We start from the raw sequence: 57671 nt of genomic DNA, 5'->3' as shown, positions 1-57671 counted from the left end.
TCGCGCTCGTCAGCGCAACGGCGCATGCACAGCAAGACCCCGTCGCGCTCGGCAAGAAGCTCACGACGAACAATTGCGCCGTATGCCACACCTTCGGCAAGGGCGAGCCGAACGGGCAAGGGCCGAATCTCTTCGGGATCGTCGGCAAGCCGATGGCGTCCGACCCGAGCTTCAAGTATTCGGCGGGCATGAAGGCGGCCGCATCGGGCAAGGTCTGGGACGACAAGCTGCTCGATGCGTGGCTCACCGATACGCAATCCGTCGCACCCGGCAACGCGATGACCTATTTCGAAGGCGATGAAGCGCGTCGCCAGAAGATCATCGCTTATCTGCGCACGCTGCATTGAACTGGACAACTGGAGACGAAAGCATGAATCCCATCACCATGACCGACGAACAGCGCAAGACCATCGCGCTCGAATATCTGCGCAGGCTAGATCGCGGCGCACCATTTTTCGATCTCTTCGACGACAACGCCGAAGTCTATTTCCCGAAGTGGGGCATCGCGACAGGCCGCGCGGCCTTCGAACAGCTTTTCGCGGACCTCGGTTCCGTCGTCGCGAAGTTCAAGCACGACCTCGCGTATCTGAACGTGATCCAGCAGGGCGATACGGTGGTCGTCGAAGGCACGAGCTACGGCGCGACGAAGAGCGGCGTCGAGTGGCGCGCGGGCGTCACGCACGCGGGCCGCTGGACGGACGTATTCGAAATCCGCGACTTCAAGATCCAGCGCTGCTTCATCTATCTCGATCCCGACTACGAAGGCGCGGACACGCAGCGCTATCCGTGGCTCGCGGATAAGCAGGCGCAGAAGTAAGTACTTTCCCTAGGGCCACGATCGAGGACGCATCGTTCGGCAAACGCGAACCTCGATTCATTGCCTCCCGCCGCTCGCGGCCCTAATCTTGATTCCAGCGCGACACCGCGAACGTGAACGCAGACATGGAGACAGACATGCAACAGACACAACTCGGCAGCCTCGATAACTATCGCAAGGGCACCATCGAAGTCATCAAGGGCAAGGCCTCGCACTACGTGATGTCCAACGTGTTCGAAGTCGCGAGCCACGCCGCGCCCTACGAAAAAGTGGTCGTCGGCAAGAACCTCAAATACGTGATCGAAACCTTGCGCGCGGAAGGCGTGTCGTCGTGGTTCAGCGCATCGCACGATGAATTCGTGGTCGCGCTCGATGGCGAAATCGACGTGCACTTCATCAAGCCTTCAGATGGCGCGCTGGTCAGCGAAGGCGTCGAAGGCACGGTGAAGCTCGAGGGCGAACCTTCGGGCCAGAAGATGGGCTTCGTGCGTCTGCGTCGCGGTCATCAGGCATTGCTGCCCGCGGGCGCGGCGTATCGCTTCGAAGCGCGAAAGACTGGCGTGCTGCTCGTGCAGACCATCATCGGTTCGGCATCGGTCGAGAAGTGGGCCGAGATCTGCATTCAGTGAACACGCATACGCCAACGTCTTTCAAACATCCGGAGCACACCATCATGGATCACGCAGCATTCCTTCAAAGCGTCGTCGCGACCGACCCCGATGCCAACACCGGCTACCGCACCTTCAAGCTCGGCGATTTCGAATTCAGCCGCGACGCCTACTTCGTTACCGTGAAATGGCCGGCGCAAGGACAGACGCGCTCGCATCAGATGCACGCCGACGACTTCCTGCGCGCGATGATGCGCGACGTCGCATGGGGCTTCTTCTACGGCTGGGTCAATTTCGACGAGGTGATCGGCACGCGCAATCACTACGGCAAGGTCGACATGTACGCCGGTGCGTACAACGCGAGCTTCCGCGAGGCGGGCGTCGATTACACGCAGCAGTTCGAAACGCCGATCATCATGGCGACCTTCAAGGCGATCCTGAAGGACTGGGTCAACGAAGGCTTCGATCCGTTCGCCGCGCCCGAGGAAACCGGCTCGGCATTCGGCGCGAAGCACGGCGACAACATCGCGGCGATCGATCGCACGCGTATTGCGACCAAGCGCATGCCCGGCCTCGAAGGCGACTCGCCGCTGCGCGACGACTTCCCGGTGAATCGCCAGTTCGCGGACGTATCGCAGGACGAGCCGGAGATTCACGCCGAGCCTGGATTCGAAGGTCAGTTGCACGCGTTCAGTCTGTTCAAGTATCTGTCGCGCTCGGACGTCACGTGGAATCCGTCGGTCACGTCGGTGTGCAAGCAAAGCCTCTTTTGCCCGACCACCGAGGAATTCGTGCTGCCGGTCTTTCATGGCAACGATCGCGTCGAGTGGTTCCTGCAACTGTCGGATCAGATCATCTGGGACGTGGCCGACAAGGACACCGGCGAGCCGCGCGCGCGCATCACGATGAACGCCGGCGATATCGCCGCGATGCCCGCCGACATCCGCCACAAGGGCTATTCGCAGAAGCGCTCGATGCTGCTCGTCTGGGAGAACGCGACGCCCGATCTGCCCAAGCGTTATGAGAGCGGCGAACTGCCGCCGTATCCGGTCGCGCTTTAAACACTTTCTGCGTTCCTCTTCGACACGCCGGCGCCTTCATCGGGCGTCGCGGGAATGTTTCGTCTTCAATTTTCGACACGAGCAAGACATGCAAACGCAACTCTTCATCGATGGCCGCTTCGTGCCCGCCCTTTCCGGCGAAACGCTCGCGACCCTGAATCCGCACGACAACAGCGAGATCGCGCAAGTCTCGATGGCCGGCCGCGAGGACGTCGATCGCGCAGTAGAAGCCGCGAAAAAAGCGTTTCCTAAGTGGAGCAACATGGCGGCCGCCGATCGCGGACGCCTGCTGCTGAAACTCGCCGACGCCATCGAAGCCAACGCCGATGCACTCGCGCGTCTCGAATCGATGGACACGGGCCATCCGATCCGCGACACGCTCAATCTCGACGTGCCGCGCACGGCGGCAACGTTCCGCTACTTCGGCGGCATGGCGGACAAGTTCGAAGGTTCGGTGATTCCGGTCGAAGCGGGCTTTCTCAACTATCTGACGCGCGAGCCGGTGGGTATCGTCGGACAAGTGGTGCCGTGGAATTTTCCGCTGATGTTCACGAGCTGGAAGATGGCGCCCGCGCTCGCGGCGGGCAATTGCGTCGTGATGAAGCCGGCTGAACTCACGCCCTTGTCGAGTCTCGCCATCGCCGAACTGATGGCCGAAGTCGGCTTTCCGGCGGGCGTCGTCAATGTGCTGCCGGGGCTCGGGCACGTTGCGGGGCAATATATCGCGGAGCATCCGGAGATCGGCAAGGTCGCGTTCACCGGATCGACGGCGGTGGGCCGCAAGATCGTGCAGGCATCGAGCGGCAATCTGAAGAAGGTGCAACTGGAACTCGGCGGCAAGGGCGCGAACGTCGTCTTCGCCGACGCCAACATCGATGCCGTCGTGCAAGGCTCCGCGTTCGGCATCTTCCATAACCAGGGACAGGCGTGCATCGCGGCATCGCGGCTGATCGTGCATGAGTCGATCGCCGATGACCTGCTGGAGCGCTTCACGTCGCTGGCGCGCTCGATCCGTATCGGCGATCCGCTCGATCCGTCGACGGAAATGGGCCCGCTCACATCGCAGATGCATCGCGACCGCGTGCTGTCCTATGTCGATGTCGCGCGCGAGCAGGGCGGACGCGTGCTCGCGGGCGGCAAGGCGCCGGACGCCGCGGCGCTTGCGAACGGGTGCTATGTCGAGCCGACCATCGTGCAGGCGAAGCCGACCGATCGCGTCGCGCAGGAAGAAGTGTTTGGCCCGTTCGTTGCGGTCAGCACGTTCAAGAGCGATGAAGAAGCGCTCGCGATCGCCAACGGCACCGAATACGGCCTCGGCGCGGGCCTCTGGACGCGCGATCTGCAACGCGCGCATCTCTTCGCGCGGCAACTGAAGAGCGGCATGGTGTGGATCAACTGCTACAAGCGCGTGAGTCCGGGATCGCCCTTCGGCGGCGTCGGCGCGAGCGGTTATGGCCGCGAGATGGGCTTCGAGGTGATGCGCGAATATACTCAGGCGAAGTCGGTATGGGTGAATGTCGACGCCAATATTCCGCCTTACTATCCGCGCTGAGCGCATCGGGAATCATGCAATCGTTCATCTATCAGGGCATGCCGTCTCGCGTGGTGTTCGGCGCGGGGAGCATCGAACATGTCGAGCGCGAGATCGAGCTTCTGGGCGCGCAGCGCGCGCTCATCCTCTCGACGCCGCCGCAGCGCGATCAGGCCGAAGCGCTCGCGGAACGCATCGGACATCGCGCGGCCGGCGTGTTCGCGAAAGCGGTGATGCATGTGCCGGTCGAAACGGCGCGCGAGGCGCGCGAGTACGCGGAGCGCATCGGCGCGGATTGCGCGATCGCCATCGGCGGCGGCTCGACGACGGGTCTCGGCAAGGCGATCGCGTTGACATCGTCGCTGCCGATACTCGCCGTGCCGACCACATATGCCGGCTCGGAAATGACGCCCATCTACGGCCTCACCGAAGCGGGCCTGAAGAAGACTGGCCGCGACATGCGCGTGCTGCCGAAGACCGTGATCTACGATCCACAACTCACGGTGTCGCTGCCCGCGTCGCTTTCGGTGACGAGCGGCATCAACGCGATCGCGCACGCCGCCGAAGGGCTTTATGCGCAAGACGCGAATCCCGTCGTAAGCCTGATGGCGGAAGAAGGCATTCGCGCGCTCGCGCAGGGCATCGGTAAGGTCGTCGCGAAGCCGGACGATCTCGATGCCCGCAGCGATTGCCTCTACGGTGCGTGGCTGTGCGGCGCGGTGCTGGGCAGCGTGGGCATGTCGCTGCATCACAAGCTGTGCCATACGCTCGGCGGCACGTTCAATCTGCCGCACGCGGAGACGCATACCATCGTGCTGCCGCACGCGCTCGCCTATAACCGCGATGCCGCTCCCGACGCAATGAAGCGCATCGCTCGCGCGCTCGGCTCGGACGATGCCGCCATCGGCGCATTCGAACTCGCGCGCGTGAACGGCGCGCCGACTGCGCTGAAGGACATCGGCATGAAGGAAAGCGATATCGATATCGCCGTCGATGTCGCGTTGAAAAGCCCGTACTGGAACCCGCGGCCGATCGAGCACGCACCGCTGCGCGCATTGCTGGAAGCGGCCTACGAAGGACGACGACCATGAACGAGTCACTCACGCAAAACGTCACGCAAGCCTTCGGTCAGTGCGCCGACGCGCGCACGAAAGAAATCGTCACCGCGCTCGTGCGCCATCTGCACGCGTTCGCGCGCGAAGTGAACCTCACGCACGACGAATGGCGGCGAGGCATCGAGTTCCTGACGGCCACGGGCAAGAAGTGCGACGGCATCCGGCAGGAGTTCATCCTGCTGTCGGACACGCTGGGGCTTTCGATCGTGCTCGACGACATCAACCAGCATCACGACGAAGGCGCGACCGAGAGCAGCCTGCTCGGCCCGTTCTATCGCGATGGCGTGAAGGAATCGGCGTTCGGCGCGAACATCGCGCAAAGCGATGGCGAGCCGGTGTTCTTTCATGGCGTCGTCAGCGATGTGAACGGAAAGCCCGTCGCCGATGCGCTGATCGAAGTCTGGCAGACCGCGCCGAACGGCATGTATGAAGGCCAGGACCCGGATCAGCCCGAAGGCAATCTGCGCGGGCGCTTTCGCACGAATGCGGATGGCGCGTACGCATTTCATTCGATCAAGCCGACGAGCTATCCGATTCCGACAGACGGACCCGTCGGCCAAATGCTGCTCGCGACGGGCCGCCATCCGATGCGTCCCGCGCATATTCACTTTCGCATCGACGCGCCCGGCTACGAGTCATTGACGACCGCGCTCTATTCGTCCGACGATCCCTACGTGCACTCCGATGCGGTGTTCGGCGTGAAGCCCTCGCTCGTCATGGAGTATGTGAGCAAGGACGGCGGGTACGACGCGGCGCGCGATTTCGTGCTGATCCCGCGAGGACGAGCGTGAGCCATTCCACATCGAACGATGTCTGCGCGCTCCACGACGTGCCCGACGGCGGCGGCCTCGAAGCCGCGCCATCGGTTCTCGTGCTGCGTCGCGGCGGCGAGGCGTGGGCGTATCGCAACGTGTGCCCGCACTTCTCGATCCCGCTCAACTACGAACCGGATGCCTTCTGGACTTACGAAGGCGGACTGCTGATGTGCGCGCATCACAGCGCGATGTTTCGCTTCGAAGACGGTATGTGCGTCGATGGCCCCTGTCTCGGCGCGAGCCTCAGGCGGATTCCGATCCGCATCGAGAATGGCCGCGTGATGATCGAAGCCACGGACATCACATAGGATGCGCCGCGACGAAGCTCTTGTATGCGGCGTAGGCGGGCTTTTGCGTGAAGCCATCGTTCTTGAGCAAGCCGAACGCGCCTTCTCCGCCTATCGGATCGTCGTATAGCTCGTAGCTCTGGATCGATTCGATATCGTATGTCGATGCAAGCGCGACGAACTGCGCCATCATGCGGTTGCCGACGAGATACGCCGCGATCTGCTGATCGGTGCCGTAGTTCGGGCGCACGCCGAACTCGTTGATCCAGATCGGCTTGCCGAGCGACTTGAGTTCGGCGAGCACGTTATGGCAGCCCGTGCCGCCGCAAGCGTTGGTGATATCGCCCTGCTCGGAGTACCAGTGCCACGCGGTGATATCCCAGTCGACAACCGCATGCCCGATGCTGCCGTCCGGCTCCATGCCGGCCGCGAGCATCTTCTGGAAGCCGTAGTGCAGCCACGTGCCGCCGCCCATGATGATCTTGCCCGACGCGTCCACCGACTTGATGCCCGCGATCATCCCGCGAATCACGCCGCGCAGGATTCTGAACTTCACGACATCGAACTGCTGCGGATAAACGCCATCCACATTGCCGATGAGCAGTTCCGCTTCCATCTCGTTCGTGACTTCGTAGTACGGGTAATGGCGCGAGGTCGCCGTCTGCTGTCCGAGTGCGAAGCCCGCGTTGTAGCCTTCGGTTTCGTTGTTGAAGGTATCGATGCCCATGAGCATCACCGGATACACGGTGACGCCGCCGGCCGCCATCAGTTGAGCGACGCCCGCGAGCTTGTTCGCGGTGCCCTGGCTATACACCTCGTTGCGATACAGCTTTGCGCCCAGGTCCTGCAACTGCGAAAGCTGCAGCGCGAAGCTGGAGAGATCGTAGGCGCCGCCCTCGTTGTTGTGACCGTTCACGCCGTAGAAGGGCCGGACGGTCGGAAGCGGCGTCGTGGTATTGCCGGCGTTCGAGGCCGGATCGGGCGCGCTGACGGCGGGCGACGACGCGCCGCTCACCGGAGCGATGCTTTCGGTGGCGCCGTTGGCGGAAGGAGGACTCGTCGTGAGCTTCGATGTCCCTGTGCCCGAGGCCGGAAGATCCGTCGCCGGAACAGACACGGCCGAAGCGCCGCTGCGCGAGGCGTCCGAGGATGAAGCAGGGCCGCCGCCGCCACCGCCGCCGCATGCCGCAAGCAGCACGCTTGCTGCAGCAGCGAGCGCGACGGCCTTGCATCGAATGAAGGGCGAAGCCGGAATGCCGGATTGAACGAAGTTCGTCATGTCAGATACGCACTACTAAATGGTCAATATCCATGTCCACGAAGTAGGCGCACGTTCCGCGAGTCGTCCGGGCGAACGCGGACGGACCGATGACGGACCTTCATCCCGCGTCGGACGCAGGAATGGTGGAATGCTCGTCTAATAGCCCCGATGAGCCGCCCGGAGGAGGGTGCTGCCGGAAGCGGGGGGCGAAGAGGAGACCGCGTCGAAGCCGGTCTCAATAGGGTTTACGGCGGGGATGGACGAGACTTGAACGCGTTTCGCAAGAAGCGAACGCTACGGCCGCGCGGAATCGGAAATTTTTAGCCCGAAAGCGGCCGATCCGGTTCGAGCGCCGCGCCGCCGAGGATCGACGTGGCGTCGGCGCGCGCATTGTCGAGCTGCACGACGCTCGCCTGACGCGCCGCGAGCGCATCGCGGTTCGCGATCGCGGTGAAGATCGCCTTGTGACGCGGCAGCGACAGCGCGTGCGTGTTCGGATGACGGCTCGTGAGCTTGATCGATTCGCTGAGCGCGAGCGACAGCATGTTGCCGATATACGCGAGCATGTCGTTATGCGTCGCCGTCATGATCGCGCGATGAAAAGCCAGATCCGGATCGAGCAGATCGGCGGCGGTTTGCGCGCCTTCCATGCGCTCATACGCAGCGCCGATATGCGCGATGTCCTCGTCGGTGGCGGAGATGGCCGCGAGCGCGGCGGCGGCGGGTTCGATGATCTGGCGCACCGTCATCAGCGAGCGGAAGAACTCGCCTTCGGGAAGATGACTGATGGTCCACACGAGCACGTCGGGGTCGAGCATGTGCCACTCGTCGCGCGGGCGCACGACGCTGCCCACGCGCGGCTTCGACACGACGAGCCCCTTCGCGACCAGCACGCGCGTCGCCTCGCGCAGCACCGGGCGGCTCACGCCATAGCTTTCGCACAGCGTGGGCTCGGCGGGCAGACGCTCGCCCGGCTTGATGCCGCCGCTCACGATCCGCATGCCGAGTTCCTGCACGATGCGTCCGTGCATGCTCTTGCGTTGCTTGGGGTTGCGGTAGTCCATGATGCGGCGCGCGCGGCGTCTAACCAGCGGTCGTCGCGCGCATCGCCCGATATTCCCGCCTCACGATATCCATCAACTCCGCGACCGACGTATTCGCGCTGCGCTGCTCGTAAGTAACGCGCCCGCGCTGCATCAACATGATGCGATCCGCGATATCGAGCGTCTGCGCATAGTTGTGCATGATCATGATGATCGAGAGTCCGCCTTTCTCCTTCAGGCGCATCACGAGATCGATGATGAGCGCGGCCTCGCGCGCACCCATCGCGGCGAGGGGTTCGTCGAGCAGCAGGATTCTCGCGTTCGAATGCACCGCGCGCGCAACCGCGATGGCCTGACGCTGACCGCCCGACAAGCGCTCGACAGGCAGATCGACGGAAGGCACATGCACGCCGATATCCTCCAGGCATTGCGCCGCGCGCTCGCGCATCTGCTTGTGATCGACGAGACGCAACAGACGGGCAGGCCCGCCCCGCACGATCTCGCGATTGAGGAACATGTTGTGATAGATCGACAGCGAATTCGCGAGCGCGAGATCCTGATACACGCATTCGATGCCGAGCGCGCGCGCATGATCGACGGACTTGAGCAGCGTCTCCTCGCCGTGCACGGAGAGCGTGCCGCTCGTCTGCTGATGAAAGCCCGTGAGAATCTTCACGAGCGTCGACTTGCCCGCGCCGTTGTCGCCGAGAATGCCGAGAATCTCGCCTTTGCCGAGCGAAAGCGACACGCCGTCGAGCGCGGTGACCGCGCCGAAGCGCTTGACGAGGTTGTCGCCGCGCAGCGCGAGATCGGCGGATGCGGCGGGAGCCGTTAGCGGTTCTGCCATCACCGTGCTCCCTTGCGGCGGATGCGTCCGACGTGAATATTGAAGATCATCGCCGCGAGAATCGCAGCCCCGAGAATGATGTTGAACGTGAACGCGTTGATGCCGATCAGCGTGAAGCCGTCGCTCAGAATGCCGAGCACCGCCGCGCCGAGCAGGCCGCCCACGATCGTGCCCGAGCCGCCCGTCAACGGCGTGCCGCCGATCACGGCAGCGGCGACCGCGAGAAACATGATCTGATTGCCGCCCGCTTGCGGATCGATCGACGTGATGCGGAAGCTTTCGAGGATGCCGGTGAAGCCCGCGAGCACGGCGGCGATCACGAAGTTGCCGAGCCGAAGCCGGTTCACGTGGATGCCTGCCTCGCTCGCGCCGAGCGCGTTCGCGCCGGCCGCCTGCGTGTGCAGACCCCAGCGCGTATGCCGCAACAGCACATGCATGACGAACGCGATCGCCACGGTCCAGATGATCTCGCTATAGCCCCACGCGCCCATCACGGCGGCGAACGCGGGCGAGCCCGGCGTCGCGGCGGGCGTGCCGCGTGAAACGGTCAGCGTGATGCCGTTGATCAGAAAGAGCGTGCCGAGCGTCGTCACGAACGAAGGCAGGCGCAAAAAGACCGTTACCGCCCCGTTCACGAAGCCGATGATCGCGGCCGCGATGAGCCCCGCGATCACCGCGAGCCACATCGGCGCGCCCGCATCGTTCGCGAACACCATCATGAACGGCGCGAACGCGAACACCATGCCCGCCGAGAGATCGATGTCGCCGCCGATCATCAGCATGATCTCGCCGAACGCGATGATCGCGACCGGCGCAACGTACTGCGAGAGATTGACGAGGCTCGCGTTGCTGAGCAGGAAGTCGTGATTGACGAACTGGAAATACGCGGCAAGCAGCACGGCGACGAGCAGGATGCGCAACTCGGGCGCCCAATGCGACGCCCACGCACCGCGCGGACTGGCAGTCTGCGCGGGCGTGGTTGCTTTACGAGGTTCGTTCACCGTGTTCATCAGGACTTGATCGCGCCTTTCATCGGCACGATTTGCGGCTTGGTGGTCTTGCCTTCATAACGCGTCGAGGTGTTGAGATAAGGCTCGACCGTATCCTTCGTCACGAACTTGAGACCCGTGTTGATGTTGGCCGGCCCGACGAGCCCGCCCGACGCGAGGAACACGAACGCTTCCATCACCGTATAGAAGCCCTGCACATAAGGCTGCTGGTCGATGGTGAAATCGAGGAAGCCTTCGTGAATGAGCTGGATGGTCTGCGGCAACAGGTCGAAGCCGCCGCCGTGCACGCCCTTCGACGGCAGATTCGATTCCTTCATCACCTGCGCGACGCCCTGCGTGCTGCCCGCGTCCACGGCGAACATGCCTTTCAGATCCTGATGGCCGAGATAGAACGACTTGATCTTCGAGAGTTCTTCGTTGACGGTCGCGCCGGTCGCGACGGTCTGAATGTCGATCTTCTTGCCGGACTTCTTGATCGCATCGCTTGCGCCGTCGAGACGCGGCTGGATGTTCAATTGCCCCGGCGTCGCGATGAAGAGCGCGACCATGCCGCTGTCGATCATGCTCGCGATGCGCTCGCCCATCTGATAGCCCGACAAATACAGATCCTGCCCGATATACGCGAGCCGCGGATTGCTCTTGCCGCGCGGCGCGTCGGCGTTGTAAGCGAACACGGGAATGCCGGCGTCGAGCGCGGCCTGAATGGGCTTGTCGAATGCGTTCGGATCGACGATCGGTACCGCGATGGCATCGGCTTTCGCGGCGATCGCGGAATTCACCGCGCGCACCATTTCGCCCGCATCGGACGTGGCCGAGCCAGTCCACTGATAGTCCATGCCGAACATGGCGCATGCGTCCTGAATGCCGTACTGCGTCGGCACGAAAAACGGATTCGTCGTCACATGATTGACGAACACGATCTTCCATTTCTTGTGCTGCGGGAACGCCGCTTCGGCCGCCTGCGCGCTCGAGATCAGCCCGCCGCCACCTGTCACGCCGCCGAGCAGCGACAGCGCCGCACCGAGGCCCGCGCCCTGCATGATGCCGCGCCGGCCCGCGCTGATGAGGCTGCTGTCTTTTGCGTCGTCATCCCGATCTTGCGCCATGTCTTCCTCCGTTCTCTTCTTCGTTGGTCGATGGGTCGACTCATCGTCGATCACGTTCAGATACTGGGTTCCACGGCATGTCGACCGCAGGCCGCTTTCATGAATGAAAGACGGCAGTGTTGCGGAAGACGATGCGAGCAGTGTGCGAGAGGGCGATTCGAAAGCGCGGCGTGTTTGAACTAGTAATTGGGATCTGCGAAGCCCGCGCGCCGACTTCAATAGACAAACTATATGCAGACTGTTTTGACGTTGCGATTAGCGTTTTCCCGGTGCGTGTCATCGATATAGTCATGCTATTTATACAACTTTCTCGCAGAGTGAGCACAGCCATGAGCGCCCCCAAAACCAAGCTCCGCTCGGCCGCGTGGTTCGGCACCGCCGACAAGAACGGCTTCATGTACCGGAGCTGGATGAAAAACCAGGGCATTCCGGATCACGAGTTCGCGGGCAAGCCGATCATCGGCATATGTAATACGTGGTCCGAACTAACGCCATGCAACTCGCACTTTCGCAAGATCGCCGAGCACGTGAAGCGCGGGGTGTATGAGGCCGGCGGCTTTCCCGTCGAGTTTCCGGTGTTCTCGAACGGCGAATCGAACCTGCGGCCCACCGCGATGTTCACGCGCAATCTCGCGAGCATGGACGTCGAGGAAGCGATACGCGGCAATCCCGTCGATGCGGTCGTGCTGCTCGTCGGTTGCGACAAGACGACGCCCGCGCTCCTGATGGGCGCGGCGAGCTGCGACGTGCCCGCGATCGTCGTTTCCGGCGGCCCGATGTTGAACGGCAAGCACCACGGCCGCGACATCGGCTCGGGCACGGTTGTGTGGCAACTGAGCGAGCAGGTCAAGGCGGGCAAGATTTCGATCCACGAATTCATGTCGGCGGAAGCGGGCATGTCGCGCTCGACGGGCACCTGCAACACGATGGGCACCGCATCGACGATGGCGTGCATGGCTGAAGCGCTCGGCGTCACGCTGCCGCACAATGCGGCGATTCCGGCCGTCGATTCGCGGCGTTATGTGCTCGCGCATCTGTCGGGCATGCGCATCGTCGAGATGGCGCTGGAAGATTTGCGTCTCTCGAAGCTGCTCACGCGCGAGGCGTTCGAGAATGCGATCCGCGCGAATGCGGCGATCGGCGGCTCGACGAATGCCGCGATTCACCTGAAGGCGATCGCGGGGCGCATCGGTGTGAAGCTCGAACTCGACGACTGGACGCGCATCGGCCGCGGCACGCCGACGCTCGTCGATCTGCAACCTTCGGGGCGCTTCCTGATGGAAGAGTTTTACTACGCGGGCGGTTTGCCCGCGGTGTTGAGGCGTCTTGGCGAAGCGAACCTGATTCCGCATCCCGATGCGCTCACCGCGAACGGCCGCACGCTCTGGGAGAACGTGAAGGAAGCGCCGCTCTACAACGACGAAGTGATCCGGCCGATCGAAAAGCCGCTCGTCGCGGATGGCGGATTGTGCGTGCTGCGCGGCAATCTCGCGCCGAACGGCGCGGTGCTGAAGCCATCGGCGGCGACGGCCGCGCTTCTGAAGCATCGGGGCCGCGCGGTCGTCTTCGAGAATTTCGACGACTACAAGCAGCGCATCGCCGATCCCGATCTCGATGTCACGGCGGACTCCGTGCTCGTGATGAAGAACTGCGGGCCGAAGGGTTATCCGGGCATGGCCGAGGTCGGCAACATGGGCCTGCCGCCGAAGCTGCTGGCGCAAGGCGTGACGGACATGGTGCGCGTATCGGATGCGCGCATGAGCGGCACGGCGTATGGCACGGTGGTGCTGCACGTCGCGCCCGAGGCGCGCGCGGGCGGGCCGCTCGCGATCGTGCGCGATGGCGACTGGATCGAACTCGATTGCGACAAGGGCGTGCTGCGCATCGATATCGACGACGATGAAATCCGCACGCGTCTCGATGCGTGGCTTGCGGCGAAGAGCGAGATTCCCGAGGATCGCAGCGGCTATCGCAAGCTATATGTGGAGCATGTGCTGCAAGCCGACGAAGGTTGCGACTTCGACTTTCTCGTCGGCTGCCGTGGCGCGGAAGTGCCGAAGCATTCGCATTGAGCGCTCACTTGCGCGGCGTCCACGTCGCAATCGCGACGCCGAGCACCGCGACGCCCATCGCCCACCATGCGGCTGCCGGCAGCACTTCGCCGAGGAAGAAGTAAGACAGCACGGCCGCCGCGGGCGGGATGAAGAAGAACAGCGACGCCACTTGCGATACCTTGCCCGCGCGGGTCATCGCGAGCAGCAGCGTGATCTCGATCAGCGAATTGCCGATCACGAGATAGGCGAGCGTCGCGATGAACGTGGGCGTCCATTGTACTTGCGTGTGCTCGAAGGCGAGCGCCATCGGCGCGCAGAACACGAAGCCGACGCTGTATTGCACGAGGTTCGACGTGATCGGATCCTGCGCCGTGCCGAGCCGCTTCTCGTACAGCATCGCGCCCGTGATGCCGATGAGCGCGCCGATCGCGAGCAGCACCGGTCCGAGCGAATCCGCATGCAGCGGCCCGCGCGCGGCGATCACGCCCGCCGCGCCCGCGAGCCCGAGCAGCAGGCCGATCCAGCGTCGCACGCCGATTCGTTCGCCGACGAACTTCGGCGCGAGCACGCCGACGAGAATCGGCTGCAGGGACACGATCAACGCGAGCACGGAGGTCGCGATGCCCGCCGTCATCGACAGATAGCTGAGCCCGAAGTACATGACCTGCACGAGAAAGCCGACGACGCCGAGATGCAGCCACGCGCGCGCATTGCTCGGCCATCGCGGCCGCTTGATCGCGCATACGGCGAGCAGCACGCCGACGCTCAACGCAAAGCGTATCGATAGAAACGTCAGCGGCGACGCGTAGTGCAGGCCGGTCTTCGCAATCGGAAATCCCGCGGACCAGAGGAGCAGAAAGAGGATGGGTCCGCCGATGGTGAGCCAGCGGCGTTCGTTCCGCGTGCTGCTTGCTTCATTCCGGTCGATGCGCGGCGCCTGCGCCATATTCGCGTCCTTGTTCGTGTGCAGCGAAAGTACCGATTGTAGTGGTCGAGACGACGCCGTCGAAGTGTGAGACATTCTGTGCTTACAACCTCATCGATCCGATCGAACGCTGAACCATGAACGACAACATCAACGAGGCGCCCGACAGCACCGCCGCACGCGTCGCGATGTGGCGCGCGCTGCACGCCGAAGCCGATGCGCCGCCGCATGTCCTGAAAGACACCATCGGCCTCGAACTGCTCGCGCCCGATGCGAACTGGCGCGAACGCGGCGACATGAACCCGCAGTTCACGCGGCCTTTTCGCGCGTCGATCGTGGCGCGTGCGCGCTTCATCGAAGATCTCGTCACGGAAGCGCTCGATCGCAATGTCGCGCAGTACGTCATTCTCGGCGCGGGTCTCGACAGCTTCGCGCAACGCCGGCCGGAGATCGCCGCGCGACTGAATATTTTCGAAGTCGATCCGCCGGGACCGCAGGCGTGGAAGCGTCGTCGTCTGATCGAACTCGGCTACGGCGTGCCGGAGCGGCTGCATTTCGTGCCCGTGGATTTCGAAGCGGGAGAATCGTGGCGCGAGAAGCTCGTGCAGAACGGTTTCGATGAGAGCAGGCCCGCAATCGTCGTATCGACGGGCGTCAGCATGTATCTCACGAAGGAAGCGAACGCCGCCACGTTGCGCGAAGTCGCGGGCTTTGCATCGGGATCGACCTTCGCGATGACCTTCCTGCTGCCGATCGAACTCGCGGACCCCGACGTGCGTCCGGGTCTGGAGATGGCGGAGAAGGGCGCGCGTGCGAGCGGCACGCCGTTCATCAGCTTCTTCACGCCGGCTCAAATCAAGGCGCTGGCTCACGATGCGGGCTTCAAGGACGCGCGACACGTTTCGGCCGAGGACCTGACACAGCGATACTTCGCGAACAGAACCGACGGCCTGCGTCCGCCGAACAATGCCGAAGAACTGCTGATCGCCAACACATAGGCTTGCCATGCCGAAGATCGATCTCGCCGCCGTGCCGCGGATAAAAGGCTCGGGATATCCGCCGCCCTTCGATGCGCCGTGCGCCGATCGCACCCGCCAGCGTCTCGGCGATGCGGGCGGTCTCGGTGATTTCGGCGTGAATCTGATGCATCTGCCGCCGGGCGGATGGTCGAGCCAGCGTCACTGGCATTCGCACGAGGATGAGTTCGTTCATGTCCTCGAAGGCGAACTGGTGCTGATCGAGGACGAAGGCGAAACGACCTTGCGCGCGGGCGATTGCGCGGCGTTTCCGAAGGGCACGGGCAACGGCCATCACATGATCAATCGGTCGGATACGGTGGCCGTGTATCTGGAAGTCGGCAGCCGCGTGTATGAGGACCTCACGACCTGTTCCGATATCGACATGATGAGCGCCAACGCCGATGGCCGCTTCGTGCACAAGGACGGCACGCCGATCGACTCGACCAAGCGCCAGGCTTGCGAACACAACGACAAGTGACAGACACCAAGCCTTCCGACCGCGCATCGCTGCTGCGCGAACTCGACAAAACGCCCGTATTCGATGTCGTCGTGATCGGCGGCGGCGCGAGCGGTCTCGGCACGGCCGTCGATGCGGCATCGCGCGGTTACCGGACCTTGCTGCTCGAGGCGCGCGACTTCGCCAAGGGCACGTCGAGCAAGGCGACGAAGCTCGTTCATGGCGGCGTGCGTTATCTCGCGCAGGGCAACATCCCGCTCGTTCGCGAGGCGCTGCGCGAGCGCGGCCTGCTCGCGCGCAACGCGCCGCATCTCGTGCATGCGCTCGGCTTCGTCGTTCCGGCGTATCGCTTCGGCGACAAGCTGATCTACGGCGCGGGACTGAAGATGTACGACTGGCTCGCGGGCGCGTCGAACCTCGGCGCGAGCCGCAGCCTGAGCCTCGGGGAAACGCGGGCGATATCGCCGATGCTCGCCGATTCCCTCGACGGTCACGCGCTGCGCGGCGGCACGCTCTACTGCGACGGCCAGTTCGACGACGCGCGTCTCGCCATCGCGCTGATGCGCACGCTGTTCGATCTCGGCGGGCTCGCGCTGAACAATGCGGCCGTGCGCGGCATCGGTTTCGATCGCGCGGCGGGGCATCATCGCGTGTCGGTGACGGATGTCGAAACGGGCGATAGCCTCGACGTCGGCGCGCGCTGCCTCGTCAACGCAACAGGCGTCTGGGTCGATTCGATCCGCGCGATGGCCGAGCCCGGCGTGCGCCCGATCGTGGCGCCGAGCCAGGGCGTTCATCTCACGTTGCCGGGCCGCTTCCTGCAAAGCAACGACGCGATTCTCGTGCCGAAGACGAAAGACGGACGCGTGCTTTTCATGGTGCCGTGGCACGGCCACACGATCGTCGGCACGACGGATACGCCGCGTCAGGACTTGCCGCTCGACCCGCGCGCGAGCGACGAGGACATCGACTTCATTCTCGCGACGGCGTCGGATTATCTGTCCGTGAAGCCTACGCGCGATGATGTACTTAGCGTATGGGCCGGCCTTCGTCCGCTCGTGAAGGCCGACTCGAACGCATCGACGGCGGCGCTCTCGCGCGAGCATACGATCGAAATGAACGCGACGGGCATGATCACCGTGACGGGCGGCAAGTGGACGACGTATCGCCTGATGGCGCAGCAGGTCATCGATCTGGCCGTCGCGAAGCGGCTGTTGCCGGAGGCGCCATGCCGCACGGCGTCGTTGCCGCTGCATGGCGCGACGGCGGAGCAGCACGGCCATTACGGTTCCGATGCCGCCGCGATCGAACGTCTGCCCGGCGCGCATAACGTGCTCGTGAAGGCCAGCGGGCTGACCGAGGCGCAGACGCGCTTCGCGGTTCGGGCCGAACTCGCGCGCTGTGTCGAGGATGTGCTGGCGCGGCGCAATCGCGCGCTGTTTCTCGATGCCGCCGCCGCCCGCGACGCCGCGCCGGAAGTCGCCCGGATCATCGCGGAAGAGCTGGGGCGAAGCGCGCAGTGGCGAGCCGAAGAAGTCGCGCGTTTCGATGACTTCGCGCGAACCTGGATGCTGCCGTAGCGGCTCGATTTCCCCGGCCGGCGCGCGTGCGCCTCGGGGAAACGCCTACTGCCCGATTTAACCCGCCATTACCCTTTGCGCGCGCCGCTTCCTACACTTGTCTCACGAGGAGGAGGCGCTCATGTCGAAACTCATTCACACGATGATTCGCGTGCAGGATCTGCAACGCTCGCTCGATTTCTATCAGAAGGCTTTCAATCTCGGCGTTGCGCATCGGCTGGATTTTCCGGACTTCACGCTCGCTTATCTCCGCAACGATGAAACCCACGCCGAGCTCGAACTCACCTGGAACAAGGGACGCGCCGAGCCTTATACGCATGGCGACGGCTACGGCCATGTCGCGGTGAGCGTGCCGGATGTGAAGGCGGAGCGCGAGCGTCTCATCGGACTGGGGCTTACGCCCAACGACGTGCGCGAGTTCAAGAACGACGACGGCTCGCTGATCGCGCGATATTTCTTCATTCAGGATCCGGACGGTTACAAGATCGAAGTGCTGGAGCGTCACGGGCATTACGAGTAGTCACGGCGGCACCGCGGGACCACATACAAAAGTTGTTGCAGCACCCCACAAGGAGAGAGACATGCGAGACACGATCATTCCGATCGTCGCGCAGCGGCGCGCGCACGATGCTGGACATCATCACGATCACGATCACGATCACGATGAAATCGCCGCCGCCCCGCCGAAGATCGCACTGACACGACGCGAATTCCTGCGCGGCACCGGCGTGCTGGTCGGGACGATCGCCGCGACGTCGATTTTCGCGAGTCTCGCGCCTAGCCGCGTCTGGGCGCTCGAGATGCAGGGGCTCAGCACGCATCAGGGCGAGGTGCTGCTGCAAGTGACCCGGCAGATCTATCCGCACGCGACGCTCGATGACGCCGTCTACGCGCTCGTCGTCAAGGATCTCGATGCCAAGGCGAAAGCCGATCCCGCAGTGCGTCAACAACTCGCCGACGGCGTTGCGCAACTCGATGCGAAAGCCGGCTCCGACTGGACGAAGCGCGGCGCGAACGACAAGGCGCAGGACGTCGCCGCGCTCGCGGGCACGCCGTTCTTCAGCACGGTTCGCAGCACGGCCGTGGTTTCCCTGTACAGCAATTCGCTGGCCTACGAGCACTTCGGCTATGGGGCGTCGAAGGGCGATGGCGGCTATCTCTATCAGGGCTTCAATAACCTGACGTGGCTGCCCGATCCGCCCGCGGCCGACAGCGGCCCGATTCCGAAAGACAGCTAACCCATTCGAGCGATCCGACGGAAAACGGAGACAGACATGTATACGGACAACAAGGTGCAGTTCAGACACACCGACGATCACGTCGTGGTGATCATCGGATCCGGGGCGGGTGGCGGGACGCTCGCCAACGAACTCGCGCAGAAGGGCGTCGACGTGGTCGTGCTCGAAGCGGGCGCGATGCACACGCAGGGTGATTTCGCGACGGAAGAGTGGAGCGCGTTCAAGCAGCTCTCGTGGCTCGACAATCGCACGACGTCGGGTAACTGGCGCGTCGCGAAGGACTTTCCGAACCTGCCCGCATGGATCTGCAAGACGGTAGGCGGGACCACCGTTCACTGGGCGGGCGCGAGCCTGCGCATCCAGCCGCACGAGTTCAAGGCGAAGACGACCTACGGCGACGTGCAGGACGCCAATCTGCTCGACTGGCCGGTCACGCGCGCGGAACTCGATCCTTACTATGACCGCGCCGAGAAGAAGATGGGCGTGACGCGCACGAACGGCAATCCGGGACTGCCGGGGAACAACAACTTCAAGGTCATGTCGGCGGGCGCAACGAAGCTCGGCTACAAGGAGTGCAACACCGGCCACATGGCGATCAACAGCACGGTGCGCGACGATCGCACGCACTGCTTCCAGCGCGGTTTCTGCTTTCAGGGCTGCCGCACGGGCGCGAAGTGGTCGACGCTCTACACCGAGCTGCCGCGCGCGCAGGCGACGGGCCGCATGGAGCTGCGCCCGCAGTCGCATGTCGTCAAGATCGAGCACGATGCGCGCGGCAAGGCGACAGGCGTCGTCTACTACGACAAGGACGGCAAGCTGCAGCGGCAGAAGGCGCGCGTCGTCGCCGTGGCGGGCAATGCGATCGAGACGCCGCGCCTGTTGCTCAACTCGCATTCGAGCAAATTCCCCGATGGCCTCGCGAACGGCTCGGGCCAGGTGGGCCGCAACTACATGCGGCACACCACAGGCTCGGTCTATGGCGTGTTCAACGACAAGGTCGAGATGTACAAGGGCACGACGATGGCCGGCATCATCGAGGACGAATCCGTGTTCGATCCGAAGCGCGGCTTCGCGGGCGGCTATCACCTGGAGACGCTTTCGCTCGGGCTGCCGTTCTACGCGGCGTTTCTCGATCCGGGCTCCTGGGGACCGAACTTCGCGGCGGCGATGGATCAGTATCAGTACACGGCGGGCATGTGGATCGTCGGCGAGGACATGCCGCGCGAATCGAACCGCATCACGCTCAATACCGACGTGAAGGATCAGTACGGCCTGCCGGTGCCGAACGTTCACTTCGACGATCATCCGAACGACGAAGCGATGCGCGAGCACGCGTACAAGCAGGGCAGCGCGGTCTACGAAGCGGCGGGCGCGAAGGCGACGTATCTCGTGCCGCCGTATCCATCGACGCACAATCTCGGCACGGCCCGCATGAGCGCGAAAGCCAGCGATGGCGTCTGCAATTCGCACGGCCAGACGCACGAAGTGGCGAACCTGTTCATCTCCGATGGCAGCCAGTTCACGACGGGCGCCGCGGAAAACCCGACGCTCACGATCGTCACGCTGGCGATCCGGCAGGCGGATTACATCGCCGGGCAGATGAAGCAGCGCAGGGTTTGACGCGATTGCCGGTCGACACGTAGCGGAGTAGCTTTTTCAGTTGGCCGTCGTGCGCGCGCGCGGCGGCCCGTTTTGTGGAGGCTTTCGTCATGTGTGGGGTGTATATCAACGCCGACCCGATCCTCTATGAATCGCGCACGCGTTCGCTGCGCATTCATGGCGTGATCACGACGGTCCGGCTCGAAAATCTGTTCTGGGACGTGCTACAGGAAATCGCCGGGCGCGAGAATCTGACGACGAGCCAGTTCGCCGTCAAGCTCTACGACGAACTGATCGCGTTGCGCGGCGAGGTGCCGACCAACTTCGCGTCGTTTCTGCGCGTGTGCTGTCTGCGCTATCTGTCGATGCGAGAGGCGAAGCAGAATGCGGAGAGCGAGGCGGCGGGGGCGGTCGCGTTGCGGGTTTTGAAGGCGGGGTAATCGATTGGTACAAGGTTTTTGGGTGGACGAGTCTGATCTGCACCGCCGTGCTTCTGATGCCTTGCGTGACGAGCGCGCTGCTGATACTCAGAGGTAGACTCGGCGAGCGGACGGTCACGATCGTGGAGCCACGGGATTTGCCTTGTGTGACGGCGCGTATGAGTGCCGATACGATCGTCGCCGATGCCTTTGAGCGTCGCCCCGGCGATGCGGTGCGCTTCATCTGGCAGGACGACGAAGTGCACCGCGTGGTTCGTTTCACTGGGTAAAACGAACGATGCGCGGGATGTGGCCGTGACATTTGGACGTGACTGGTCCAAGCGAAAAAATGCGATTGCTCAGTTTGCAACATCACATCTTACGAGTCGTCCACGGACGCTCGCTCGGCAAAGCTTGCGTCGCGGGTTAGCCCGTCCGTGAGTTGGTCTACACGTTTAAGGGAAAATCCGCCTTCTTCGAAGGCAAGATGACTAAGGACGCGGCCAAACAAGCTCCACTCACCGAGTGTTTCGGACTCGCTCTCGCTGACGCAGGCGCTGTCGTACCTGGATATAGATGTTCGCGTCTGCATTGGTTAGGTCCCTGAATGTGACCGCAAGAGAGTACCGCTCCGGCACATTTGGCTCAGGATTCCAGGGCTCGTCCTTTCGCGTGACGACGATGAACAGTTTGCGCGCCCCAGAACGCCTGTAGGTCCAAGTAGCACACTGCAGCGTGCCCTTCGAGCGGCTCGTCGCGTTAATGTTTGCGAAAGTAGACTCGGCTAGTTTGCGGGCTGCGGCCACTCGATTCGTGTTAAACCAGCCAGTCACTTGCTCAAGACTGTCCGCCTCAACGACATTGAAGCTGAGTTTTACGGCTCGGTACGCAATTCGCGTAGTCTTAACTAAGGGGCTATAGGCTAGCGCGACGGAGATCTCTCGAGGTCGATTTCGGCCACCCCAAAAATCTTCGGGAAGGGCTAGCTCGTAGTAGTGGTGGTGATCCAGGCCAATGGCGTCGCTACCTACGAGAGTGACGACATGATCCTGGGACTCGAAGAGGTGCTGGTCCTCGACGCGTCCATAACCCGCGACAGCGAGCCGTGCAGCGTCGTTTGGGACGAGAGTGCTGGACTCTCCAGGAACTCGCGCGTGGACGCCGAGTAGTGCCCGCAGCGTGTCGGACGAAGCATCGGGCGCAAAGCGAAGGAGCGACGCCGCCAAATGTGCAACCTGGGGCGCTGCAAAGCTCGTTCCGGGGGCGTCGTCAAACAAGCGCCCGTCAGCAAAATCTCTTGATGTCGAAACGACACCCAACCTCTGCGATGAAATGTTTCGTCGAAGGTGGTGCCATGCCAGATTGCCCGCTTCGGCGACAAAATCCGGTTTGACCGCGCCCCCGATGGATGGGCCGACCCGCGTGAACGGGCTAGGCTGATTGCGTCTCGCCAATGGTGAGGACTCGATTCGCTCCGGGAATCGTTGAGCTTGATGATCGAGTTCAAACTGGGCGAGCCCGCCAACCGTTATGGCGTTTAGGGATGTTGCTGGGTCGAGGAGTCTGAACGTCTCCGCATGCAGATACGCTGGAAACGCCTCCAGGGCGTTGTCTGGCAGTGCAGACTGATTTCCGGTCGGCACCACAAAAAGAACTCCAAGCTTTCGGGATAGGCGGTCCAACGTGTAGGCCAGACCTCGGACGTGCCGTCCGTCATAGACCTTGTTCCCATCGCCATAGGAAAGACAAAACACCTTGCAGCGATAATGATCGTGGAAGTAAGCGACGGCATCTTCAACTGCTTTTTCGACAAAGCGTGTTTGGTCCTGACCGTCATTCGCGAACACTTTCCCGGCAAAAAGCCTCAGTCGCGGCAAAAACTGATCGGGAAGGCGATCGAAAACTCGCCCATACAGCGCAAGACCCGCTACTCGAGTGCCATGGCCATCGTGATCGCTTGCGTCTTCTCCGGCGACTATGAAGTTTTGGGTGTCTCCGACAGCCGGCGCAAGCAATGGATGGCCCGCAGCGAGCCCGGTGTCGAGAACGCATACGGAGGGCGCATTATCAGCGGGTGGATCGATGCGGGGAAGCGCGTTGATGTCGAGTCGTATCGACTCGAGACCAAATGCAAATCGTGGTGGCAGATCTATAAGGCGAACGTCTCGATAACTTAGAAGGACGGCAAGAGCGGGCGCAGAGACGCGGATTTTAAACAGAACAAGACTCTCTCGATTCAGAGAGTCGAGCTGTTCGACCTCGTTTTCTCGCAGCAACTCTTCAAAGGCGGCAATCATACGCTCGCGTTCATCTCTGCGATCAAGCGGCCATAGTTCGACATCAACGATTGACGAGTTGTCGTCGGGCAACCCCAATTGTTGTAGGGCTGCTCCTGTACGATCAGCGGGCGTCCAAGAACTGAAGCCATTCAGCGCAAACAGCAAGTTTGCGTGGGTAACCTGACCATCTTTGGAAAGCTTGGTGAGTTTTGCATCCACTTGTTCGAGCGCCTCATCGGTGCTGAAGAGCAGAGCGATCGAGTTGCCCTCTTGGCTCACGACGGTCAAACCAAGAATGGCCTCTAGTGCCTCAGGTCGGAAGCCCTCGACGACACTCACCTGGATGAGTCTGCGGCTATCAAAGCCGAAGTCTGCAGGACTCTCCTTTAACTCGACAAGACTGCGCGCGAGTTGAGCACCGTGTTGTCGCGGATCAGCTGGCTTCGGAAAGCGAGGGAATCCTCTCTTCTTTCTAAGATGAATCGGTTCGTCGCGTACCACGCGAAGATGTTCGTACGCCATAAAGTCCCTCGCAGCGATCTTATCTTCAATGTTCGCTCAAGGATGCTGAAAAAATTTACTTTGCGCAACGCTTGGACGAAGGCGATTGTCGATTTTCACGTCGTAACGCTGCGTTTAGATGAGTCTGCTCAAGGAATTCTCGTCCCTGGAGGATCATCTCTTTAATAGCTCTGCGAAGGACTCGCTCGATATCCGCGTGTGACATTCCTTTGAATTTTGAAACAATTGAAGATTCGGATGCCTCAAAGTTGCGACGTACTCCTCGAAGCTTATTCTGCAGAAGCTTCGCTATCTGAGACGGATCCGGGTTGCCAAACTTAAGCGTTTCATCGAAGCGTCGCCAAATCGCAGAGTCCAACAATCCCTCATGGTTCGTGGCCGCAATAAGCACGCTTCTGCCGCGATAATCGTCAATCATTTGAAGAACGGCGTTAACGACACGTCGCAATTCGCCGTGGTCACCATCGCCGTCTCGCTCCTTAGCAAGAGCATCGAATTCATCGAAGAGTGCAACCAATGGCTGACTGGACACAAAGTCAAATACTTTCCGCAGATTCGCGGCAGTTTCACCAAGGTATGACGAGATGACAGCGTCGAGCCGGATAATCGCCAGCGGTAGACCGAGCTCAGTTGCGATTACTTCTGCCGTTAGCGTCTTTCCGCAACCAGGTGGCCCAAAGAAGAGTATTTTTCGTGATGGCTCTAGACCATAGGTTTCAAGGGCTGCCTGTCGGTTGTGTTCTAGCAGCAAATGTTCGATCGATGACCGAACCTCATTGTCGGTAACGAGATCTTCGAGTTGGCGTACAGGTTGCCGCATCTCCAGGAGGTCAACGCCACGTTCCTTGTCCGACGGGACTGCCTTCACCAAATTTATTATGGAGAGCGATTGAAGCGGAGTCGGCCGTCCATACAATAGTTTCTCGAGGTCATTTGCTAGCAGGTGATGCTGCTTGTCACGCTCTTCAGCGATGACAGCTTCGGAAGCCCGCCTGAAGGCTTCTTGATCACCGTCCACGCCGGCTCGAACGAGTTGTCGAAGTAATTTTCCGTTAGCCATGGTTTTCGCTCGCTGAATCAGCCGGCAGTCGAGGCATGTGTATACATACAGTATAAAGCATCTAGCAATATGGGCCCGTGGACGATCCAACCGAAAGTGTATCCATCATGGTCAGCACAAAGAATTTGTCTGACGCAAGCTTGCTTGGTACGCCGCCTGCGGACGCTCCCGGCTGTCGGATAGCAAACCGCGGTTTGTCATGAATCATTCCGCTTCGACGGCGAAGTCAGTCGCTGCCAACCGGAACGCGAAACAGATCAATGAAGTCGCCGATGAGTCTGATCGACGACGCTTCGTCCGCGTGCGACTACGACTAGGGCCGCCGAGTGAGGAACCGCGGCTCGTCGCGAGCAACTCGCAATATCCAGACTGAAGCGTTGAGCTCCGCTAGGTTCGGATCGACAGGCGTCGGCAACGGCTAACACCCAATCCCCAATCCCCTAATACCGTATCACACCCCTCAACCCCGCCCCCTCACCGCTCTACCGCAACAAGCAACATCATCGGCCGCTCGACCTCTTCCGCCAGCGCGGGCATCTTGCTGACCTGCTCTTGCGTCGGTCCCCACTCGATCAACCGTCTGAGCGTAAAACCGCAATCGATGAGCGTATTGACGAGCGTCCCCATCGTCCGATGCTGCTTCACGACGCCTTCCGCGAGCCAGTTCGTCACGCGTGCGCCTTCGTTCTGATAACCGTCGAGCGGCCAAATCTTGCGTCCATCGCGGTCCACATCGAACGCGGGATTGCGCGGCGCCATATAAATCGGATGCTCAATCGAGAAAACGAGCCTGCCGCCCGGCACGAGCGCCCGATGAATCGCAAGCATCAGGCGCGGCAGATTCTCTATGTAATGAAACGCGAGCGAGCTATAGACCAGATCGAAACTCGAATCGCCTAGTTCGACGCTCTCGAGATCGCCGAGCCGATACGCAACCGCCGGATGCGCATTCAACGCTCCGGCCCGTTCGAGCATCTTCTCCGACACATCCACACCCGACACATGCGCCGCGCCATGTTCGGCCGCCCATCTACAGAACCATCCATATCCGCATCCCAGATCGAGCACGCGGAGTCCGCGCATCTCCGGCAAGAGCGCGCGCAGCGCAGGCCATTCCGGCGCGCCATCGAGCCCGTGAATCGATCGATTCAGCCGGCTATAACCCGAAAAGAAATCCGGGTCGTCGTAAATGTTCTGCGTCATGCGGGCAACTCCAGATAAACAGGGGTATCTGCGAATTTTGCGCGTTGCTGGCACGATTCCCCTCACGCTGCTAGATTACCGTGCAACAGAATCGTTGATCGAGAGACTACGATGGCTGACAAACCCGCTTCCCCCCGTTCGCCCCTTCCCGCGCTGATCCTCATCGCGGCCGTCGTCGTCGTGCTGGTCGCGGCCTTCGCCTACACGGGAGGCTGGCTCACGCCGAATCGCCTCACGCCGGCGAAGATCGTCGGCAGCCTCGCGCCGCCCGGCGGCGCGGTGCCGGGGTTCAGGCGCAATCACGCGAAGGGCATCTGCTTCACCGGCGATTTCGAATCGAACGGTTCGGGCGCGGCGCTCTCCAAAGCGAAAATGTTCATGCCGGGCACGTATCCCGTCACCGGCCGGTTCAATCTCGCGACGCCGGACCCGAAAGCATCCGACGCAATGGCCCGCGTGCGCGGCCTGAGCCTGCGCATCGTGATGCCCGATGCAAGCGAGTGGCGCTCCGCGATGATCGACGCTCCGTTCTTCCCCGTCGCGACCCCACAGGCCTTCTACGACCTGCAGCGTGCGCTCGCGAACAAGAACGACCCCGAGTCGATGCAGAAGTTCGCCGCCGCCCATCCGGAGATCGGCGCGTTCGGCGCCTGGGCGGGCAGCGCGCCGTGGACGGCCTCGTATGCGGACGAACGCTACAACAGCCTGAACAGCTTCGTCTTCACGAATGCGGAAGGACAGGATCAGACGGTGCGCTGGTCCTTCATTCCCGCCGCAAAGCCCGAGAACCTGACACCGGACGAGCTGAAGCAGAAGGGCGCGAATTTCCTCGATGCCGAGATCACGCAACGCGTGCAGGGCGGGCCGCAACGCTGGGCGATGGTCGTCACCGTCGCCAATCCCGGCGATCCCACCGCCGACCCGAGCAAGGCGTGGCCCGAAGACCGGCACACGGTGGAAGTGGGCACGCTCGTCGTCAAGGCCATCGAGCCCGAGCCCGACGGTGCGTGCCGCGATATCAACTTCGACCCGACCGTGCTGCCATCCGGCATGCGCGTGTCCGACGATCCATTCCCCGCCGCGCGCTCGGCCGCCTATTCCGTCTCGTTCAATCGACGCACCGCCGAGGACAAGGACTACCCGCACACGCCCGCGCAAGGAGCCAAGCCATGAACGCGATCAACGAGCGGTTCTCGCCGCTGCAACGCGCCCTGCACTGGATCATGGCGATATGCATTCTCGCGATGCTGTTCATCGGCGTCGGCATGGTGTCGACGGTGAAGCCGGACTACCTGACGCTCGTGTCCATCCACAAGCCGCTCGGCATCGCGATACTCGTGCTCGCGCTGATTCGTCTCGCGGTGCGGATCGCACGCGGTGCGCCGCCGCTGCCCGCCAACATGCCCGAGCCGATGAAGCTCGCCGCGCATCTCTCGCACTACGCTTTTTATGCGCTGATGATTGCGTTGCCGCTGCTCGGCTACGGGATGCTGTCGGCGGCGGACTATCCTGTCGTGATCTGCGGCTGGCACTTGCCGTCGCTTCTGCCTCATAGCAATTCATTGCACACGCTGCTCTGGAACGCGCATCGCTTTCTCGCGCTGTGCTTCTTCGCGTTGATCGTCGTGCATCTCGCGGCCGCGCTGTTTCATGCGCTCGTGCGGCGCGACGGCGTGTTTCATGCGATGGCGCCGTGGAAGTAAGCGCGAAGGCTCAAGGGCGCCGCTGCTGCACGACCTGCGCCAGCGCCCGCACGCCCGGCTCGATCAGCTCCGCGCGTATCGCTGAAAAGCCCATGCGGAAGCATCGCTGACCATCGGCGGGATCGGCGAAGAACACGCTGCCCGGTTCGATCAGCACGCCGAGCGCTTGCGCGTCTTTCGCGAGGCGCGTCGCGTCGAGCCACGGCGGACCCTCGACCCAGCACGATGCGCCGCCCGTCACCTTCGACGCGCGCAACTCCGGCAGATGCGTGGCGAGCGCATCCATCAGCACTTCGGCGCGCTCCTTGTAGACGCGCCCGAGCTTGCGCAACAGCGTGTCGTGATGACCGAGCGCGAGAAAAGTCGCGAAGGCGCGCTGAATGTATGCGGCCGGATGCCGGATCATCAATCGGCGCAGCGCGCGCAATTCGCGTATCAAGGTGCGCGGCGCGACGATATACCCGAGTCGCAAGCCCGGCGCGAGCGTCTTCGATAGCGAACCGATATACACGACGCGTTCCGCCGTATCGAGGCTCTTCAGCGCCGGATGCGGCGTGCCGGAAAACGTGTTCTCGCTCTCGTAGTCATCCTCGATGACGATGAAATCGTGCTTCACCGAAAGATCCAGCAGCCTGCGCCGCCGCTCGATCGGCATCGTCACCGTAGTGGGGCATTGATGGCTCGGCGTGACATACACGTAATCGCACTGGGCGATCACGCTTTCATCGTCGATGACGACGCCGTCTTCATCGACCTCCAGCGGAACGATCTGCGCGTTGTGATGCTGGAAGATATTGCGCGCATCGGGATAGCCGGGGTTCTCCATGCCGACTTTCGTTTGCGTCGCGCAAAGCAGATCGCCCATCAGATACAGCGCCTGCTGACAGCCGTTCGTGACGACGATCTCGTCGGGCATCGCGAACACGCCGCGGCGCGGCAGCACGCGCGTGCGAATCTGTTCGACGAGCGTCTCGTCGTCGCGTTCGATCAGATCGGGCGCCCAGTTGCGAATCTCCATCACCGACAGCCCGTGCATGCAGCTCTCGCGCCAGTCGCTCGTCGGAAACAGTTCGGTATCGAATTGCCCGTAAATGAAGGGATATTCGTAGCTCTGCCAGTTCGACGGCTTGACGATATTGCGCTGATGCGAGGGCGCATGCCGGATGCGTGCGCTCCAGTCGGGATGACCTTGCTGTGCGTCGATGGCTGTCGTGTCGGCGACGCCCGTCGCGGTGAAGCCGCGCTGCAATTCGTCCGTCGCCGGGTTCACGAAATGGCCGCTGCGTTCGCGCGACACGAGATAGCCTTCTTCGACGAGTTGCTGATACGCGAGCACGACGGTATTGCGCGACACGTTGAGCTGATCGGCGAGTTCTCGGCTCGAAGGCAACGCGGAATCGGGCGCGATATGACCGCTCAGGATCGCATTGACGATCATCTGACGGATCTGGTTCTGCAGGCTCATCCCCGAGACCCGCGAACGTTCGAAAAGCTGCGCCCAAAGCGTGGCGGCTGGGCGGGTGGGCATGCATGTCTCCTGCGAAATGTTCTGGTGATATCCAGATATTACGTGCGGCTTGCACCGCTTGCCAGTGCAACAAAAAGCCGCCGCGCCGATGGTCCGGCGCAGCGGCTGTCGATGTTCACGCGAGAAGGATCAGCCCACGGAAAACGCCATCTCGCGACGCTGCCTCAGCCCGACCCAAGCCGCCGACAGCGCGCTGATGATGCCCGCCGCGAGGCAATATCCCGCGATCATCCACGGATCGCCGCCATTGCGCTGCAAGAGCCATGTCGCGACGATCGGGCTGATGCCGCTCGCGAAGATGCCCGAGAACTGATACACGAACGATATGCCCGAATAGCGCACCTTCGCATCGAAGAGCTCGGAGAAGAGCGCAGCTTCCGGACCATAGATCGATGCATACACGACGCCCAGCGGAATCACGACCGCGAGCCACGCGAGCATCGTATTGCCGCCGCTGTTCTTCATCAGCCAGAAGCCGAAGAACGCGGAGAGTCCCGTCGCGAGCGAGCCCCAGAAGTAGATGCGCGCACGTCCGACGCGATCCGAAAGGCGCCCGAAGAACGGAATCGTGAAGATCATCACGAACGCGGCGACCATCACGCCGAGCAGCGCATCGGTGCGTTGCAGATGCAGCGTCCCCGTGAGATAAGAAATCGAGAACACGCCGAACACATTGAAGAACACGCCGTCGATGAAACGCGCGCCCATGCCCGCGATCGTGTTGCCGGGATACTTCGAAATCACTTCGAGGATAGGCATGCGCACTTCGCTGCCCGTCTTCTGGATGCGCGCGAATTCCGGCGTTTCCATCACGTTCAGGCGGATATACATGCCGATGACCACGAGCGCGAACGACAGGAAAAACGCGACGCGCCAGCCCCATGCAAGGAACTGCGCATCGGTCAGCGTAAGCGACAGGCCGGCGACGACACCCGACGACAGACACAGCCCGAGCGCGAGGCCGATCTGCGGAATGCTCGCGTAAAAGCCGCGCTTGTTCTCGGGCGCGTATTCGAAGGCCATCAGCACCGCGCCGCCCCATTCGCCGCCGAGACCGATGCCTTGCAGCACGCGCAGAAACAGCAGCAGCGAAGGCGCCCAGATGCCGATCTGCGCATACGTTGGCACCATGCCGATCAATACCGTCGCGACGCCCATGATCGTCAGCGTCATCACGAGCATGCTCTTTCTGCCGACGCGGTCACCGAAGTGGCCGAAGATCACGCCGCCCAATGGCCGGCTCAGAAAGCCGACGGCGAACGTGCCGTAGGCGAGCATCGTCGAGATGAGCGGATCGCTGTTCGGGAAATACAGCTTGTTGAAGACGATGCCGGCGACCACGCCGTATAGAAAAAAATCGTACCACTCGATCGTCGCGCCGATCAGGCTGGCGACGACGACCTTTCTCATCTGCTTGCCATCGGTTCGGGGCAGTGCGTTCATGGTTGTCTCCTGATGTGTGTGAGACTTGTGCTCAGTCTCTCTGGCCTGCGTGGGCCACGGGTTTTGCCACAACTGCTTCGGGTGCGTCTTCCACGCGCGCGACGTGCTGATAGCGCCGGTCTTCGAGAATCATGTAGGCGGCTTTCTCCGCGATCATGATGACGGGAGCGTTCGTGTTGCCCGACACCAGCTCCGGCATGATCGACGCATCGACCACGCGCAGGCGTCCGATGCCGCGCAGCTTCAGGCGTTCGTCGACGACCGCGAGCGCGTCGCTGCCCATCTTGCAGGTGCCCGCCGGGTGATAGATCGACTGACTGAACTTGCGCGCGACATCGAGCAGCTCGGCATCCGTCCGATACTGCGAACCGGGAATGAACTCCGACACGATGTGCTTCGCGAGCGACGGCGCGGCGGCAATGCGGCGCGCCACCTTGATGCCGCCGATCACGACGGGATGATCGCGTTCGTCGGAAAGATAGTTCGCGTGAATCGCCGGATAGTTCAGCGGATCGTTCGAGCGGATCTCGACGCTGCCGCGGCTGTGCGGCCGCAACTGACACACCGACGACGTGAACGCCGAGAACGGATGCGCGCCCTGGCCGGGTTTGTCGGCGGAAAGGGGCTGCATGTGAAACTGGATGTCGGGACGCGCGACGTCCGGCGACGAGCGCGTGAAGATCGCGACCTGACTCGCCGCGAGCGTGAGCGGCCCGGTGCGTGATAGCGCGTATTGCAGGCCGATCAGCGCCTTCTTCAGTGGATTGTTGACCTCGTCGTTGAGCGTGCGCTCGCGCGTCTTGAAGACGAGCCGCACTTGCAGATGATCCTGGAGATTGCGGCCGACGCCGGGCAGCTCGTGTCTCACCTGCACGCCCGCGTTGTTCAGCACCCTCGCGGGACCGACGCCCGAGTTCTGCAGAATCTGCGGCGAGCCGATCGCGCCGGCCGCGAGAATCACTTCGACGCGCGCACGAACCGTCTTCACGACGCCTTCATGCACGTACTCGATGCCCGTCGCTTCCTTGCCGTTGAACAGCACCTTGCGGGTCTGCGCACGCGTCTGCACGATGAGATTGCGGCGATCGCGCACCGGCTTGAGAAAGCCCTTCGCGGTGCTCCAGCGAAGACCCTTAAAAGCGGTCTGCTGAAAATAGCCGACGCCTTCCTGCGTCGCGCCGTTGTAGTCCGTGTTGAACGGGATGCCGATCTCCTGCGCCGCCGCGATGAAGTGATCCGCGATCGGGCGACGCAAACGCAGGTCCGATACCTTCAAGGGACCGCCCGCGCCGTGATACTCGCTCGCGCCGTGCTCCTGATCTTCCGACTTCTTGAAGTAGGGCAGCACGTCCCTATAACTCCATCCGGCGTTGCCGAGCTCGGCCCAGCGGTCGTAGTCTTCACGCTGGCCGCGCACATAGAGCAGCCCGTTGAGCGAGCTGGAGCCGCCGAGCACCTTGCCGCGCGGCCAGTCGATGCTGCGTCCGGCGACGGCATCGTCCGCTTCGGTGCGATAACACCAGTCGAGCTCGGGATCGTGCATCGTCTTGAAGTAGCCGACGGGGATATGAATCCACGGGCTCTTGTCTGGGCCGCCCGCTTCGAGCAACATGACGACGTTGGACGGGTCGGCGCTCAGACGGTTGGCCAGCACGCAACCCGCTGAGCCCGCACCGACGATGACGTAATCGACTTCCTGCTGCATGACACCTGTCTCCTGAAGTCTTCTTTTGGAACGAATCGTTTCGTTTGCGTTTCGTTCAATGTGGAAGAAGCGGGCAAGGAAGCCAAGAGAAAAGCGCGGAAGCTCGCGAAAGTGAAACGGAAAATGCGAAATCCGATTCAGAAACAGGAGGGCGATTCGGGTTGTCCCTGAGATTGATTCGCCATCCGAAATATCGATGCTGCGGCGCGTCAGAAGGTCGCCGTGAGATCGGCGGCGGCTTCCTGAAGACGCGGCACGAAGGTCAGCGCGCGCGACAAGGCCATGCGCGACACCGGACCATGCACGGCGATGGCCGCGATGCATTTGCCGCGCGAATCGAACACCGGCACGGCGACGCACGCGATGCCCAGCACGAACTCCTCGTTATCGACGGCGATGCCCTTGTGCGCGATGCGATCCAGTTCCGCTTCGAGCAGGTTCGGATCGTCGAGGGTATTGGGCGTGAAGCGTTCGAGCCGCATCGCGCGGATGAGCGCGGCGCGTTCGTCGCGCGGCATCGTCGAAAGAAGCAGTTTGCCGCTCGCGCTGCAATGCGCGGGCACGTGCGAGCCGGGCTTGAGTTCGAGCCGCAGCGCCCACGGCGATTCGCAGCGGTCGAGATAGAGCACCTGCGTGTCGTGCAGCGTGCTCAGATTGCAGGTCTCGCCGAGATCGGCGACGAGACGCTCCAGAATCGCGTGGCGCTGACGCCTGGCGCCGCTGTGCATCATCACGTCGACGCCGAGCCGTTCGAGGCGCGGGCCGATCACGTACGCATTCTTTTGTCCCGGCTCACGCGCGACGAAGCCGCCCGCTTCGAGCGATTGCAACATGCGATGCAGCGAGGCCTTCGGCTGCCCGATGATGTTCGCGAGTTCCGCGAGCGACAGCGCGCCCTTCGCCGCGACGAGATGTTCGAGCACGCTGAACGCGCGCAGCGTAGGCGTGTCCGTGCGCGCGGCGTGGTCGATGAGCGCCGCGCTTTCCGTCGATTCAGGTTGAACGAAGGCTTCGGTATCGGCTCGCGTATCCATGATGCGCACTCACGCCGTCTGATGCCGCGCGGCCTGCGCCTGCACGCAGGTCACGGCGATCACGTGATAGATATCGTCGGCGCTGCAGCCGCGCGACAGATCGTTGGCGGGTTTGGCAAGCCCTTGCAGCAAGGGCCCGATGGCCTTCGCTCCGCCGATGCGTTCCGCGAGCTTGTAGCCGATGTTGCCCGCTTCGAGACTCGGGAAGATCAGCGTATTCGCGTGGCCTTCGATCTGCGAGTGATGCACCTTGCGCATCGCGATCTCCGCGACGATCGCGGCATCGAGCTGCACGTCGCCGTCGATGGCGAGGCCGGGGCGCGCTTCCTTCACGCGCCGCGTCGCATCGATAACCTTGTCGACGGCTGCATGGTGTGCGCTGCCGCTCGTCGAGAACGAGAGCATCGCGACGCGCGCATCTTCCATCAGGAGGCTGCGCGCGCTGTCGGCGGCGGCCAGCGCGATTTCGGCGAGTTGCTCCGCATTCGGCTCGACGACGAGCGCGCAATCGGAAAAGATGAGGCCGCCTTTCATCGTATGGAAAGGCTCGCACAGCATCATGAGAAAGAAACTCGAAACAAGCTTGAACGAAGGCCGCACGCCGATGATCTGTATCGCGTTGCGCACGACGTCCGCCGTCGTGTTGACCGCGCCGGACACGGAGCCGTCCGCCTCGCCCGTGCGCACCATCAGGTTCGCGAAGCAGAGCGGATCGAGCACGGCGGCGCGCGCCTGATCGGGCGTCATGCCTTTCTTCTCGCGCAGCGCGAAGAGTTCTTGTGCAAAGCGTTCGGTATGTGATGAATGAGAAGGATCGATCACGTCGATGCCTTCGAGATCGATGCCCGCGCCATCCGCGACCTGAAACGCACGCGCTCGCGCGCCCACGAGCACGATGCGCGCGATGCCTTCCTTGTGCGCGCGTTCCGCCGCCTGAAGCACGCGCGTGTCTTCGGCTTCGGAGAGAACGATGCGCATCGGCAGGTCGCGAGCCTGATCGATGATGCGATGCATGGCTTTCATGTCGGGCTCACTGTCATGGGTAAGAAAACGCCGCTCCGGGCGCGGAGCGGCGTGGCGCAGGACTTAGACGTAGTCCTTGTACTTGTCGAGCGTGCGCACCGGCTTGGAGAGCGCGTCGCGGCGGAACGGATCGCCGAGTTCGCGCGTGCACATGATCTCGATGATCGTCGTCTTGCCGTGATTCATCTGCAGATCGATGGCCTTCTTCAGCGCCGGGCCGACATCCTCCAGCTTGTCGACGACGATGCCTTCCGCGCCCATCGCCTTCGCGATCTCGGCGAAGCTCTGGTTGTCGAGCTCGCCCGCAACGAAGCGGCGATTGTAGAAGTCCACCTGATTCTTCTTCTCCGCGCCCCACTGACGGTTATGGAACACGACAGCCGTCACCGGAATGTTATGGCGCACGCAGGTCATGGTTTCCATCAGGCTCATGCCCCAGGCGCCATCGCCTGCATACGAGACGGCCGGACGATGCGGGGCCGCAACCTTCGCGCCGATGATCGTCGGGAACGCATAGCCGCAATTGCCCCAGCTCATCGCCGCGAAGAAGCTGCGCGGCTTGTTGAAGCGCAGATAGCTGTTGGCGACCGAGTTGATGTTGCCGATATCGGTCGACACCATCACGTCTTCCGGCATAGCCTTTTCGAGTTCGCGCAACACCTGACGCGGATGCAGATACTGGCCGCCGCTGAAGGGCTTCTCGTTCTTCTGCTCTTCGATCATGTCGAGGCTGTACGGATCGCGCTCGTGCGTCCAATCGTCGAGTTCTTTCTCCCATGCGGCCTTTTCCGTGGCGATGGTCTTCGCGCGGGCGTCCTTCGTCGCATCGCAATCGAGCTTGCGATCCGCGAGCCGTTGCGTGAGCGCGATGGCCGTGGCTTTCGCATCGCCGCAAATACCGACGGAAATCTTCTTCACGAGGCCGAGCATCTTGTGGTCCGCGTCGATCTGGATGACCTTCGCTTCCTTCGGCCAGTAGTCGAGGCCGTGCTGCGGCAACGTGCCGAACGGTCCGAGCCGCGAGCCGAGTGCGATCACGACATCGGCCTGAGAGAGCAGCTTCATCGCGGCCTTCGAGCCTTGGTAACCGAGCGGGCCGCACCACAGCGGATGATTCGCCGGGAACGAGTCGTTGTGCAGATAGCTGTTGACCACCGGCGCGCCGAGACGCTCGGCAAGCGCCTTGCATTCCTCGATGGCATCGGACATCACCACGCCGCCGCCCGAGATGATGACGGGGAACTTCGCTTCGGCGAGCAGATCGGCGGCTTCGTTCAGGCTCTGATCGCCGCCGGGGCCGCGATCGAGACGCTGCGGCTTCGGAATCTCGACCTTGACCTGGCCGTAGAAGTAGTCGCGCGGAATGTTGAGTTGCGTCGGGCCCATCTCCGACATCGCGCGGTCGAAGCAGCGTGCCGTGAACTCGGCCATGCGCGCCGGGTGCGTCACGTGGCCCTGATACTTCGTGAATTCCTGGAACATCGGCAATTGCTTCGCTTCCTGGAAGCCGCCGAGACCGATGCCCATCGTGCCAGCTTCCGGCGTGACGATCACGACCGGGCTGTGCGCCCAGTACGCCGCCGCGATTGCCGTCACGCAATTGCTGATGCCCGGGCCGTTCTGACCGATCACGACGCCGTGACGGCCCGACACGCGCGAATAGCCGTCGGCCATGTGGCCCGCGCCCTGTTCATGCACGACCGGGATCAGGCGGATGCCGGCGGGCGCGAAGATGTCCATCGCGTCCATGAAGGCCGAACCCATGATGCCGAACATCTCGGTCACGCCGTTGGCGGCGAGCGTTTCGACGAATGCTTCGGAAGGGGTCATCGACTGCGGACCGGCGGGCGCCGCGCTGGTGGCGGCGAGAGTGGTCTGGGAAGGACGGGCTTGGTCGTGCTCGCTCATGAGTGTCTCCGGGTGAAATAAATCGGAACGTTTGGTTCCGGAATATGTATCGTGAAGACATCGTAGGACGAGCCGATTTCGGCGTCAACCAGTTTTTCAATTAAATGGAATGTTTTGTCTCTAAAAAATTCGGAATTTTTAGCGATGATGAGCGGGAGGCGCCGCCGGGGCCCGCGCGGCGGGCGTCTCGGCGGGAGAGTGGACTAGCGCGCTGCGGGGCGCTGGCGCGCCATGAGCGTCAGTCCATCGGAGGAATCGATGAGCGTTGCGAGCTTCACGGCGGTCTCGCGCAACTGCGGAACCGCCTGGAGCAGGTCGTTGAGATTGGCGCGGGCGGTCGGGGCGTGCGCGGCGAGGCACGCGAGCACGCGTCCGGTCGCGGCATCGGTGATGGGCACCGCGACGGCCACCATCCCCAGCACGAACTCCTCGTTGTCGATGCCGATGCCACGCGCGGCGAGCCGGTCGAGCTCGGCTTCGAGCAGCGTGCGATCGGTCAGCGTGCGATGCGTTTTCTTCGTGAGGGTGAGGCGACCGAGGATCTGGCGACGCTCGGCGAGCGGCATCTGCGAGAGAAACAGCTTGCCGCTCGCGGTGCAATGCAGCGGCACCCGCATGCCGGCCTGCATATGCAGGCGCAGCGGTTCGGCCGTCTCGACGCGCTCGATATAGAGGACCGTATCGCCATCGAGCGCGGTGAGATTGCAGCTTTCGCCGATGACGTCGACGAGCGAGCGCAGGATCGAACGGCAGGCGCGCGTGAACGAGTTGTTGGCGAGCGTGGCGAGCGCGAGTTGGGCGGCGCGGGGTCCGAGCGCGATACCACGGTCGGTGCCGCGCGAGTCGGGCATATGCGTGACATAGCCCTGCGCTTCGAGCGAATCGATCAGTCGCAGCAAGGTCGCCTTGGGAATGCGCACGCGCGCCGCGAGTTGCGACAGCGTGTAAGCGTGACCGGCCGCAGCCAGTTGTTCGAGCACGGCGAGCGGACGGAGCGTGCGCGATTCATCGCCGGCATGCTCGGCAGAATCGAGATGTGTGACGTTGCGCATGGGCCGGAAACGGAACGTTTGGTTTCGAATTACGGCTACTTTACGCGCGTGTCCCGTCGCCGCGCCACAATTTTCGGAATGCCGGGTTGCGTTTTTATTTCTTGGAGAGCCTGTTCAGCCGAACGTCTTGCCCAGCTCCGCGGCGGCTTCCTTGAGACGAGGGACCATTTCCAGCGCCCGCGAGAGCGGCGTGCGCGACACCGGCGCGTGAACCGCGATCGCCGCGATGCATGTGCCGCCCGCATCGGCGATGGGCGCCGCCGCGCACACGATGCCCTGCACGAACTCCTCGTTGTCGATCGCGACGCCCTTCTTCGCGATGCGGTCGAGTTCCGCTTCGAGCATCTCCGTGTCGGTGATCGTGTTGGCGGTGTAGCGCTCCAACTTCATTGCGCGCACGAGCGCATTGCGTTCGTCGCGCGGCTGAAGCGCGAGCAGCAGCTTGCCGCTCGCGCTGCACCAGACGGGCACGTGCGAACCGGGCTTCAGATCGAGCCGCAGCGGCCACGGCGCTTCCACGCGGTCGAGATAGAGCACTTCGTTCTCGTGCAGCATCGTGAGATTGCAGGTTTCGCCGAGATCGGAGACGAGCCGCGTGAGGATCGCGTGCCGCAGCCGTCGCGCGCCCGCGTGCGTCATCACATTGAGGCCGAGTTGCGCGAGGCGCGGGCCGACCACATAAGCGTTCTTGTCGCCGGGCTCGCGAATCACGAGTCCGCCCGCTTCCAGCGACGCGAGCATGCGGTGCAGCGAAGGCTTCGGCATACCCATGTCGTCGGCCATGTCCGTCAGCGACACGGGGCTGCCCGCCTGAACCAGGTATTCCAGCAACGCGAAGGCGCGCAGCGTGGGCGTGTCGGGCTTGTCCATCGGCATGGTTTCCATGTGAATTCGTTCGACATTATTTTAAATGAGGTGCCGATCGGCGCCGTATAGGCCGTTTGGATAAAAATAAACGAAATGAATTGTTCCGAAAAAAGATAGTTGATATGCTGGAGCCTCTGTCACGGGAGACGAAGCCTCATGATGCGCGACACATGGTTGGACGAGCCGGACCGGAAAGTGTCCGTGCGCACGCTTTTCGGCATCGATACGGACTTGCAAGTGCCGGCGTTCAGCACGCGCGATCCGCACGTTCCGGAAATCGACGAGGCGTATCGCTTCAATCCCGAGGTCACGCTGGCGATTCTCGCAGGCTTCGCGTGCAACCGGCGCGTGATGGTGCAGGGTCTGCACGGCACCGGAAAATCGACGCATATCGAGCAGGTGGCGGCGCGGCTCAACTGGCCGTGCATGCGCGTGAATCTGGATGGCCACGTGAGCCGGCTCGATCTCGTCGGCAAGGATGCAATCGTCGTACGTGATGACGTGCAGGTCACCGAGTTTCAGGAAGGTATCGTGCCGTGGGCGCTGCAACGGCCGGTGGCCCTCGTGTTCGATGAATACGACGCCGGCCGCCCCGATGTGATGTTCGTGATTCAGCGCATTCTGGAACGCGACGGCAGTTTCACGCTGCTCGACCAGAATCGCGTGATTCAGCCGCATCGATTTTTTCGCCTGTTCGCGACGACCAATACGATCGGCCTCGGCAATCTGAACGGCATGTATCACGGCACGCAGATGTTGAATCACGCGCAGATCGATCGCTGGAACGTGGTCGCAACGTTGAACTACCTTTCGCGCGAAGAAGAGGCGCGCATCGTGCTCGCGCGCGTGCCGCATCTGGATGACGACGCGGGCCGGGCGCTCGTCGATTCGATGGTGAGCATGGCCGGACTCACGCGGCGCGGCTTCGCGGCGGGCGATCTGTCGACGTTGATGTCGCCGCGCACTGTCATCAACTGGGCCGAGAACTGCGAGGTTTTTCACGACGTGAAGCTGGCGCTGCGTCTCACGTTCCTGAACAAGTGCGACGAAGCGGAACGGCCCATCGTCGCGGAATATTTTCAGCGCGCGTTCGGCGATGAGCTGAACACGCTATCGCAGTGGCACGACGAGTCGGCGAAATGAACGGGCCGCGTGAACTCGCGCGACGCGATGCGTTATGCGCGGCCACCGTGCGCGCTTTGACGGGCGATGAAGCGCTGCACTATCGCGGCGGCAAGCTGTACCGTCACTTGCGGCCGGTGCCGTTGCATGCGCCGCATTTGCGCGGCGAACGCAGGGACGATGAAGGCCTGGATTCGACACGCGGCGCCGCCGATGCGTCCGCGTTGCGCATCGCGTATTCGGACGCCGCGCTGCATCGGGACATGACGCCTGATGAGCCGGTCGAACGCATGGTCTTCGACATGCTGGAGCAGTTGCGTTGCGAAGCGTGCGTGCCTGCGGGCATGGAAGGCGTGAGGCGCAATGTGCGGCATCGTTTCGACGCCTGGTCGCACGCGTGTCATGAGACGGGTTTGCTCGACAGCGATATCGGCCTGTTGATCTACACCGTCGCGCAGATGGCCGAATCGCGTTTGTCCGGGCGCGCCGTGTTCGAAGCGACCGAGGGCATCATCGAAGCCACGCGTGCGGCGCTCGCGCCATCGCTCGGACATGCGCTTGCGGGCATGCGGCGGCATCGCGCGGATCAACGCGCTTATGCGGTTCATGCGCTCGCCATCGCGCGGAACATTGGCGAAATGATTCGCGACGTGCAGCACGCGTTCGTCGAAAGCAACCCTTCATCCGACGATGACAAGCAAGAGGCCGCGCGCACGATGCTCGGCGCGTGGTTCGACATCGACGATGAAGAAGGCAGCATCGAACGGCTCGCGCTTGCCGCGAGTGGCGATAGCAGCGCGCGTGAAGCGTCGGGCGAGCACTATCGCGTGTTCAGCACGCGCTATGACAAGACCATTCGCCCGGCGACGCTGATTCGCGCCGCGTTGCTGCGTGAATATCGCGAACGTCTCGACGATCTGATCGCCGCGCGGCATATCAACGTGCCGCGTCTCGCGCGCATGTTGCAGACGGCGCTCACCGTGCCGCGTCGCGACGGGTGGTCGTTCGGCGAAGAAGAAGGGCGTATCGACGGGCGTCGGCTCGCGCAAGTGGTGGCATCGCCGAATGAGCGGCGCGTCTTCAGACGCGAGCGCGAACGTCCGCACGCGGATTGCGCGGTGAGTTTTCTGATCGATTGCTCGGGCTCGATGAAGGCGAGCATCGAGCCTGTCGCCGTGATGATCGACGTGCTCGTGCGCGCGCTCGGCATGGCGGGCGTTTCGACCGAAGTGCTCGGCTTCACGACCGGCGCATGGAACGGCGGCCGCGCGAAGCTCGACTGGCTCGCGAAGGGCAGGCCGAAGTATCCGGGCCGGCTCAACGAAGCGTGCAACATGATCTTCAAGGAAGGCGATGCGAGCTGGCGTGCTGCACGCGGCGACATCGCGGCGCTGTTCAAAGCCGATCTCTTTCGCGAGGGCATCGACGGCGAAGCGGTGGAATGGGCGTGTTCGCGGCTCGTCGCGCGTGGCGAAGCGCGGCGCATCGTCGTCGTGATATCGGATGGCAGCCCGATGGACAGCGCAACCGCGCAGGCCAACGATCCGAACTATCTCGATCAGCATTTGCGGGAAGTCGTCGCGCAGCACGAAGATGCGCGCACAGTTGAAGTGCTCGGGCTTGGCGTCGGGCTCGATCTCAGCCCGTATTATCGGCATCACTTCGCGGTCGATCTGTCCGTGCCGCCGGATATGACCTTATTCGCGAAGCTCGCTGCATGGCTCGGTGCGCGGCGCAGACACAGCACTTAGCGCGCGATGAATGTCGTCGGATGCGAAGAGACCGATAAACACGATACGAGTCTCTTCGACATCAGCGCATCGCGTGATGTGCCAGCGCTTGCCGACGACATGAATCTCCGCACAGGTGCCATCCTGAAGCCGCACAAAGCCTTTAGCGCGCAAGAGCCGATCGCTGAACGACGCGCATGCGGCCTTGAGTTGCCGGCGGTCAAAGCGCTCATCCGAGCGAAACGTGACGCTGCGCAGATCGGCGGGAAGATAATGCGATAACGTGAATGCACGCGGTGCGATGCGTTCGCGCAATGATGGTTCATCGCTGAAGAAAAGCGTATTCGGCACCTTGCCGCGATCGGCTTCGAACAGGATGCGCGTATGCGCGATCTCCATCAAGCGCGCACGCACGGCGCATAGATCATCGGCGGAAGTCAGATCGGTCTTCGTCAGCACAATGGAACTCGCGCCTTCGATCTGCCGCCGCGCGATATCGCCGATATACGCATCGGCGAGCGTCTCTTCGATGCGCTCCGCATCCACCGCAACCACGATGCCCTGAAGCCGGAACGCGCGATCGAGCATGCCCACCTGCGCGATGCGCACCGGGTCCGACACGCCGCTCGCTTCGATCACGAGCAGATCGGGCCGCAACTCACGCGCGCTGATATCGATCAGCGTCTCCATCAGCTTGCCGCCGATCGAGCAGCACACGCAGCCGTTCTCCAGCCCGATCACATCGTCGCTACGCTCGCGGATCAGCGCCGCATCGATATTGACTGAACCGAAATCGTTGACGAGCACGGTGATGCGCCTGCCATCGGTGTTGGTCAGCAGCGCGTTGATCATCGTGGTCTTGCCCGCGCCGAGATAGCCGCCGATGACGGCAAGAGGAATCGGCGTCATCATGCAGGCGCCTGATGTGCGCGGCCGCCGAGAATGGTGCCCCACACGCGCAGTTGGCCGAGGCGCTCCGACGGCACCTCGCTCGGGTCTTCATCGAGCACGGCGAAATCCGCGAACTTGCCGATCTCGATGCTGCCGATGACGTCGTCCATGCCGATCGTGAAGGCAGCACCGAGCGTGATCGCGCGCAGCGCATCGGCGACGCTCAGCCGCTCCGCTTCGCCCAGCACGCGCCCGGATGCGGTCTGACGTTGCACGGCGCACCACGCGGTGAAAAGCGGATTGAGCTGCGTGATCGGCGCATCCGAATGCAGACCGAACGTGATGCCGAGTTCGCTTGCCGTGCCTGCGGCGTCCATGCGGTTTGCGCGGTCGGCGCCCATCGTCTGCGTGTAGTGCGCGTCGCCCCAATAGTAGATGTGATTCGAGAAGAAGTTCACGCAAATGCCGAGCCGTGCGGCGCGTTCGAGTTGTCGTCGGTCGGCCATCTGACAATGCTGCAACGTGTGCCGATGATCCGATCGCGGATGCCGGTTCAGGATCGTTTCGATTGCATCCAGCACGAGTTCGGTGGCTTCATCGCCATTCGTGTGGATGTGCAGTTGCAGCCCTGCCAGATGGAACGGCAGGAACGTTTCGACGAACTGCTCCGGCGGAATCAGCCATAAGCCGTTGGGCCGTCCGTTCACGTATCCCGGCCAGCGCAGGCGTGCGGTAAAGCCCTGGATCGAGCCATCGACGATGAATTTCACCGGCCCGAAACGCAGCTTGTCCGAGTTGAGCTTCACGGCTTCCAGCACGCGATCGGGTCCGCCTTCGGGATTGCGTTGCGGCCCGAATGCGGGCACGAGACGAATCGGAAAGCGCGTGTCGCGCGTGACTTCGACGAGATTGCGCATGCCCTTGTCGGACAGATCGTTGAGCAGGTCGGTGGCCGTCGTCACGCCGGCGAGTTGCGCGACCTTGCCGAAAGCGCGGATCGCGTCGGGGTTGTCGCTGGCCGACAGCGACAGCTTCGCACCGATCACGCGATACACCGGGAACATCGCCGCGAACTCCTGCAATTCGCCCGTGAGCTGGCCGCTCTCGTCTTTCACGATGCCATCGACGTCGGTGTCTTCATCAATGCCGGCGAGTTCGAGCATCGGCGAATTCACGTTCATCAGATGCACGCTCGCATGCAGGATCGCGATGGGACGCGTCGCCGATACGCGTTCGAGCTGCGTCACCGTCAGACGCTCACTGCCGAAGAAGATCGGATCGAAGCCCCATGCGAGCAGCGGCGCATCGGCATCATCGAGTTGACGCTCGGCTTCCCGCAATCGCGCGATCACCGCATCGAGCGATTGCAGGCCGGGCCAGCGCGTGCCATCGGGTCCGCGCCGCTCGTAATAGCCGACATAGACCGCGCTCCACATCGCGCCTTCCATCAGATGCGAATGGCCTTCTACGAGACCGGGCATCAGCACCTTGTCGCTGAAGCTCGTGTCCGGTTCTGCGTCGATCCATTGGCGCATGTCGTCGCGCGTGCCGACCGAGAGGATCTTGCCGTCGCGGATCGCCACGTGCGTCGCGACGGGCTGACGCGGATTCATCGTCAAAATCTTGCGTGCCACAAGCACTTTTACTGCGTTGTCGTCGGTTCGATTCATGAGTCGTTCGAGTGGATCAGGTCAGCGTGAACATGCTTGCGTCCCGCGCTCGGATTGGCGAGAAACACGACGAGCACATTCACCGCGAGACAGATGAGGCCGATATTGATTCCGGCGATATCGACATGGAACACATACAGGACGACCGCAAGCAACTGGCCCACGAGCAGCCCCGATGCGATCGCGCGTGCACCCACGCGCAGCCCGAGCACGATCGCGATCACGCCGGGGAAATACTGCGTGACGCCGTAGTACGTCATGTTGATGAGCGTGAGCATGAGGTTCGGCGTCGCGAGCGTCATGCCGATGGAAAGCAGCAGATAAACGCCGATCACCACTTTGGCGCTGGCCTTCTGACGTGTCTCCGGCATGTTCGGCAACAGATTGCGCGTGACCACAGGCCCGATCGCGAGACAGATGCCCGCGAGCACGAGCAGACCCGAAAGCGACGCGCCCGCCGCGACCAGGCCCACGAGCCACGGTGGCAACAGATGCACGACAGCGGTGAAGAACGCCTCGTTGGGCGAGGCGAGCGGCACGTTCTGCGCGATTGCGTAGTACGACGCGACCACGAGGAACGGGTACATCAGCATGTAGAGCGGCATCACCACTTGCGAGCGGCGAATCGTGTTCGCGCTTTTCGCGGTGAAGAAGTTCTGGATCGCAAACGGCATCACGTAGAAGCCGAGCGACTGGAACAGCATCGTGCTCATCGAGAACGTGAGTTGATGCGCGGACATCGCGTTCGATACGTGCTGGCTCGCGGCCCTGAACACCGGTTCGACGCCCGCCTCCCACGCAACCGCAATGCCTGTGATGACGATCGCCGCGACCATCAGGATGTCCTTCAGAATGGCGATATACGCCGATGCCCGCACGCCTGCGATCGCGATATACGCGAACGCGAGCAGCGCGGAGATCATGATGAGGAGCACCGGATTCAGGTTCCAGCCGAGACCCTTGAGCGCGGCGACGAGTCCGGTGAACTGCAACTGGCCCCACGGCAGCAGAAAGATCAGCGCGGAAATCGCGACGATCAGTTCGAGCGCGCGGCTTCCGAAATGCCCCTTGAACAGATCGGGCAGCGTGATCGCGTTATAGCGCTTGCCCGCTTCCCAGATTTTCGGGCCGACGAAATAGCCGATCGGATAGGCAAGCAGGATATAGCCGAGAAACCAGACGCCATACGTCGGGCCCTTCGCATAGATGCCGCCTGGAAAGCCGACCATCGTGCCGATGCTGTAGATCTCGCCCGCCGCGAGAAAGAACACGAGCCACGCGCCGAACTGACGCGACGCGACAAAGAAGTCGTGCACGCTTTGCGAGCCGCGCCCCTTGCCCGCACGCAGCGCGAGCCACAACGACAGCGCGATGAAGCCCAGAAATACCGTGGAAGCCATGCCGATGTCTCCTTATGCGCCGTGCGCTTCGCGCTGTTCCGTTTTTTTGTCGAACAAAACCCAGCAAAGCTGGAGACACACCGACGTCAGCACGAACCAGCCGAAAATCCATGCATAAATAAACGGAACGCCGAGCACGTAGAAATCGTTCGACGCAGCCCACGGCAACAAGCCGATGACCCCGACAAACGGCAAACCGATTCCGATCAGGAACTTGAGCATGGACCACTCCGTATGATCATTGGCCCGCGCGAGGCATTCCATGCGCGAGAGAAAGAGGATTCGGCCCAGTATGACCAGACAAAAATGGCCGGTCGTAGTACCAGAAAGGACCAATCGCTGGGGCCAGCGCCGCGAGCATCGGCCCAGGTGGAGAGCGTCCTGGCACTAACGATGATTCCGGCGTGGCTCTAAGCGGGGCGTGAAGTTCGGTGCAGTATGAGGGTACTTTCCAAGGAGTTATCGGTGGCTACTCTCGATTACGTTGCGCCGGCCCTTCGAGGCGCGTGCGCCCCATACGATCCGCTCTACGACCCGCTGGTTTCGCCCATCGGCCGCCAGGCGATGGACTATGCGCCGACCTACTGGGTCGCGACCGCCGGCGAGCCGCCCGAAGACGACGGACCTTTGCCCGGCGACGCCGACGTCGATGTGCTGATCGTCGGCGCGGGATTCACCGGCCTTTCCACAGCGCTCTTTCTGGCGCGGGAGCATGGCATCCGCGCTACCGTCGTCGATGCCAACCGCACCGCGTGGGGCTGCACGAGCCGCAACGGCGGGCAGGGGCAGAACGCGAGCGGCCGTCTCTACCGCTCGCAATGGATCGAGCGATGGGGCAAGCAGACGGCGCTCAAGCTCGACGCGGAAATCCGCGAAGGCTTCGATACCTTCAAGAAGCTGATCGGCGAATTCGCGTGCGATCCGCAGCCGGGCGGGCATCTGTATATCGCGCATCGGGCGCGAAAAATGGATTTTCTGACGAATGAATGCAAGGTGATGCGCGATGTCTTCGGCTACGACGCGCGCATGCTGAGCGCGAAGGAAGTCGCGCAATCGTATGTCGATGACCGCGAAAATTGTGGTGCGCTGCACGAACCCGATGGCATCGGCGTGCATCCGCTCAAGCTCGCTTTCGGTTATATGCGCATGGCGCGCTCGCTCGGCGTGAAGGTGCATACGAGCACGCCCGTGGTCGATGTAGAGACGATTCGCGGCGTGCATCACGTGCGCACGCCGCGCGGCGTGATTCGCGCAAAGGCGGTTGCGTTCGCGACCGGCGGCTATACGCGCAACGACATGCATCGCACGCTGTCCGCGAAAATCATGCCGATTCTTTCGAACTCGCTCGTCACGCGGCCGCTCACGCAGGAAGAAATCGCATCGACCAACTTCCGCACGCATGAGGTCATCACCGATACGCGCACGCTGCGCTTTTACTATCGCTTGCTGCCGGACAATCGCGTGCAGATCGGCAGCCGCAGCGCGATCACGGGAGCGGATGCCGCGAACCCGCGGCACATGGACGTGCTCATCGAAGGCCTGCATCGCAAATTCCCTTCGTTGAAGGGCATTCGCATCGATTATTCGTGGTGGGGCTGGGTCGATGTGAGTCACGACATGATGCCGCGCGTCGCGCAGCCCGATCCGCAGGAAAGCATCTTTTATGCGGTCGGATACGGCGGCAACGGCGTGTCGTTTTCCGCGCATGCGGGGCGGCGCATGGCCGAGCGCGTCGCGGGCAAATGGCAGCACAGCCGCGACGATCTGCCGATCTACGACTCCGCGCTCGAATATCCGAACGTGATGGGCATGGTGCGATGGAAAGGTTTCGCGCCGTTCCGCCGCGTCGGTCAACGATTCCTCTATCACAAGTATCTGGCGCAGGACGAGAAGTGCTGAGTCCCGCCGAACCCTTTCGCAACGCACTGAAAATATCGACATGAGCACTCAAACGAATCAGGATTACATTCGGCTGCTGGAGACATTCAACGATGCGTGGAATCGCCACGACATCGATGCATTGATGAACTGCATGGCTGAAGAATGCGTCTTTCACGGCGTGGCCGGACCCGATGCGCTCGGCCGCACCTTCAAGGGCCGCGACGAGGTCCGCAAGGGCTTCGCGCTCGCGTGGGAAACCTTCCCCGACGCATCGTGGAAAGAGGGCGAGCATTTCGTGAGCGGCGAGCGCGGCGTATCGGAATCGACGTTTCGCGGCACGAAAGCGGACGGCTCGCGCGTCGAGGCCCGCATGGTGGATGTCTTCACCTTCAGCGACGGCAGGATCGCCGTGAAGAACGCGTATCGCAAGGACCGCCCGGCGCTTTGAAGAAAGAGGGAGACCGGCATCGCATGACTGAATGAATGAATGACTCGACTCGCTGGCAATGAACCGGCGAGCGAGCCTCGAATCGATACAAGCAAAGCAGGAGACGACATGCAATCGAACACGGATCAAGGCGATCTCAAGTGTGGCCTCAAGCAGCGCCACATGACGATGATCGCGCTGGGCGGCGTCATAGGCGCCGGACTTTTCGTCGGTAGCGGTGTGGTGATCCAGCAGGCCGGGCCCGCCGCGATTCTCTCCTTTCTCATCACGGGCGGCCTCGTGGTTCTCGTCATGCGCATGCTCGGCGAGATGGCCTGCGCGATGCCCACCGTCGGCTCGTTCTATGAATATGCGCGCCTCGCCTTCAGGACGCAGCGCGGCCCGGGCCGTCTCGCCGGCTTTCTGACGGGCTGGATGTACTGGTACTTCTGGGTCATTGTGATCGCGCTGGAAGCGGTCGCGGGCGCGAAGCTCGTGCAGTTCTGGATACCCGATGTGCCTGCGTGGATCATCAGCCTCGTGCTGCTCGTCGTGCTCACGCTGACCAACCTCATTTCAGTGGGCAGTTACGGCGAGTTCGAGTTCTGGTTCTCGTCGATCAAGGTCGGCGCGATCATCGTGTTCCTGTTCCTCGGCGGCTTGTACGTATGCGGTTTCTGGCCCGCCGCGATGCACACGACCGACGTCGCCACGACCTTCCTCGGTCACGGCGGGTTCATGCCCAAGGGCATCGGACCTGTGATGACGGGCGCGGTCGCCGCGACAGGCTTCTATTTCGGCGCGGAGATCGTCACGATCGCGGCAGCCGAAGCGAAGGAGCCCGCGAAGGCCGTTGCGAAGGCGACCAATTCGGTCATCACACGCGTGCTCGTGTTCTATGTCGGATCGGTGGCGCTCGTCGTCGCGCTGGTGCCGTGGAATTCGCATCAGATGGCGACGCCCTACGTGAGCGCGCTCGAAGTAATGGGCATGCCCGCCGCGGCCAATGTGATGAACGCGATCGTCCTCACCGCCGTATTGTCCGCGCTCAACTCGGGCCTGTATGCCGCGTCGCGGATGCTGTTCGCGTTGACACGTCACGGCGATGCGCCGCTCGGCCTCGCGAAGGTCAACAAGCGCGGCGTGCCGGTGCGCGCGATCCTGCTCGGCACGGTGTTCGGCTACGTGTCGGTGGTGATGTCGTATATCTCGCCGGATACGGTGTTCGCGTTTCTCGTCAATTCGTATGGCACGGTGGCGATCTTCGTGTACCTGCTGATCGCGTTCTCGCAACTTCGTCTGCGTGCCCGCATGACGAGCTTCGAAGCGAACGACCTGCGCGTGCGCATGTGGGGATTTCCCTATCTCACATGGCTTGCGATCTTCGGGATGACCGCGATTCTCGTCGCGATGGCCTTCATCCCCGATCAGCGCAAGCCGTTGTGGCTGGGCGTCGCGAGCCTCGGCATTCTGATCGTCGCGTATATGGTGTTCAAGCGCGGCCGCAAGGAAACCGAGATCGAAGACGATGCGCATTCGACGCGGCATCTGCAAACCGTCGAACGATAAGCACTGAAACGGCGGCCGGTTTGCTGCATTGCAAACCGGCTTTTTATTCCCTGAATGTCTTGGCGGTTTCTTCGGCGGCGCGGCGCAGATCGGGCTCGAAGGCGAGCAGTTGATCGAGCGCGACGCGTCCCACAGGCGCCTGAATCGCGATCGCGGCGCACGCGCGATTGCGATCGAGCATCACCGGCACCGCAATCGCAACGAGTCCCTGCAAATGCTCCTGATTGTTGATGGCGAGCATGCGGCGGCGCGTCAATGCGAGTTCGCGCCGCAACGCATCGCGATCGGTGATCGTCCGCTCCGAATACGAGCGTAGCGGCAGGCGCTCGATCATGCGCTCGCGCCGTTCCTTCGGCAGAAAACTCAGCAGCAGCTTGCCGCTTGCCGAGCAATGCAGCGGCACATGCGAGCCTGGCTGCAAGTGCATCCGCAACGGCCAGCCGGTTTCAACGCGATCGACATAGACGACGTCGTTACCCGCGAGCATCGTCAGATTGCAGGTTTCACCGACGCGTGCGACGAGCTGTTCCAGGAGCGCATGACGCGCCGCAGCGGGACCCGCATGCATCAGCACGTTGATGGCGAGCGTGCGCACGCGCGCCGAGCATTCGTAGAGCTTGTCGCTCGCGCCGCGCGTCACGAGCCATGCGTCCATCAGTTGCACGAGGATGCGATGCACGGTCTGCTTGGGCAGGCCCAACGCATCGACGAGCTCGGTCATCGAGAGCGGGCGATTCGCTTCGGCGAGCGTTTCGAGCACGCGGAACGCGCGCACGGCGGCGGCATTCGATTGATTCGACGTCACGTTGCCTTGTCTCCATCTGCGTGGTTTGCGTTTCTATTTCATTGTGCGTCGAAAACACCGGTTTTCGGGACTCGTGAAAGTCCCGAAAAGTTGATTTTTCGATGCTCGCGATTTCGCTGCATGCGTTAGTCCAGAAAACGGGACCGCGCGACGAACGCGGCTGACTAGATTGGAAAGCATCGCCAATCTTCCAACAGCCGAGGTTTATCGCATGAATCACATGGCAAGCGGCGCAACGCTCGCGCGTCCCAGCGAGAACGCGCATAACACACAGGAACCCGATGTGGAGCGTGCCGTCGGCGCGCTCGTGGCGCGAGCGCGCGACGCGCAACGACGCTTCGAGCAGGCGGGACAGGAGACCCTCGACATCGCCGCCGCGGCTGCCGCGTGGGCGATCATGGAACCGCAGCGCAACCGGCTGCTGGCCGAGCAGGCCGTGCGCGACACGGGCCTCGGCAACGCCGACGACAAGTTCCGCAAGAACCATCGCAAGACGCTCGGGCTGCTGCGCGATCTACACGGTGTCGCGACGACCGGCGTGATCGCGCGCGATGAGGAACTCGGCATCGTCGAGATCGCGCGTGCGGTCGGCGTGGTGGCGGCGATCACGCCATCGACGAATCCGGCGGCGACGCCCGCGAACAAGATCATCAACGCGCTCAAGTGCGGCAACGCGGTTATCGTCGCGCCCTCGCCGAAGGGCTATTCGTCGTGCGCGACGCTCATCGGCTTCATTCATGCGGAGTTCGCGAAGGCCGGTCTCGATCCCGATCTCGTGCAGATGTTGCCGCATCCGATCGGCAAGGCAGCGACCGCCGCGCTGATGCGCCTCGCCGATCTCGTCGTCGCGACCGGCTCGCAGGCCAACGTGCGCATGGCTTATACGAGCGGCACGCCGGCTTTCGGCGTGGGCGCGGGCAATGTCGCATCGATCGTCACGGCGAACGCGAATCCCGATGATGCGGCGCGCAAGATCGCCGTGTCCAAGACGTTCGACAACGCGACGAGCTGTTCGTCGGAGAACAGTGTCGTGATCGAGGAGGCCATTTACGCGCGCATGCTCGATGCGCTGACGAAGCAGGGCGGCGTGCTGCTCGACGCCGCGCAGAAGGCGCAATTGCAGGCGGCGATGTGGCACGACGGCAAGCTCTCGGCGCGTTGCACCGCGCGTTCTGCGACCGCGATCGCGCGCGAAGCGGGCCTCGACGATATCGCCGCGCGCGAGCCGAAGTTCCTGATGGTCGAAGAGACCGGCTACGGAGCGGACCATCCGTTCTCAGGCGAGAAGCTCTCGCCCGTGCTGACGGTCTATCGTGCGCGGGACATCGGCGCGGCGATCGATATCGTTCGCGGCATCTACGGCTACATGGGCGCGGGCCATTCGGTCGGCGTGCACGGCGCGGACGATGCGCTCGCAATCACGCTCGGCACGCAATTGCCGGTAGCGCGCGTGATCGTCGATCAGGCGCATTGCCTCGCGACCGGCGGCAACTTCGACAACGGCCTGCCGTTCTCGCTCTCGATGGGTTGCGGCACATGGGGCGGCAATAATTTCTCGTCGAATCTCGGCTATCGGCAATACCTGAACGTCACGCGCGTCGCGTACCAGATAGCGGAGCGCGTGCCGGAAGTCGACGCGCTTCTCGGCGATTACTTCCGGAGGGTCGGACGATGAGCGCGCTGCCGGATCGAATCGTTGCGTCTGATCGGATGCCGCTCGATGCGCCGACGTTACGCGCGTTGATCGACGCACGCGCGCAAAGCGCACTCGACAAGCCATTCCTGCTTTCCACCGCGCACGACGACGTGCTGACGTTCGGCGCATTGCGCGAGGACTGCATCGCACTCGAAGCACGTTTCAAGGCGGCGGGCCTGCTTCCGGGCGATGTGGTGTCCGTCTTCATGGGCAACGGCATACAGACCGCGCGCCTGCTGCTCGCGGCCATGTACAGCGGGCTTGTCGCCAATCCGCTGAATCTGCTGTGCCAGCCTTCGCAGGTGAGCTATATCGTCGAGCATTCGGATACGCGCGTGATCTTCGTCGCGGACGATACGCACGACACGATCGTCCAGGCGATCGATGCGTTGCGCAGCGAAGGCACGGATCGCGAGATCGCCGTGGTGCGCACATCGCCAGCGTCGACGCAGTTGCCGGACATACCCGCGCTTTCATCGCGCGCGATTCCGCTGGTGCGCGACGAAACGCCTGGCACACAGATCGTCGCGAGCGACGCGGGCACAACGAATCCCGGCGATACCGCGCTGCTCATGTATACGTCGGGCACCACGGGCGCGCCCAAGGGCGTGCTGCTGAGTCATCGGAGCCTGCTCGCGAACATGCGCAATATCAGCGCGGAGCATCGCCTTACCGACGATGATCGCGTGCTCGTGTCGCTGCCGCTGTATCACATCAACGGCCTCGTCGTCGCGCTGCTGACGCCGCTCTGGCACGGCGGCTCGGCGGTGCTGACGCCGCGCTTTTCCGCGCGCACGTTCTGGAGCGAAGCATCGGATTCCGGATGCACGTGGATCAACGTGGTGCCGACTATCGTCGCGTATCTGTTGAATGCCGAAGGCGAGCAAGACTGCGATATCTCCGCGCTGAAGTTCTGCCGCAGCGCATCGGCGGCGCTGCCGGCCGATCATCATCGCGCATTCGAGGAGCGCTTTGGCATCGGCGTCATCGAAACGATGGGCATGACAGAAACCGCCGCGCCAATGTTCAGTAATCCGTATGATGAAACGATGAGAAGGCTCGGCAGCATTGGTCTGCCATCGGGCGGCGAAGCGAAGATCGTCGATCTCGACGGGCGCGAATGCGCGTCCAATGAAACCGGCGAACTCGTGCTGCGCGGCGAGCAACTGATGAGCGGCTATTACAAGCGCCCGGAAGAGACGCGCAACGCGTTCACCACGGACGGCTGGTTGCGCACCGGCGATCTCGGCTATCGCGACGAGGCGGGCTTCTTCTATATCAACGGGCGCGCGAAGGAACTGATCATCAAGGGCGGCGAGAACATCGCGCCGCGCGAGATCGACGAAGCGCTGCTGCGTCATCCCGGCGTGCTCGAAGCGGCCGCGGTCGGTGTGCCCGATGCGGCGTATGGGCAGGACATCGTCGCGTATATCGTGCCGAGCGGCGGCGCCGCTTCGCTCGATGTCGCGGAACTGCGCGCGTACTGCCTGCGCGAACTGGGCCGCTACAAGACACCGCGTGAATTCCGCTTTACCGATGCATTGCCGCGTGGTCCGTCGGGCAAGGTGCAGCGCCTGAAGCTCGTTGAGAGTCCGCAGCCTGCAAGATAAGCCGACGCGAATTAATTCGCATGACTTGACATTCCACATCAGATGGACTGAAGGAGACAACGTGAACAAGCAACGTCAGCGCGTGAAGACGCGCCATATCATTCTCGGCGTGATGTGCCTGATGTACTTCATCTCTTACATCGACCGGGTGAATATCGCCGTGGCGGGACCGTTGATCCGGCAGGAGATGGGTCTGACGTCCGTGCAACTCGGGCTCGTGTTCTCCGCGTTCGCCTATCCGTATGCGGTGATGCAGATCGTCGGCGGATGGCTCGCCGATCGATTCGGGCCGAAGCTCGTCTTGACCGTGCTCTCGCTGATCTGGGGCGCGGCGACGCTCGCGACGGGCTTCGCGGGCAGCATCGGCATGCTGGTGCTGTTGCGTCTCGCGCTGGGCATCGGCGAGGGCGGCGCGTTCCCGACCGCGACGCGCGCATTCACGTTCTGGATGCCGGTGCACGAGCGCGGTTTCGCGCAAGGCATCACGCATAGCTTCGCGCGGCTCGGCGGCGCGGTGACGCCGCCGCTCGTGCTCGCGGTGGTCGCGGCGAGCGGCTGGCGCGAGGCGTTCATTCTGCTCGGTATCGCGAGTCTCGCGTGGACGGTGCTGTATCTCTTCGTCTTCACCAATTCGCCCGATGAAAACCGCCGTGTGACGCCCGAGGAGACCGCTGAAATCGGCTATCGCGCGGGTGAATGCGCGCGTGCGAGAAAGAACCCGACGCCGTGGCGCAAGCTGATTCATCGCATGTGGCTCGTGACGCTGGTGGACTTCTGCTACGGCTGGCTGTTGTGGGTGTATCTGACGTGGCTGCCTTCGTATCTGAAGGAATCGCGCGGCTTCGATCTGAAGCAGCTCGCGCTCTTCACCGCGTTGCCGCTGCTCGCGGGCGTGATCGGCGATACGCTCGGCGGCGTGCTGTCGGACCGCATCTTCAAGATGACGGGACGGCTGCGTCTCGCGCGTTGCAGCATTCTGGTCGTCGGCATGGGCGGTTCGCTCGCGTTCCTCATCCCGATGGTCAATGCGCCGAGCCCGATCGCGGCGGTGTGGTTCCTGACCGGGTCTTTCTTCTTCCTGGAGATCACGAATCCCGTGTTGTGGACCTTGCCGCTCGATATCGCGGGCAAGTATGCAGGCACGGCGGGCGGCATGATGAACACGGGCTTCGGCCTCGCGGGGATGGCGTCGCCGGTTGCGTTCGGGTATCTGATACAAGAGACGGGCAGCTATAACGTGCCGTTCACGATTTCGGCGGGGTTGCTCGCGGTCGGCGCGTTCGCGGCGCTTTTCATCGATACGAGCAAGACTGTTGAGGCCGATGAGGCGCGGGAGGCGCAGAGTCGCGGTGAGATGGGTGTGCCGGCGTTTGCGGGAGGGGCGGGGCAGTGGCATGAGTAGGTGGGCTGGGCGGTGGGGAGATAAGCTTTTCCCCCCGCTATCGTGAGACACTCAAAAAAATCCCGCAGCGTCGATGACTTGCGGGATTTTCGGTTTGGCGACCTACAACCCGATACGCACGCCTCAGGACTGTCTCCGTTTGCCGGCTTCGCCGAGCGTGTCGGGCGATTTACGGCGTCCGCATTGACTCGATAGTTGCACGTTCGCGGGGCTGCATCCATTGCAACAGGCGATCCGATCACGTGTGGGCGGGTCTCACCAAGGTCATCGCCGCGAGCACGCAGACGCCGCTCATGGTTCGGAGACGCTTGTCGCTCACCAAATCGCATAACGCGCTCGGTTATGAATTGGCTCATGCGCGCGTACACACTCGCGTCGCTGCTCACATTCGACGCGCGCATCGTCGTGCATATCGAGGGCGCACATGACTCCGCGAGCGATGTCGGCCGACATGGCGATGGGCATTCATCTTCCCGACCGACCGCTGGCGCTGCGCAAGCCCGGTGAACGTTTCCACGCAAACCGTGACCAAAGTCGACAACGTAAGCGATACAGCCTGTGGTCGAATCGATTCTAGGAAGATTCCCATATCTGTATTGGGGTCGGACTGATAGTTTTTGAGATCTAGGAATTTTCGGGCGACTTAGGAATGCATAGCAAGCGTCGAGATCTCACGCTTTCAGTACGGGTATCCAAGGCCACGGCGTCTGCCGGTACGTGGCATCTCGCCCGCCTTGCCTGACGTGAGTCGCATGGACCCGCGCCTGCTCGACGCTTACCTCAGCGAACTGCGCTTCAACCAAGCGCTGGCCGAGGAGTTTGCTCGCGATCATCCCAAGATCGCGGCGCGCCTGGGCATGATCGCGGGAAGCATCGGCGATCCCTACGTCAATCGTCTGCTCGAATCGTCCGCCTTCGTCAACGCGCGCATGCAATTGCGTTTCGATGACGAATTCACGCTATTTACACAAGCGCTGCTGTCGTCGGCATACCCGGGTTATCTGTCTTCCACGCCTTCGATCGCCATCGCGAGGCTTTATCCGGGAGGCAAGGCGGGCGGCTTCGCGACAGGCTATAGGCTCGAACGCGGCACCGAGTTGAGTTCCCTGAATCTGCCCAGTGGTGAAACGACAGCGTGCACATTTCGTACGACGCAGGATGTCTCGTTTTATCCGGTCGTCATGCACGATGGACGCCTCACCCATGTCCCGCCCGATCTGCTGGGGCAGAGCCGTTATGTGCCGCCCGATCGGCAGGTACGCGGTGCTTTGCGGCTGCGCTTGCGCACAATCGAGGGCGTACCGTTCTCGGCGCTGCGCGGGCTGGATCGACTGCAGGTCTATCTGGCCGGGGATGAGCGCATCGCCTCGCATCTGCATGAACTGATTCATACCGGCGCGGTGGTATCGGTGATCGGCGAGCCGGGGCGCTTCAGCGAGGCCAGCTATACGCCGCACATCGTGAAAGCGGGCGCGGTCGTCCAGGACGGGCTCGGGCCAGATCAGGCCGTGTTGCCGCTGGTGGCGCGCAAGTTCCTGGGACATAACCTCGTGCAGGAATACTTCGCCTGTCCAGCCAGATTCTATTTTTTCACGCTGACGGGGCTCGAAGCCGGACTCGCGCGCATTGAGGGGGACGAGGCCGAGGTCATCGTGCTGCTGGACCGCGCCACGAGTGAACTGGCGCCGCACGTGGATGCCTCGACGTTCGCCTTGTTCTGCGTTCCTGTGGTGAATCTGTTCAAGGTCCGCACCGCGCCCGCGAAGCTGAAACAGGGTGACGGCCAAGTGCGGCTCGTGCCAGTCGAGAACAAGCCGCTGGATTACGAAGTTCATTCGGTGGAACTGGCCATTGGTCAGGCTGATATCGAAGAGGACTCGGAGGAACTGCCCTTCTATCCGCTTCATGATGCGCAGTTGCGCGACGAAGCAGGGCATGGACGCTATTTCACGGTGCGCCGCGAGCAGCACCTCAGCACGGCAAAGGGGCGTTCCTACGATACGCGCGCGCCGTACATCAGCACTGATTCGTACCTGTCGCTGGTCGGCCGTGATGGACTGCCTTACGCGCCGGATGCATCCAGCCATAACGGCGAGGATGGCCGGATCAACTATCTCTCTCTCGATGCGTGGCTGACCAACCGGGATCTTCCGGGCCGCCTGGCGTGCAACGGCATAAACGATCTGAGTCTGCCGGAATCGGCGCCGTTCTCCAGCGTGGGGTTGGTGCGTGTTCCCAGTCGATCGATGCCGCCGCTCGCCGCGGGGCGCAAGGCGTGGCAGATGTATGCCCAGTTGAACATCGAATATGCGCACTTCGACGATCCCTACGACGAGCCGAATCCGGGCGAGGGCTTGCGCAGCTTGCTGCGGCTTTACGCGCCCGAGGATCGGGCAGCCCTCGCGCGTCAAGTCGAAAGCCTGACGGCTGCCACGCTTACGCCGGTCAATTGCGTGATGGCAGGCAGCGTGCCGCCCGTGGTACGCGCGCTCGAATGTGCGCTCACCTTCGACGAAGACGGCTTCGACGGCGTGAGTCCTTATGCGCTGGGGCTGGTACTGGAGCATTACCTGGCCCGGCATGTGTCCGGCCACTCGTACACCAGGACGCTGCTGCAGTCGACCCAGCGTGGCCGGATCGCCGAATGGCCGCCTCGAGCGGGCGCGCGTGGAGCGATTTGACGCGACGGCTCAAATCCTTCCGCCCACATCGTGAATTCAAACAAAAAATCAGGAAGAAGAATCAGATGTTCAATCCGCTGCAAAGCCGCACACTGAACGTGGCGTGCAAGGCGCTGCCCACCTGGGGCGGCGCGGATGTGCTGATCGCGCAGCGCGTGAGCGGCGTCGAGGCGCTCGGCAAACTCTTCAAATACACGGTGGAGTTTGCCACGCTGGACAGTCCCACGTTTCGCATCTACAAGGCGCGTGAGCTGATCAAGCCCGATGAATTGATCGGCAAAACGATCGAAATTTCGATTGAATTCGAGGGCAAGGGCGCCTTCATTCCAGGACTGCCTGGCAATCTGGGAGCGGGCAATGTCGGTGCGGGCGTGCGCACCATCAACGGCATCATCACCGAAGTCCGGCAGACCGGCAGCGATGAGCGGCGCGCGTATTACCAGTTCACGGTGAGACCTTGGCTCTGGCTTGCTTCGAAGAATCGAGATAGCCGGGTGTTCCAGGATATGAATGTCCTGCAAGTCACCGAGGCGGTGCTCAAGAGCGGAAATTACAAGTTCCCGTGGCAGATGCGCCTGGCGGCGGTCTCGCTGAACAACAACGTCTTTCCGCCGCGCGACTTCATCCGGCAGTTCTGGCAGAGCGACTTTGAATTTCTGAGCCAGATC

At 62.6% G+C, this 57671-nt stretch carries 50 protein-coding genes (1 of these 50 running past the window's edge); 28 read left to right on the top strand and 22 right to left on the bottom strand.

Going from position 1 to position 57671, the window contains the following annotated elements; genetic code table 11:
• The 8 genes from PQR08_RS10615 to PQR08_RS10580 all read left to right on the top strand — a co-directional run.
• Window positions 1-347: the 3' portion of a c-type cytochrome gene (locus PQR08_RS10615; protein ID WP_250486424.1), read on the top strand. The gene continues 31 nt to the left of window position 1, outside the view; 347 of the gene's 378 nt are visible here — the last part of the coding sequence; its start codon lies off the left edge, out of view; the stop codon is at window positions 345-347.
• A 23-nt stretch (window positions 348-370) separates the two neighbouring features.
• Entirely contained in the window at window positions 371-817 is a 447-nt protein-coding gene (locus tag PQR08_RS10610) for a nuclear transport factor 2 family protein (RefSeq protein ID WP_238216952.1), read from the top strand.
• Window positions 818-954: 137 nt separating this feature from the next.
• On the top strand, window positions 955-1446 hold the full coding sequence (locus PQR08_RS10605) for a cupin domain-containing protein (RefSeq protein ID WP_238216954.1): 492 nt from the start codon (window positions 955-957) through the stop codon (window positions 1444-1446).
• A 44-nt stretch (window positions 1447-1490) separates the two neighbouring features.
• Window positions 1491-2486, top strand: coding sequence for a hypothetical protein (locus tag PQR08_RS10600; protein ID WP_062261360.1), 996 nt, complete (start codon window positions 1491-1493; stop codon window positions 2484-2486).
• Between the two features lie 88 nt (window positions 2487-2574).
• Entirely contained in the window at window positions 2575-4038 is a 1464-nt protein-coding gene (locus PQR08_RS10595) for an aldehyde dehydrogenase family protein (protein ID WP_238216959.1), read from the top strand.
• Between the two features lie 14 nt (window positions 4039-4052).
• Window positions 4053-5108, top strand: coding sequence for a maleylacetate reductase (locus PQR08_RS10590; RefSeq protein WP_250486423.1), 1056 nt, complete (start codon window positions 4053-4055; stop codon window positions 5106-5108).
• A complete protein-coding gene (locus PQR08_RS10585; protein WP_238216964.1) occupies window positions 5105-5923 on the top strand; it encodes an intradiol ring-cleavage dioxygenase in 819 nt (272 codons plus the stop codon). The genes PQR08_RS10590 and PQR08_RS10585 overlap by 4 nt, the downstream gene beginning before the upstream one ends.
• Window positions 5920-6255: a Rieske (2Fe-2S) protein gene (locus tag PQR08_RS10580; RefSeq protein WP_238294852.1), complete on the top strand. Its 336-nt coding sequence runs from the start codon at window positions 5920-5922 to the stop codon at window positions 6253-6255. The genes PQR08_RS10585 and PQR08_RS10580 overlap by 4 nt, the downstream gene beginning before the upstream one ends.
• Here the strand turns inward: PQR08_RS10580 and PQR08_RS10575 are convergent.
• The 5 genes from PQR08_RS10575 to PQR08_RS10555 form a co-directional block, all read right to left on the bottom strand.
• The gene (locus PQR08_RS10575; protein ID WP_250486422.1) at window positions 6248-7513 is read right to left on the bottom strand and encodes a hypothetical protein; all 1266 of its coding nucleotides are present in this window, start codon (window positions 7511-7513) and stop codon (window positions 6248-6250) included. The genes PQR08_RS10580 and PQR08_RS10575 overlap by 8 nt on opposite strands.
• Window positions 7514-7815: 302 nt before the next feature.
• Window positions 7816-8559, bottom strand: coding sequence for a FadR/GntR family transcriptional regulator (locus PQR08_RS10570; protein ID WP_250486421.1), 744 nt, complete (start codon window positions 8557-8559; stop codon window positions 7816-7818).
• Window positions 8560-8578: 19 nt separating this feature from the next.
• Complete coding sequence (locus PQR08_RS10565; protein ID WP_051626770.1) at window positions 8579-9385, bottom strand: ATP-binding cassette domain-containing protein; 807 nt, start codon at window positions 9383-9385, stop codon at window positions 8579-8581.
• Window positions 9385-10395, bottom strand: coding sequence for an ABC transporter permease (locus PQR08_RS10560; protein ID WP_238216973.1), 1011 nt, complete (start codon window positions 10393-10395; stop codon window positions 9385-9387). Before PQR08_RS10560 ends, PQR08_RS10565 begins: the two co-directional genes overlap by 1 nt.
• On the bottom strand, window positions 10395-11501 hold the full coding sequence (locus PQR08_RS10555; RefSeq protein ID WP_187606969.1) for a sugar ABC transporter substrate-binding protein: 1107 nt from the start codon (window positions 11499-11501) through the stop codon (window positions 10395-10397). The genes PQR08_RS10560 and PQR08_RS10555 overlap by 1 nt, the downstream gene beginning before the upstream one ends.
• A gap of 329 nt (window positions 11502-11830) precedes the next feature.
• Between PQR08_RS10555 and PQR08_RS10550 the strand changes: the two genes are divergently transcribed.
• Window positions 11831-13573 (top strand): IlvD/Edd family dehydratase, encoded by a 1743-nt coding sequence (locus PQR08_RS10550; RefSeq protein ID WP_238216978.1) that lies wholly within the window; start codon window positions 11831-11833, stop codon window positions 13571-13573.
• A gap of 4 nt (window positions 13574-13577) precedes the next feature.
• Here the strand turns inward: PQR08_RS10550 and PQR08_RS10545 are convergent, their stop codons facing one another.
• Window positions 13578-14501, bottom strand: a complete 924-nt coding sequence (locus PQR08_RS10545) for a DMT family transporter (protein WP_250486420.1) — start codon at window positions 14499-14501, stop codon at window positions 13578-13580.
• A gap of 116 nt (window positions 14502-14617) precedes the next feature.
• Between PQR08_RS10545 and PQR08_RS10540 the strand changes: the two genes are divergently transcribed.
• From PQR08_RS10540 to PQR08_RS10510, 7 genes are all read left to right on the top strand, one after another.
• A complete protein-coding gene (locus tag PQR08_RS10540) occupies window positions 14618-15478 on the top strand; it encodes a class I SAM-dependent methyltransferase (RefSeq protein ID WP_250486419.1) in 861 nt (286 codons plus the stop codon).
• Window positions 15479-15485: 7 nt separating this feature from the next.
• Window positions 15486-15977 carry a cupin domain-containing protein gene (locus PQR08_RS10535; RefSeq protein ID WP_250486418.1) on the top strand — a complete coding sequence of 164 codons (492 nt, stop codon included), beginning with the start codon at window positions 15486-15488 and terminating at the stop codon, window positions 15975-15977.
• Window positions 15974-17536, top strand: a complete 1563-nt coding sequence (locus tag PQR08_RS10530) for a glycerol-3-phosphate dehydrogenase/oxidase (protein WP_408161278.1) — start codon at window positions 15974-15976, stop codon at window positions 17534-17536. The genes PQR08_RS10535 and PQR08_RS10530 overlap by 4 nt, the downstream gene beginning before the upstream one ends.
• Before the next feature lie 121 nt (window positions 17537-17657).
• Window positions 17658-18056, top strand: coding sequence for a VOC family protein (locus PQR08_RS10525; protein ID WP_035500273.1), 399 nt, complete (start codon window positions 17658-17660; stop codon window positions 18054-18056).
• 61 nt (window positions 18057-18117) lie between these two features.
• The gene (locus PQR08_RS10520) at window positions 18118-18774 is read left to right on the top strand and encodes a twin-arginine translocation signal domain-containing protein (RefSeq protein WP_250486417.1); all 657 of its coding nucleotides are present in this window, start codon (window positions 18118-18120) and stop codon (window positions 18772-18774) included.
• A gap of 36 nt (window positions 18775-18810) precedes the next feature.
• On the top strand, window positions 18811-20394 hold the full coding sequence (locus PQR08_RS10515; protein WP_250486416.1) for a GMC family oxidoreductase: 1584 nt from the start codon (window positions 18811-18813) through the stop codon (window positions 20392-20394).
• An 89-nt stretch (window positions 20395-20483) separates the two neighbouring features.
• Window positions 20484-20813, top strand: a complete 330-nt coding sequence (locus PQR08_RS10510) for a ribbon-helix-helix domain-containing protein (protein WP_061119504.1) — start codon at window positions 20484-20486, stop codon at window positions 20811-20813.
• A 497-nt stretch (window positions 20814-21310) separates the two neighbouring features.
• Here the strand turns inward: PQR08_RS10510 and PQR08_RS10505 are convergent, their stop codons facing one another.
• The 3 genes from PQR08_RS10505 to PQR08_RS10495 all read right to left on the bottom strand — a co-directional run bounded on the left by PQR08_RS10505 (window position 21311) and on the right by PQR08_RS10495 (window position 25856).
• The gene (locus tag PQR08_RS10505; RefSeq protein WP_250486415.1) at window positions 21311-23593 is read right to left on the bottom strand and encodes a S8 family peptidase; all 2283 of its coding nucleotides are present in this window, start codon (window positions 23591-23593) and stop codon (window positions 21311-21313) included.
• Window positions 23594-23648: 55 nt separating this feature from the next.
• On the bottom strand, window positions 23649-24653 hold the full coding sequence (locus tag PQR08_RS10500) for an AAA family ATPase (protein WP_250486414.1): 1005 nt from the start codon (window positions 24651-24653) through the stop codon (window positions 23649-23651).
• 474 nt (window positions 24654-25127) lie between these two features.
• A complete protein-coding gene (locus PQR08_RS10495; protein WP_250486413.1) occupies window positions 25128-25856 on the bottom strand; it encodes a class I SAM-dependent methyltransferase in 729 nt (242 codons plus the stop codon).
• A gap of 111 nt (window positions 25857-25967) precedes the next feature.
• Between PQR08_RS10495 and PQR08_RS10490 the strand changes: the two genes are divergently transcribed.
• Both PQR08_RS10490 and PQR08_RS10485 read left to right on the top strand, forming a co-directional pair.
• On the top strand, window positions 25968-27029 hold the full coding sequence (locus PQR08_RS10490) for a catalase family peroxidase (protein ID WP_187606979.1): 1062 nt from the start codon (window positions 25968-25970) through the stop codon (window positions 27027-27029).
• On the top strand, window positions 27026-27559 hold the full coding sequence (locus tag PQR08_RS10485; protein WP_035500261.1) for a cytochrome b: 534 nt from the start codon (window positions 27026-27028) through the stop codon (window positions 27557-27559). Before PQR08_RS10490 ends, PQR08_RS10485 begins: the two co-directional genes overlap by 4 nt.
• A gap of 10 nt (window positions 27560-27569) precedes the next feature.
• Here the strand turns inward: PQR08_RS10485 and pdxR are convergent, their stop codons facing one another.
• The 8 genes from pdxR to PQR08_RS10445 form a co-directional block, all read right to left on the bottom strand.
• Window positions 27570-29087 carry a MocR-like pyridoxine biosynthesis transcription factor PdxR gene (pdxR, locus tag PQR08_RS10480; protein WP_187606981.1) on the bottom strand — a complete coding sequence of 506 codons (1518 nt, stop codon included), beginning with the start codon at window positions 29085-29087 and terminating at the stop codon, window positions 27570-27572.
• Window positions 29088-29216: 129 nt separating this feature from the next.
• Window positions 29217-30530 carry an MFS transporter gene (locus PQR08_RS10475; protein WP_035500259.1) on the bottom strand — a complete coding sequence of 438 codons (1314 nt, stop codon included), beginning with the start codon at window positions 30528-30530 and terminating at the stop codon, window positions 29217-29219.
• A 31-nt stretch (window positions 30531-30561) separates the two neighbouring features.
• On the bottom strand, window positions 30562-32235 hold the full coding sequence (locus tag PQR08_RS10470; RefSeq protein ID WP_250486412.1) for a GMC family oxidoreductase: 1674 nt from the start codon (window positions 32233-32235) through the stop codon (window positions 30562-30564).
• Window positions 32236-32444: 209 nt separating this feature from the next.
• Window positions 32445-33269: an IclR family transcriptional regulator gene (locus tag PQR08_RS10465; protein WP_250486411.1), complete on the bottom strand. Its 825-nt coding sequence runs from the start codon at window positions 33267-33269 to the stop codon at window positions 32445-32447.
• A gap of 9 nt (window positions 33270-33278) precedes the next feature.
• The gene (pta, locus tag PQR08_RS10460; protein ID WP_250486410.1) at window positions 33279-34292 is read right to left on the bottom strand and encodes a phosphate acetyltransferase; all 1014 of its coding nucleotides are present in this window, start codon (window positions 34290-34292) and stop codon (window positions 33279-33281) included.
• Window positions 34293-34355: 63 nt separating this feature from the next.
• A complete protein-coding gene (gene xsc, locus PQR08_RS10455) occupies window positions 34356-36122 on the bottom strand; it encodes a sulfoacetaldehyde acetyltransferase (RefSeq protein WP_051626776.1) in 1767 nt (588 codons plus the stop codon).
• A 281-nt stretch (window positions 36123-36403) separates the two neighbouring features.
• Window positions 36404-37252 carry an IclR family transcriptional regulator gene (locus PQR08_RS10450; protein WP_250486409.1) on the bottom strand — a complete coding sequence of 283 codons (849 nt, stop codon included), beginning with the start codon at window positions 37250-37252 and terminating at the stop codon, window positions 36404-36406.
• 114 nt (window positions 37253-37366) lie between these two features.
• Window positions 37367-38122, bottom strand: a complete 756-nt coding sequence (locus PQR08_RS10445) for an IclR family transcriptional regulator (protein WP_187607137.1) — start codon at window positions 38120-38122, stop codon at window positions 37367-37369.
• 153 nt (window positions 38123-38275) lie between these two features.
• On the opposite strand from PQR08_RS10445, the gene PQR08_RS10440 reads away from it, so the two are divergent.
• Together PQR08_RS10440 and PQR08_RS10435 are read left to right on the top strand one after the other, a co-directional pair.
• On the top strand, window positions 38276-39262 hold the full coding sequence (locus PQR08_RS10440) for an AAA family ATPase (protein ID WP_250486408.1): 987 nt from the start codon (window positions 38276-38278) through the stop codon (window positions 39260-39262).
• Window positions 39259-40992 (top strand): cobaltochelatase CobT-related protein, encoded by a 1734-nt coding sequence (locus tag PQR08_RS10435; protein ID WP_250486407.1) that lies wholly within the window; start codon window positions 39259-39261, stop codon window positions 40990-40992. The genes PQR08_RS10440 and PQR08_RS10435 overlap by 4 nt, the downstream gene beginning before the upstream one ends.
• Here PQR08_RS10435 and PQR08_RS10430 read toward each other — a convergent pair.
• From PQR08_RS10430 to PQR08_RS10415, 4 genes are read right to left on the bottom strand one after another with little or no spacing between them, the layout of a single operon-like run.
• The gene (locus tag PQR08_RS10430) at window positions 40939-41883 is read right to left on the bottom strand and encodes a CobW family GTP-binding protein (protein WP_250486406.1); all 945 of its coding nucleotides are present in this window, start codon (window positions 41881-41883) and stop codon (window positions 40939-40941) included. The genes PQR08_RS10435 and PQR08_RS10430 overlap by 54 nt on opposite strands.
• Entirely contained in the window at window positions 41880-43532 is a 1653-nt protein-coding gene (locus tag PQR08_RS10425; RefSeq protein ID WP_408161277.1) for an amidohydrolase, read from the bottom strand. The genes PQR08_RS10430 and PQR08_RS10425 overlap by 4 nt, the downstream gene beginning before the upstream one ends.
• Window positions 43529-44932, bottom strand: a complete 1404-nt coding sequence (locus PQR08_RS10420; RefSeq protein WP_187606988.1) for a sodium:solute symporter family protein — start codon at window positions 44930-44932, stop codon at window positions 43529-43531. The genes PQR08_RS10425 and PQR08_RS10420 overlap by 4 nt, the downstream gene beginning before the upstream one ends.
• A 12-nt stretch (window positions 44933-44944) precedes the next feature.
• Window positions 44945-45154 (bottom strand): DUF3311 domain-containing protein, encoded by a 210-nt coding sequence (locus PQR08_RS10415; RefSeq protein ID WP_035500245.1) that lies wholly within the window; start codon window positions 45152-45154, stop codon window positions 44945-44947.
• Between the two features lie 243 nt (window positions 45155-45397).
• Between PQR08_RS10415 and PQR08_RS10410 the strand changes: the two genes are divergently transcribed.
• The 3 genes from PQR08_RS10410 (at window position 45398) to PQR08_RS10400 (ending at window position 48809) form a co-directional block, all read left to right on the top strand.
• On the top strand, window positions 45398-46831 hold the full coding sequence (locus PQR08_RS10410; protein WP_035500242.1) for an NAD(P)/FAD-dependent oxidoreductase: 1434 nt from the start codon (window positions 45398-45400) through the stop codon (window positions 46829-46831).
• Between the two features lie 40 nt (window positions 46832-46871).
• Window positions 46872-47261, top strand: coding sequence for a nuclear transport factor 2 family protein (locus tag PQR08_RS10405; RefSeq protein ID WP_035500240.1), 390 nt, complete (start codon window positions 46872-46874; stop codon window positions 47259-47261).
• A gap of 108 nt (window positions 47262-47369) precedes the next feature.
• Window positions 47370-48809 (top strand): amino acid permease, encoded by a 1440-nt coding sequence (locus PQR08_RS10400; RefSeq protein WP_035500237.1) that lies wholly within the window; start codon window positions 47370-47372, stop codon window positions 48807-48809.
• A 43-nt stretch (window positions 48810-48852) separates the two neighbouring features.
• Here the strand turns inward: PQR08_RS10400 and PQR08_RS10395 are convergent, their stop codons facing one another.
• Window positions 48853-49614 carry an IclR family transcriptional regulator gene (locus PQR08_RS10395; protein ID WP_035500235.1) on the bottom strand — a complete coding sequence of 254 codons (762 nt, stop codon included), beginning with the start codon at window positions 49612-49614 and terminating at the stop codon, window positions 48853-48855.
• Between the two features lie 211 nt (window positions 49615-49825).
• Here PQR08_RS10395 and sauS point away from each other — a divergent pair, with 211 nt between their 5' ends.
• The 5 genes from sauS to PQR08_RS10370 all read left to right on the top strand — a co-directional run.
• Window positions 49826-51289 carry an acylating sulfoacetaldehyde dehydrogenase gene (gene sauS, locus PQR08_RS10390; RefSeq protein WP_250486404.1) on the top strand — a complete coding sequence of 488 codons (1464 nt, stop codon included), beginning with the start codon at window positions 49826-49828 and terminating at the stop codon, window positions 51287-51289.
• Entirely contained in the window at window positions 51286-52920 is a 1635-nt protein-coding gene (locus tag PQR08_RS10385) for an AMP-binding protein (RefSeq protein ID WP_250486403.1), read from the top strand. Before sauS ends, PQR08_RS10385 begins: the two co-directional genes overlap by 4 nt.
• 61 nt (window positions 52921-52981) lie before the next feature.
• Window positions 52982-54322: an MFS transporter gene (locus PQR08_RS10380; RefSeq protein WP_035500232.1), complete on the top strand. Its 1341-nt coding sequence runs from the start codon at window positions 52982-52984 to the stop codon at window positions 54320-54322.
• 752 nt (window positions 54323-55074) lie between these two features.
• Window positions 55075-57003, top strand: coding sequence for a type VI secretion system baseplate subunit TssF (gene tssF / locus PQR08_RS10375; protein ID WP_250486402.1), 1929 nt, complete (start codon window positions 55075-55077; stop codon window positions 57001-57003).
• A partial coding sequence (locus PQR08_RS10370) for a contractile injection system protein, VgrG/Pvc8 family (RefSeq protein WP_408161276.1) occupies window positions 56967-57671 on the top strand: 705 nt, incomplete at its 3' end. The genes tssF and PQR08_RS10370, both read left to right, overlap by 37 nt.

The sequence above is a fragment of the Caballeronia jiangsuensis genome (assembly GCF_046030135.1).
In the GTDB taxonomy this organism is placed as follows: Bacteria; Pseudomonadota; Gammaproteobacteria; order Burkholderiales; family Burkholderiaceae; genus Caballeronia; species Caballeronia jiangsuensis.
This window is presented reverse-complemented; position numbering and strand designations above follow the sequence as displayed.

Bases quoted from the DNA above. Each gene is read 5' to 3' on its own strand.
- PQR08_RS10575 (WP_250486422.1), bottom strand. From the start codon at position 7,513: ATGACGAACTTCGTTCAATCCGGCATTCCGGCTTCGCCCTTCATTCGA.
- PQR08_RS10600 (WP_062261360.1), top strand. From the start codon at position 1,491: ATGGATCACGCAGCATTCCTTCAAAGCGTCGTCGCGACCGACCCCGAT.
- PQR08_RS10445 (WP_187607137.1), bottom strand. From the start codon at position 38,122: ATGGACAAGCCCGACACGCCCACGCTGCGCGCCTTCGCGTTGCTGGAA.
- pdxR (WP_187606981.1), bottom strand. From the start codon at position 29,087: ATGCCCACCCGCCCAGCCGCCACGCTTTGGGCGCAGCTTTTCGAACGT.
- PQR08_RS10470 (WP_250486412.1), bottom strand. From the start codon at position 32,235: ATGCAGCAGGAAGTCGATTACGTCATCGTCGGTGCGGGCTCAGCGGGT.
- PQR08_RS10475 (WP_035500259.1), bottom strand. From the start codon at position 30,530: ATGAACGCACTGCCCCGAACCGATGGCAAGCAGATGAGAAAGGTCGTC.
- PQR08_RS10525 (WP_035500273.1), top strand. From the start codon at position 17,658: ATGTCGAAACTCATTCACACGATGATTCGCGTGCAGGATCTGCAACGC.
- PQR08_RS10420 (WP_187606988.1), bottom strand. From the start codon at position 44,932: ATGGCTTCCACGGTATTTCTGGGCTTCATCGCGCTGTCGTTGTGGCTC.
- PQR08_RS10595 (WP_238216959.1), top strand. From the start codon at position 2,575: ATGCAAACGCAACTCTTCATCGATGGCCGCTTCGTGCCCGCCCTTTCC.
- PQR08_RS10385 (WP_250486403.1), top strand. From the start codon at position 51,286: ATGAGCGCGCTGCCGGATCGAATCGTTGCGTCTGATCGGATGCCGCTC.
- PQR08_RS10400 (WP_035500237.1), top strand. From the start codon at position 47,370: ATGCAATCGAACACGGATCAAGGCGATCTCAAGTGTGGCCTCAAGCAG.
- PQR08_RS10515 (WP_250486416.1), top strand. From the start codon at position 18,811: ATGTATACGGACAACAAGGTGCAGTTCAGACACACCGACGATCACGTC.
- PQR08_RS10550 (WP_238216978.1), top strand. From the start codon at position 11,831: ATGAGCGCCCCCAAAACCAAGCTCCGCTCGGCCGCGTGGTTCGGCACC.
- PQR08_RS10545 (WP_250486420.1), bottom strand. From the start codon at position 14,501: ATGGCGCAGGCGCCGCGCATCGACCGGAATGAAGCAAGCAGCACGCGG.
- PQR08_RS10590 (WP_250486423.1), top strand. From the start codon at position 4,053: ATGCAATCGTTCATCTATCAGGGCATGCCGTCTCGCGTGGTGTTCGGC.
- PQR08_RS10605 (WP_238216954.1), top strand. From the start codon at position 955: ATGCAACAGACACAACTCGGCAGCCTCGATAACTATCGCAAGGGCACC.
- PQR08_RS10565 (WP_051626770.1), bottom strand. From the start codon at position 9,385: ATGGCAGAACCGCTAACGGCTCCCGCCGCATCCGCCGATCTCGCGCTG.
- PQR08_RS10490 (WP_187606979.1), top strand. From the start codon at position 25,968: ATGGCTGACAAACCCGCTTCCCCCCGTTCGCCCCTTCCCGCGCTGATC.
- PQR08_RS10435 (WP_250486407.1), top strand. From the start codon at position 39,259: ATGAACGGGCCGCGTGAACTCGCGCGACGCGATGCGTTATGCGCGGCC.
- PQR08_RS10560 (WP_238216973.1), bottom strand. From the start codon at position 10,395: ATGAACACGGTGAACGAACCTCGTAAAGCAACCACGCCCGCGCAGACT.
- PQR08_RS10535 (WP_250486418.1), top strand. From the start codon at position 15,486: ATGCCGAAGATCGATCTCGCCGCCGTGCCGCGGATAAAAGGCTCGGGA.
- PQR08_RS10450 (WP_250486409.1), bottom strand. From the start codon at position 37,252: ATGCGCAACGTCACACATCTCGATTCTGCCGAGCATGCCGGCGATGAA.
- PQR08_RS10440 (WP_250486408.1), top strand. From the start codon at position 38,276: ATGATGCGCGACACATGGTTGGACGAGCCGGACCGGAAAGTGTCCGTG.
- PQR08_RS10540 (WP_250486419.1), top strand. From the start codon at position 14,618: ATGAACGACAACATCAACGAGGCGCCCGACAGCACCGCCGCACGCGTC.
- PQR08_RS10585 (WP_238216964.1), top strand. From the start codon at position 5,105: ATGAACGAGTCACTCACGCAAAACGTCACGCAAGCCTTCGGTCAGTGC.
- PQR08_RS10570 (WP_250486421.1), bottom strand. From the start codon at position 8,559: ATGGACTACCGCAACCCCAAGCAACGCAAGAGCATGCACGGACGCATC.
- PQR08_RS10520 (WP_250486417.1), top strand. From the start codon at position 18,118: ATGCGAGACACGATCATTCCGATCGTCGCGCAGCGGCGCGCGCACGAT.
- tssF (WP_250486402.1), top strand. From the start codon at position 55,075: ATGGACCCGCGCCTGCTCGACGCTTACCTCAGCGAACTGCGCTTCAAC.
- PQR08_RS10500 (WP_250486414.1), bottom strand. From the start codon at position 24,653: ATGGCTAACGGAAAATTACTTCGACAACTCGTTCGAGCCGGCGTGGAC.
- PQR08_RS10505 (WP_250486415.1), bottom strand. From the start codon at position 23,593: ATGGCGTACGAACATCTTCGCGTGGTACGCGACGAACCGATTCATCTT.
- PQR08_RS10425 (WP_408161277.1), bottom strand. From the start codon at position 43,532: ATGAATCGAACCGACGACAACGCAGTAAAAGTGCTTGTGGCACGCAAG.
- PQR08_RS10430 (WP_250486406.1), bottom strand. From the start codon at position 41,883: ATGATGACGCCGATTCCTCTTGCCGTCATCGGCGGCTATCTCGGCGCG.
- PQR08_RS10415 (WP_035500245.1), bottom strand. From the start codon at position 45,154: ATGCTCAAGTTCCTGATCGGAATCGGTTTGCCGTTTGTCGGGGTCATC.
- sauS (WP_250486404.1), top strand. From the start codon at position 49,826: ATGAATCACATGGCAAGCGGCGCAACGCTCGCGCGTCCCAGCGAGAAC.
- xsc (WP_051626776.1), bottom strand. From the start codon at position 36,122: ATGACCCCTTCCGAAGCATTCGTCGAAACGCTCGCCGCCAACGGCGTG.
- PQR08_RS10485 (WP_035500261.1), top strand. From the start codon at position 27,026: ATGAACGCGATCAACGAGCGGTTCTCGCCGCTGCAACGCGCCCTGCAC.
- PQR08_RS10495 (WP_250486413.1), bottom strand. From the start codon at position 25,856: ATGACGCAGAACATTTACGACGACCCGGATTTCTTTTCGGGTTATAGC.
- PQR08_RS10555 (WP_187606969.1), bottom strand. From the start codon at position 11,501: ATGGCGCAAGATCGGGATGACGACGCAAAAGACAGCAGCCTCATCAGC.
- PQR08_RS10465 (WP_250486411.1), bottom strand. From the start codon at position 33,269: ATGGATACGCGAGCCGATACCGAAGCCTTCGTTCAACCTGAATCGACG.
- PQR08_RS10610 (WP_238216952.1), top strand. From the start codon at position 371: ATGAATCCCATCACCATGACCGACGAACAGCGCAAGACCATCGCGCTC.
- PQR08_RS10510 (WP_061119504.1), top strand. From the start codon at position 20,484: ATGTGTGGGGTGTATATCAACGCCGACCCGATCCTCTATGAATCGCGC.
- pta (WP_250486410.1), bottom strand. From the start codon at position 34,292: ATGAAAGCCATGCATCGCATCATCGATCAGGCTCGCGACCTGCCGATG.
- PQR08_RS10405 (WP_035500240.1), top strand. From the start codon at position 46,872: ATGAGCACTCAAACGAATCAGGATTACATTCGGCTGCTGGAGACATTC.